Genomic DNA, 57,671 nt, shown 5'->3' with positions numbered 1-57,671 from the left:
GCGCTCGGGTTGTTGCTGGCCCTGTTCTGGCTCGCCGGTTGCGCCCACCAGCCGGCATTGCCTCCCGAGGCTACGCGGTTGCCCGAGAGGGTCGAATTGAGCGAAGTGCCCTTCTTCCCGCAAGCGGACTATCAATGTGGTCCCGCAGCCTTGGCGACGATGCTCAACCAGCGTGGCGTGGCGACTACCCCGGGACTGCTCAAGGACCGCGTATTCCTGCCCGGCCGAGAGGGCAGCCTGCAGGTCGAACTGGTGGCCACCGCGCGTGCCCACGACCTGCTGGTCTATCCGTTGCCGCCACGACTGGAGGCCTTGCTGACGGAGGTGGCGGCGGGCAATCCGGTGCTGGTATTGCAGAATCTTGCGTTCGCCTGGTATCCGCGCTGGCACTTCGCCGTTCTCGTCGGCTACGACCGTCAGCGGAACGAGTTGATCCTGCGCTCCGGGACCACGCGACGCTGGGTGACCGACTTCGCCAGTTTCGAGGCGACCTGGGCGCGTGGCGGGCGTTGGGCCGTGGTGACCTTGCCACCGGAGCGCTTGCCGGCACGAGCCGAGTTGCGGCCCTGGCTGCAAGCCGCGACAGACCTGGAGCAGACCGGTCGTGGCAAGGTGGCGCAGCGCGCCTATCAGACGGCGGTGCGGCAATGGCCTGATGAGGGGATGAGCTGGTTCGCCCTCGGCAATTCCCGCTATGCGGCAGGCGATGTCGAAGGGGCGCAGGCCGCCTTGCACCAGGCGGTCGCTGTCGCCCCTGGCTGGGCTCCGGGGTGGGGCAATCTTGCCCACGTGTTGGCCGAGCAGGGCTGTGCGTCACAGGCGCAGCAGGCCCGGCAATGCGCTCATCAACTGGCGCCGCAGGATCAGCGGTTTGCCGAGGCGCTGCCACCCGCCAAGGGGCAGGGCAGTTGCCCGAGTCTGGCAGTCTGTCCCCTTTAGCAGCGCCCCTGAAGCGCAGCGGCCTCTCGGGGCCGTTGTCGTTTTCCAGCTATACGCCGAACTGATCGCGCAACTGGTAGTACCAGGCGCCCAAGGCGGTGAATGGCACTCGGAACAGGCGGCCGCCGGGGAAGGGATAATGGCGCAGGCCGGCGAAAGCGTCGAAGCGCTCGGCCTGGCCGCGCAGGGCTTCGGCCAGCACCTTGCCGGCGAGATGGGTGTAGGTCACGCCATGGCCGCTGCAACCCTGCGAGTAATAGATGTTGTCGCCGAGCCGACCCACCTGCGGCAAACGCGACAGAGTGAGCAGGAAGTTGCCGGTCCAGGCGAAGTCGATCTTTACGTTCTTCAACTGCGGGAAGGTGTTGAGCATCTTCGGCCGGATGATGCCCTCGATGTCGGCCGGGTCGCGCGCGCCGTAGACCACGCCCCCCCCATAGATCAGCCGGCGGTCGGCGGACAGGCGGAAGTAGTCGAGTAGGTAGTTGCAGTCCTCGACGCAGTAGTCCTGGGGCAGCAGCGAGTTTGCCAGCTCCTCGCCCAGCGGCTCGGTGGCGATCACCTGACTGCCACAGGGCATCGACTTGGCCGCCAGCTCCGGCAGCAGGTTGCCGAGATAGGCGTTGCCGGCCACCACCACGAACTTGGCACGCACCCGTCCCTGGTCGGTATGCACCACCGGGTTGGCGCCGCGTTCGATGCGCAGTACCGGGGATTGCTCGTGGATGACACCGCCCAGCGATTCCACCGCGTCCGCCTCGCCCAAGGCCAGGTTCAGCGGGTGGATATGTCCGCCGCTGCGATCAAGCATGCCGCCGATATAGTTGTCGCTCGCCACCACCTGGCGGATCGACTGGCGATCGAGAAGCTCCAGCTGAGTGTGGCCGTAGCGCTCCCAGAGTCGCTTCTGCGCTTCCAGATGACTCATCTGCTTGGCGGTGAAGGCAGCGAAAACACCGCCATTCTTGAGGTCGCACTGGATGCCATAGCGCTGGATGCGCTCGCGGATGATCCGCCCGCCCTCGAAGGCCATCTCGCCGATCAGGCGAGCGGCGGGCGCGTTGGTGCTGTGCTCGATGACATCAATGTCGCGGCTGTAGCTGTTGACTATCTGGCCGCCGTTGCGGCCCGATGCACCGAAACCGACCCTGGCAGCCTCCAGGATGCTCACCTTGAAGCCGTGTTCGGCGAGGAACAGGGCAGTCGACAGACCGGTATAGCCGGCGCCGACGACGCACACGTCGGTTTCGCTTTCCCCCTGCAGCGGAGGGCGCTGCGGCGCACGGTTGGCGGAAAAGGCGTAATAGGATTGCGGATAGGAAGTGTGCGGCATCTTGCAACCTCTGTTGTATATCCTTTACGTGTGCTTCGATCCTACTCGGGATTTTCGTGGCCTGCCAGAGGGCGGCGGAACGGCTGGATCTGCGCCTCTGAGAAAAAGATGGTGTTTTTTCAGAGGGTTAGCGAAAAAGGAGTTGACGGGGCAGCGGCTGCTCCTTAATATTCGCGGCCACTGCAGGCGCATAGCTCAGTTGGTTAGAGCACCACCTTGACATGGTGGGGGTCGTTGGTTCGAGTCCAATTGCGCCTACCAAATTGCAGGCACATAGCTCAGTTGGTTAGAGCACCACCTTGACATGGTGGGGGTCGTTGGTTCGAGTCCAATTGTGCCTACCAAATACAGAAAAGCCGGTCATCTCGACCGGCTTTTCTGTTTTCTGCATTCCCAAGATTGCTTGCGAGGTCAGGCGGTGGAAACCGTGGCTTGGCATCTGCCCGATTACGAACTTAAAGGTGTGGAGGTAGGGGCGGGCGCGCCCTTGCTCCTGGTGCATGGTTCGTTGTGCGACTACCGCTTCTGGTCGGCGCAGGCGCCGATGCTGGCCGAGCGTTGGCGGGTGCTGGTGCCGAGCCTGCGACGCTGTTTTCCGGAGCGCTGGGATGGCCTGGGCGGCGGCTTCTCCACCGACCAGCATGTGGCCGACCTTATCGAGCTGATCGAGCGGCAGGGCGAGTCCATGCACGTGGTTGGTCATTCGCGTGGCGGCAATGTCGTCCTGCGCATGGCGGCGCAGCGGCCGGAGCTGGTGCGCTCCCTGTCGCTGGCCGACCCGGGGGGTGACTATGCTGTGGAGCTGTTTGCGTCGGCGGGCTTGCCGGCACCGGTTGCCGCCGGCGAGCGCAACCAGTTCCGCCTCGAGGCGCTGCGCCTGATTCGCGAGGGGCAGGCCGAAGCGGGTCTGCAGTTGTTCGTCGATACCGTCAGCGGTACCGGGATCTGGCAGCGCTCCTCGGCGCGCTTTCGACACATGGCGCTGGATAACGCCTTCACCCTGGTGGGGCAGGTCGAGGATCGGCCGGAGCCGATCGGTGCCGAGTTGCTGGCGCGGGTGCGCTGTCCTGTCCTGTTCCTCGGTGGTGAGCGCAGCCCACAGCCATTCCCGACGATTCTGCGAATGCTTGAACATCATTTGCCAGGTGCGCGTTGCGAGGTGCTGCCAGGGGTGTCGCATGGCATGAATGTCCAGCGCCCGGCCTTGTTCAATCGATTGATCGCTGAGTTCCTCGAGACGCTCTAAGCGAGCTTGTCGCCGCTAGGCCTATCGATGAGAGGGCGAGTTACCTTGCCGTTGTTTTTAGGGGTGGGGGGCCGATGCACGATCGCGACAATCGCACGATGGGATGGCGCGCATGGAGGATAACCTCCGCGGCGATGGCCGCATTGTCTTCTTGTCCACTCCACGTCGCCGGGGCGTTCATGCAATTGCCTTGGGCGACGTACGGATTTGAGGGCCGTCATTTTCTGGGCTATATAAAATTGAGGCCATGGTGGCGAGCGATGCCGTGTCGGTGAAGCGGCTGCACAGGCGCTGTTTCATGGAAATGCCGCTTCTGGTTTCAACAGAGGAGGGAGAGCCATGAGTCGGCAACAATGGGCGATTAGCGCTCGCACTTCCGTCCTTGTCTGTGCCGTGTTGAGTGCTGCTGTGCCGGCAATCGGTTTCGCGGCTGAAGGGGATGGATCGGATTCTGCCTTCAATCAAATGGTGCAGGAAATGTCTGCCCGGGACACCGGTTCCCGGTGGATCGACTCCTACGTCGAAATGGTCAACAACCAGATTGCTTCGGCGCCCGAGGAACCCTACGGTGCTGCGGGTCCGAATGGCCCGGTGTCGGGCTTCGATGGCTATGTGTCCGGCTTCTCTGCTCCGGATACGGGATCGATGTGGTTCAACAGCTACGTGGATAGCGTCAAGCAGACGCTGAAGGCCAAGGGCTATTGAACTCGGCGGCTTTTCCCTTCTGAGTGAATGACGCTGGCGCTGGATGGAGCGATGGATATGGGGTAGGGGCTTCCTCTGCTCCATATTCGTGCGATTTGAGGCGCATAGGCGGGGTGGTTAAATGAAATACGCCAGCCAAGCCATATTGGTGTCTGGTGAAGTTTCCCCCTTGATTCCGAAGAGTGCCATGGTCTGGCGGACGAGTTCCTGCTCTCGGGGAGGGCAAGCGGCCTGCCAGTCGGCCAGGTATTCCGGGAAAGTCTTGGCGGCGCTCGCCTGGTCCGCGTTCAGATACCCAATGGCTCGCCACAGGTCCGGTGTTGTCTCGAACAGCGGCAGCAGCGCCGTCGCGGCCAATTCGTTCTTCTCTCGCAGGTAGGGGGTCTCCTGCAGAGCGGTGCGATTATCCTGGTACCACTGATCGAGCTGCTGCGCCGCGGGCAGGCGACGATGGTTTTCGCCGAGCAGATAACTGGCGTAGGCGGCGAATGTGGAGCCATAGCCGATCCATTGGCGTGCCGGAGGGTTGCCTTCCCAGGTGGTTGCCAAGCGTTTCAGGGTAAAGAGCGAGGCGGTTTCGCATAGGGTTTCTTCGAACCACTGGTTGTGGTTGGCCACTTCGTCGCCTATTACGGCTTTGTGGTCGAAGTTCGAGAAGATGTGGCACAGCTCATGGGAAAATTGATACGCATACTGGAACCAGCGCTCGTCGCGGGCCGTGAGATGTACGACATACTCGCCTTCCGGTCCGCGTTCGTAGAGAACCCGTGGAGAGTTGAAGCGCGGTATGACGCGGATTTTTATCGGTTGATCCCCGCGCTTGGCGACGTAAGCCTGGAATTCGGCCGCTGTTCGTTGCAGGACCAGCTGAATGTCGGCTGCGTCCGCGTTTCCCCAGTTGCCGGGTGCGACAGTGATCGCCAGGCCGCTTTGGTCCGCCAGGCTTTCCCCAGGCTCGGGGGCGCGGATCGCCATGGCCGACAGTGGCATCGCTGCGGCTAAGACCAAGACGGCCCCTAGCACTCGCCGGAAGCTCGAGGTCAAAAAGCCTGAAGCCGAAGAGCCATTTTGGCCAACTGCCTTTTTCATGCATGCCTCGCCCGTAACGAGCCACAACCTGCCACGAAAGCCAAATTACTCTTGGTTGAGGGGTTGTCAATTTGCCCCGATCAGTGGGCAATCGCATGAGTATCTCGAATGCCTGCATCGTCCTGAAAAGCCCGATATTGATGGGGCTATGGGGCTTCCTCGCTCGTAGGGGAGCGAGTCCCAAAGGCGTGTCTCCCCTTTATCCGATTACCTGGCTCGATTCCCGCAGGGTTCGGCTATTGTCTGGGCGGGAGAGGTAATGGTCTTCTGTTTGGCGCTTTACCTTGCGCCTGTCCGGCTTTTCTGAAACGATGGCGGGCTTATTTTTCCAGTGATCTCCGCCCGAGTGCCGGGAAGGCCATCTTAGGTCCTGCCATCGTGAGGCAGTTTTCCCGCCGGGCGCCGCTTACTGGCTCATCCCACCCCATGTGGCCTTTGGTAGGGGTCACCACTGAGAGAGGAGGCGCCATGCCCATCGTTACTCTTCCCGACGGTAGTCAGCGTTCGTTCGAGCAGCCGGTCAGCGTGGCCGAGGTTGCCCAGTCCATCGGTGCCGGTCTGGCCAAGGCCGCTCTGGCCGGCAAGATTGACGGCCAGTTGGTGGATACCTCGCATGTCATCGAAGGCGACGTCGCGCTGTCGATCATCACCGCCCGGGATGCGGAGGGCGTCGACGTCCTGCGTCACTCCTGTGCCCACTTGATGGCCATGGCCGTGCAGGAGCTGTTCCCCGGTACCCAGGTCACTATCGGTCCGGTGGTCAACGACGGTTTCTACTACGACTTCGACTGCGAGCGTCCCTTCACCAGCGAGGATCTCGAGAAGATCGAGGCGAAGATGTACGAGTTGGCCAAGGCCGATTTTCAGGTCAGTCGCTCGCTGATGTCGCGCGACGAGGCGGTGGCCTTCTTCGACAAGCTCGGCGAGAAGTACAAGGTCGAGATCATCGAGGCGATCCCGGGCGATCAGCAGCTGTCCTTCTACCGGCAGGGCGATTTCATCGACCTGTGCCGCGGTCCGCACGTACCGTCCACCGGCAAGCTGCAAGCGTTCAAGCTGATGAAGGTGGCCGGCGCCTACTGGCGCGGCGACTCGAAGAACAAGATGCTGCAGCGTATCTACGGCACCTGCTGGGGCAACAAGCAGGACCTCAAGGATTACCTGCATCGCCTGGAGGAAGCCGAGAAGCGCGATCACCGCAAGATCGGCAAGCGTCTCGACCTGTTCCACACCCAGGAAGAAGCTCCCGGCATGGTGTTCTGGCACCCCAATGGCTGGACCCTGTACCAGGTGCTCGAGCAGTACATGCGTCGTGTGCAGCGCCAGAACGGCTATCTGGAGATCAAGACTCCGCAGGTGGTCGATCGCGTGCTGTGGGAGAAATCCGGTCACTGGGCCAACTACGGCGACCTGATGTTCACCACCGAGTCGGAAAGCCGCGACTATGCGGTCAAGCCGATGAACTGCCCGTGTCACGTGCAGGTGTTCAACCAGGGGCTGAAGAGCTACCGCGAGCTGCCGATGCGCCTGGCCGAGTTCGGTGCCTGCCACCGCAACGAGCCGTCCGGCTCCCTGCACGGCATCATGCGCGTGCGCGCCTTCGTTCAGGACGATGCGCACATCTTCTGCACCGAAGGTCAGATGCAGGACGAGGCGGCGGCCTTCATCAAGCTGACCCTCGATGTCTACTCCGACTTCGGCTTCAAGGATATCCAGCTCAAGCTGTCGACCCGTCCTGAGAAGCGCGTCGGCTCCGACGAGCTGTGGGATCGCGCCGAGGCCGCCCTGCAGTCGGCGTTGGACAACGCCGGGCTGCCGTGGGAGCTGCAACCGGGCGAGGGCGCCTTCTATGGTCCGAAGATCGAGTTTTCCCTGAAGGACTGCCTCGGTCGCGTCTGGCAGTGCGGCACCCTGCAGCTCGACTTCAACCTGCCGATCCGCCTGGGTGCCGAGTACGTCAGCGAAGACAACAGCCGCAAGCACCCGGTGATGTTGCACCGCGCGGTGCTGGGCTCCTTCGAGCGTTTCATCGGCATCCTCATCGAGCACTACGAGGGTTCGTTCCCGGCCTGGCTGGCACCGACTCAGGCGGTGGTGCTGAACATCACCGACAAGCAGGGCGAATTTGCCGCCCAGGTGGCCGGCGCGCTCGAGGAAAGCGGATATCGTGCCAAGGCTGACTTGAGAAACGAGAAAATCGGCTTTAAAATCCGCGAGCATACTTTGCTCAAGGTTCCCTACCTGCTGGTTATCGGGGATCGCGAAGTCGAATCGCAGACCGTCGCCGTCCGTACGCGCGATGGACAGGATCTGGGCTCCATGACCGTAGGCGAGTTCCAGAATCTGCTGGCCGAGGCCGTTTCCCGGCGTGGTCGGTAACCTTTCGGAGTAATCACTATTAAGCAGCGCGACATGAGACAAGACAGGCGAGTCCAGTCCCGGCCCCCGATCAACGAAAACATCACCGCTCGCGAAGTCCGCCTGATCGGGGTGGATGGTCAGCAGGTCGGCGTGGTTTCTCTCAACGAGGCCTTGCAGGCTGCCGAAGAAGCCAAACTCGACCTGGTTGAGATCGTTGCTGACGCGGTTCCGCCCGTATGCCGGATCATGGATTACGGCAAACACCTGTTCGAAAAGAAGAAGCAGGCTGCCGAGGCGAAGAAGAACCAGAAGCAGGCACAAGTCAAGGAAGTAAAGTTCCGTCCTGGCACGGAAGAAGGGGATTATCAGGTAAAACTACGCAACCTGATACGTTTCCTTAATGATGGGGACAAGGCCAAGGTATCCTTGCGATTCCGCGGCCGTGAGATGGCCCACCAGGATCTGGGCATGGAGCTGTTGAAGCGGGTCGAAGTCGACCTCGCCGAATACGGCACCGTCGAACAGCATCCGAAGCTGGAAGGACGCCAGCTGATGATGGTCATCGCTCCCAAGAAGCGTAAGTAACCTCCAGGGCACTGGCAGGCCTTGTGGTTATGTGTAATCAATGAATGCGGAGTACCAAACATGCCAAAGATGAAAACCAAGAGCGGTGCCAAGAAGCGTTTCAAGGCCACTGCTAACGGCTTCAAGCACAAGCACGCTTTCAAGAGCCACATCCTGACCAAGATGACTACCAAGCGTAAGCGTCAGCTGCGCGGCACCTCGCTGATGCATGCATCCGACGTCGCCAAAGTAGAGCGCATGCTGCGCGTTCGTTAATCCGGTCAAGATAATCAAGAGGTTCTAAAGCATGGCTCGTGTCAAGCGTGGCGTTATCGCTCGTCGTCGTCACAAGAAAATTCTGAAACTCGCCAAGGGCTACTACGGTGCGCGTTCGCGCGTATTCCGCGTTGCCAAGCAGGCGGTGATCAAGGCCGGCCAGTACGCCTACCGTGACCGCCGTCAGAAGAAGCGCCAGTTCCGCGCTCTGTGGATCGCCCGTATCAACGCGGGTGCGCGCATCAACGGTCTGTCCTACAGCCGTCTGATCGCTGGTCTGAAGAAGGCCGCCATCGAGATCGACCGTAAGGTTCTGGCCGATCTGGCAGTGAACGAAAAAGCGGCGTTTGCTGCGATTGTCGAGAAAGCCAAAGCCGTTCTGGCCTAAGCCCCACGACAATCATCGGACCCTCGGGTCCGGGCTACGTCACCGATAGGGGAAGGGCCTTGTGCCCTTCCCCTATTTTGTATCTGGAGTCCGTACATGGAAAACCTGGATGCGCTGGTCTCCCAAGCCCTGGAGGCCGTGCGACACACCGAAGATGTGAATGCCCTGGAGCAGCTCCGGGTCCACTATCTCGGCAAGAAGGGCGAGCTGACCCAGCTGATGCAGACCCTGGGCAAGCTCTCTCCCGAGGAGCGCCCCAAGGCCGGTGCGCTGATCAACGCCGCCAAGACCAGCGTTCAGGATGCCCTCAATGCGCGCAAGGACGAGCTGGAGAGCGCGGCCCTGGCCGCCAGGCTGGCTGCCGAGCGCATCGACGTGACCCTGCCGGGCCGCGGTCAGGCCAGCGGGGGCCTGCACCCGGTGACCCGCACCTTCGAGCGCATCGAGCAGTTCTTCACCCGCATCGGCTACAACGTCGCCGAAGGCCCGGAAGTCGAAGACGACTATCACAACTTCGAAGCGCTCAACATCCCCGGCCACCATCCGGCGCGGGCGATGCACGACACCTTCTATTTCAACGCCAACATGCTGCTACGCACCCACACCTCGCCGGTCCAGGTGCGCACCATGGAAAGCCAGCAGCCGCCGATCCGCATCGTCTGCCCCGGCCGTGTATACCGCTGCGACTCCGATATCACCCACTCGCCGATGTTCCACCAGGTCGAAGGCCTGCTGGTCGACGAGAACGTCAGCTTCGCCGACCTCAAGGGCACCATCGAGGAATTCCTTCGCGTGTTCTTCGAGAAGCCGCTGGGCGTGCGTTTCCGCCCGTCGTTCTTCCCCTTCACCGAGCCGTCGGCCGAGGTCGACATGGAGTGCGTGATGTGCTCCGGCAAGGGCTGCCGCGTGTGCAAGCAGACCGGCTGGCTGGAGGTGATGGGCTGCGGCATGGTCCACCCGAACGTGCTGCGCATGTCCGGCATCGACCCGGAGAAGTACCAGGGCTTCGCCTTCGGCATGGGCGTCGAACGCATGGCCATGCTGCGCTATGGCGTCAACGATTTGCGCCTGTTCTTCGACAACGACCTGCGCTTCCTCGCGCAATTCCGCTAGGTCGAACGGTCAACCCGCTTTCAGGAGAACAGGATGAAATTCAGCGAACAATGGCTGCGCACCTGGGTCAACCCGCAGGTGTCGCGCGATGAACTGGTGGCCCGCCTGTCGATGGCCGGCCTCGAGGTGGACAGCGTCACCCCCGCCGCCGGCATCTTCACCGGCGTGGTGGTTGGCGAAATCATTTCCGCCGAACAGCACCCGGACGCCGACAAGCTGCGCGTCTGCCAGGTGAGCAACGGCAGCGAGACCTTCCAGGTGGTTTGCGGCGCGCCCAACGCCCGTCCGGGGATCAAGATCCCCTTCGCCATGCTCGGCGCCGAACTGCCGGGCGACTTCAAGATCAAGAAGGCCAAGCTGCGGGGTGTCGAATCCTTCGGCATGCTGTGCTCGGCCACCGAGCTGCAGATCAGCGACGACAATTCCGGTCTGTTCGAACTGGCCGCCGATGCGCCGGTCGGTGAGGACATCCGCAGCTACCTCAATCTCGACGACGCCAGCATCGAGGTCGACCTGACCCCGAACCGCGGCGACTGCCTGTCGGTGGCTGGACTCGCCCGCGAAGTCGGCGCCCTGTACGACGCCCCGGTCAGCCGTCCGGCCATCGCTGCCGTGCCGGCGGTGCACGACGAGGTGCGCAGCGTCGAGGTGCTGGCATCCCAGGCTTGCCCGCGCTACCTCGGCCGGGTGATCCGCAACGTCGACCTGTCGCGCCCGACCCCGCTGTGGATGGTCGAGCGCCTGCGCCGTTCCGACGTGCGCGCCATCGATCCGGCGGTCGATGTCACCAACTACGTAATGCTTGAGCTGGGCCAGCCGATGCACGCCTTCGATCTCGCCGAGATCAAGGGCGGCGTTCGCGTGCGCATGGCCGAGGCCGGCGAGAAGCTGGTGTTGCTGGACGGCCAGGAAGTCGAACTGCGTCCCGACACCCTGGTGATCGCCGACCATGAGCGCGCCCTGGCCATCGCCGGCGTGATGGGCGGCGAGCACAGCGGCGTCGCCGCCGGCACCCGCGACCTGTTCCTCGAGAGCGCCTTCTTCGACACCATCGCCATCGCCGGCAAGGCCCGCTCCTACGGCTTGCACACCGATGCGTCGCATCGCTTCGAGCGCGGCGTCGACTCGCAGCTGGCCCGCGAGGCCATGGAGCGCGCCACCGCGCTGCTGCTGGAAATCGTCGGCGGCGAGCCGGGGCCGATCATCGAGGCGGTCAGCCAGACCGACCTGCCGCAGGTCGCACCGGTCACCCTGCGCGCCGAGCGTATCGAGCAGATGCTCGGTCTCGAACTGCCGGCTGCCGAAGTCGAACGTCTGCTCGTCGCCCTGGGCCTCAAGATCGCCGCCAGCGGGGCAGGGCAGTGGCAGGTGGAGATTCCCAGCCATCGTTTCGACCTGTCCATCGAGGTCGATCTGATCGAGGAACTGGCCCGCCTGTACGGCTACAACCGTCTGCCGGTGCGCTACCCGCAGGCCCGCCTGGCGCCGCAGCCACAGAGCGAGACGCGTGCCGAGCTCGGCCAGCTGCGCCGCCTGCTGGTCGCCCGCGGCTACCAGGAAGCGGTCACCTTCAGCTTCATCGATCCGAAGTGGTTCGAGCTGTTCCACCCGGGCGTGCAACCGCTGACGCTGGCCAACCCGATCTCCGCCGATCTGGCCGCCATGCGCGCTTCGCTGTGGCCGGGCCTGGTCAAGGCGCTGCAGCACAATCTCAACCGCCAGCAGAGCCGCGTACGCCTGTTCGAATCCGGCCTGCGTTTCGTTGGCCAGCTCGACGAGCTCAAGCAGGAAAGCATGCTCGCCGGCGTGATCTGCGGCAGCCGCCAGCCGGAAGCCTGGGCCAACGGCCGCGAGACGGTGGACTTCTACGACCTCAAGGCCGACGTCGAGGCTCTGCTCGGCTACGCCGGCGCCGGCTCCGCCTTTACCTTCGTCGCCGGCGAGCATCCGGCCCTGCATCCGGGACAGACCGCGCGCATCGAGCGCGACGGCCAGCTGGTCGGTTTCCTGGGGGCGCTGCACCCGGAACTGGCCAAGGCGCTGGACCTCGAGCAGCCGGTTTACCTGTTCGAGCTGGTGCTGGCCGAGGTGGCCGCCGGTCGTCTGCCGCAGTTCCGCGAGCTGTCGCGCTTCCCCGAAGTGCGTCGCGACCTGGCCCTGCTGGTCGGTCGCGAGGTACCGGCGCAAAGCATGCTGGACGACATCCGCGCGCAGGCCGGCGAGCACCTCACCGACCTCCGTCTGTTCGACGTCTATCAGGGCAAAGGTATTGATCCACATAGCAAAAGTGTGGCAGTCGGCTTGACCTGGCAGCATCCATCGCGCACTCTTAATGACGAAGAAGTCAATGAAAATCTGCAGAGGATCATTGCTTCACTGGGAGAGCGGTTCCAAGCCACGTTAAGGAAGTAGCGTATGAAGGCCCTGACGAAAGCCGAGATCGCCGAACGCCTCCATGAGGAGTTGGGCCTGAACAAGCGGGAAGCCAAGGAGTTGGTCGAGCTGTTCTTCGAGGAAATTCGTCAGGCGTTGGAACACAACGAGCAGGTCAAGTTGTCCGGCTTCGGCAACTTCGACCTGCGCGACAAGCGCCAGCGACCCGGCCGCAATCCCAAGACGGGCGAGGAGATTCCCATCACCGCCCGTCGCGTGGTTACCTTCCGTCCCGGGCAGAAGCTCAAAGCGCGAGTCGAAGCCCATGCGGGAACCAAGTCCTGACGGCGAACTGCCGCCCATCCCCGGCAAGCGCTACTTCACCATCGGTGAGGTGAGCGAGCTGTGTGCGGTCAAACCGCATGTCCTGCGTTACTGGGAGCAGGAATTCCCCCAGCTGAACCCGGCCAAGCGCCGCGGCAATCGTCGCTACTACCAGCATCAGGATGTCCTGCTGATCCGCCAGATCCGCGCCTTGCTCTACGACCAAGGCTTCACCATCGGCGGGGCGCGCCAGCGTCTGTCCGGCGAAGCAGTCCGCGATGACAGCAGCCAGTACCACCAGTTGATCCGCCAGATGATCGCCGAACTGGAGGAGGTCCTCCACATCCTTCGCAGACCACACTGAAACGCAAAAAAAACTTCCACAATTCAGATGCTTAGGGTATAGTCCATCTCGTTTTCGGGTAACCGTAAACATGTCGGGGCGTAGCGCAGCCCGGTAGCGCACTTGCATGGGGTGCAAGGGGTCGAGTGTTCGAATCACTCCGTCCCGACCAAAAAACCCTAAAAAGCTCAAGTACTTACGGTGCTTGAGCTTTTTTTATGCCTGCTGTTTCTGGGGCTCCGAGTGCAATGAGCCTTTCTGGTCACCGTTGGGTCACCGTTAGCGAAAAGTTCTGTTAGTCCGCGAGTGAGCTCTGAACTCCTCTAGATGTGATCTCTCAGTAGGTTGTTCATCCGGGGCGTTCCCGGAATTCTGGAAGCGCGACCAACACAGCCTTCCAGGAGCCCCGGATGAACCTGCATAAACATGCCCGTCTTACCCCGCGAGGTCGAGCCCTTCTGGTTCAACGCATGCTCAACGGCCTGCGTGTCGAGGACGCGGCGCAGGCCGCAGGAGTGAGTGTCCGCACGGCCTACAAGTGGCTTCGGCGCTTTCGTGAGGAGGGCGAAGCCGGCCTGATGGATCGCTCGTCACGCCCGCACGCATGTCCGCATGCCACGGAGGGCAGCATGATCGAGCAGTTGATCGAGCTGCGCCGGTCCCGCAAGACCTACCGGCAGATCGCCCAGATGCTGGGTCTGGCCGTCAGCACGGTCGCCCGTCACCTCAAGCAAGCGGGCCTCCATCGACTGGCTGAACTGGAGCCGGCACCTGCGGTGGAGCGCTACGAGTACGCCAACCCCGGCGACCTCCTGCATCTGGACATCAAGAAGCTCGGCCGTTTCTGGAAGCCCGGACATCGGGTCACCGGCAACCGTCAGCAAAACTCCGGCGGTGCAGGCTGGGAGTTTGTCCACGTAGCCATCGACGATGCCTCCCGGCTGGCCTTCACCAGCCTGCATCCGGATGAGCGTGGCACCAGCGCTTGCCGGGCCCTGCTTCAGGCCTTGCGCTACTACCGGCTGGGCATCCGCTTCCGGCGGGTCATGACCGACAATGGCTCCTGCTATCGGTCCAGAGCGTTCCGGCGCTTGTGCCGACGCCTGGGGCTGCGGCATGTCCGCACGAAGCCCTATACGCCACGCACCAACGGCAAGGCCGAGCGCTTTATCCAGACGAGCTTGCGCGAGTGGGCCTACGCCCGCAGCTATGAATGCTCCGAGCAGCGAGCGGCCCACTTGCCTGCCTGGCTGCATCACTACAACTGGCACAGACCGCATGCCAGTCTCGGCTACAAACCGCCGATCAGCCGCGTTGCGCTTTCACTGAACAACGTACTGGGTTTACACATCTAGATCAGGAACAATGGTGTCCTTGGTCTACGGGGATGGTCAGCACGGTTTTGGGGCGAGTCTGATCTGACGCGGCGGCTCTTCTCGTGCCCTGTTTGGCGGCAGGGCTCAAGGAGCGTGCAGAGAGTGGGCTGCATGCCTATCCAGGCTGGGGAGTCCCCGATGCACAGCCAGCCCTGCCTCCAGCTGTCTGATCAATTCCTCCCGTAACGCCACCGGTTCATGCACGGCGATGGATCCCGCCTGTGACAGCATCCACCAGCGCAGCTGCCAGGAGTCCTGCACGGTTGCGGTCAGCCGGTGCCCATCCTCCTCTGGCTCCAACTCCATGTCGCTGGACAGCGGGGTTTCGCGTAGTTGTCGTGCCAGGTCTTCATTGATCCAGGCCTGCAAGGCGATGGGGCCTGCGCCTGGGCTGGTGAATTGCAGAGCGCCTCTGGCGATGTAGTCGTCGAGGCTGAAGCTGTCAGGACGACGACTTGGAGTCTCGAGAATCTCAGCCTGCTGGAAGCGATGGGCTGCATACAGCCGGACATCTTCGTAGGGCTCGGTGATCGCTGCCAGGTAGGTGATGTTGCCGCGCTGGATCAGGGCGAGAGGATTCAGCACCAGCTCGCGCACTTTGTTGCTGTGGGCTGCGAAGTAGTTGCAGCGCAGCTGGCGGTCATCGAGCAGGGCCTGTTGGATCTGCTCCAACAGCGCTTCGTCGAGCTCTGGTGCCAGCAGAGTCAGCTCCGGTGGCACGCTGGCGATCTTGTCGATCCACCGAGCTGTTGGTACCTGGGGTCCCAGAGCCTGCAGCTTCAGATGGGCCTGGGCAAAGCGTGGTTCCAGGCTCTTGAGCATGAAGCTGGGCAGGAGGGGACGCAGGCTGTCCTCGACCATCCGCAGGGTCAGTGCTTCGCTCACTGTCAGGCCTGGCAGCTCGGCAGTGGCGCCTGGCGTCCAGTACCAGCCATAGGGTGTGCCCTTGTCATTGCATTGCAGCGGGAACAGGTTCGATAGCTCGACCAGATCACGCTCGACGGTGCGCTTGCTGACCTTGAAGCCGGCTTCGGCCAGTCGCTGTGACAGTTCCAGGGCCGAAATGCCCGGCTGGCGGGCTGGTAGTGCTTTGAGCAGTTCCCATTGACGGCTCAGCGTGCTGCGCATGGAAGCGTTGGGCATGGTGGTGTCGTCCTTGGCTGAGTGGTTGGTACGCGGATCAAGATACATCAGCGGCAAGGTTAATACCCGAGCGCGACACCTGGTGTCGCGCTGTGGTGCCATGTTGGTGAACATCCGGATACCACTCCACTCGGGGAGGGGCGTCATGCGCGATTTGTTGGTCAGCTTTGGCTCGCTGTGTTTCTGGTACGGAGTAAAGCTGTGGTTTCTCTGGCTGTGTCTGGCCATCGTCCTCGACAGCTTGGGCAACGTCTCTCAGCGCATCGAAGACAGCCGCGGTCTCATCCTCACCCTTGCGCGTGTCATCTGGCAGTTGCCGCTGAGCCTCGGGCTGCTGTTGTTTATCGCCACTCTTTATATGGACTGATGGCAGTGCTCTTGGGGATTTGCTGCGTGCGATGCAAGCTGTCGCGTGCATCCGCCAGACTGCAGTGGTCAACCTGATGGTCACCATGGAGGCCTTGCCATGTATGTGCGTGAACGGACTCAAAGTCGAACACCGCCACGAGATCCCTCTGCCGTGCTGGGCTGCCTGCTCGGCGGTGCCGTGGGCGATGCGCTCGGTGCTCCTGTCGAGTTCCTGCGCTGGGCTAACATTCGCCGGGAGTTCGGGGAATCCGGCATCCGCGACTTCGTACCTGCCTACGGCCAGTTGGGAGCGATCACCGACGACACGCAGATGATGCTGTTCACCGCAGAGGGTCTGTTGCGTGCCCATGTGCGCGGCGTTGCTCGTGGCCTCTGCCACCCGCCAGGGGTTATCCATCACGCCCTGATGCGCTGGCTGCTGACCCAGGGTGAGCGCACTCCGCTCGAGGTTGGTCGGGACGGCTGGCTGTTCGAGGAGCGCCGCCTTTGGTCACGGCGCGCGCCTGGCAATACCTGCCTCTCGGCCCTGCGCGCCAGTCGCAGCTTCGGCGAGCTGGCTGACAACGACAGCAAGGGCTGCGGCGGCGTAATGCGCGTGGCGCCTTGTGCCTTCTTCCCGGATGCCTTCGACAATGCCGCCGAATCTGCACGCACCACCCACGGTCACCCAAGTGGATATCTGGCGGCTGGCCTGTTCGCCGACATCCTGGCGCGGATCTGGAGCGAGGGCATAACGCTCGCCGCAGCCACCAGAGCGAGTCTGGCAGCACACGGCGATAAACCTGGCATTGAGGAGACACGCAGCATCATCGAGCGAGTACTCGCCCTGCATGCGGCTGGCGAGCAGCCCAGCCCTGGGTCCATCGAACGGCTTGGCGGCGGTTGGGTAGCAGAAGAAGCCTTGGCCATCGGCCTGTGGTGCGCCTTGGCCGCACACACCCTGGAGGAGGGCGTTATCGCCGCCGTCAACCACAGTGGCGACAGCGACAGCACCGGACTGATCGCCGGCCACTTCCTTGGGCTGATCCACGGCCCCGATGCCATCCCGCGGCGCTGGCTGGAACACCTGGAGCTGCGCGACGTGATCGAGCAGGTGGCGAGGGACATCATCCAGGTTCCCGAGCAGTACCAGGTGGAAGATTGCGAGGTTGCCGAGGCTATCTGGCAGCGCTATCCGGGGTGGTAGGAGGAGAGACAGAGATGAGATGTCATCGGCACCTGCTGACCGCTGCCAGCCTTGGCCTGCTCATAGGCATGGCCTGCCTGGCTCAGGCCGCCGACCGCGATCTGGACAACGACGGCCGCTGGGACTTCAACCGGGGTGGTACGGACCGGGACAGCGACAACGATGGCCGCTGGGACTACGACAAGGGCGGCACCGATCGCGACCTCGACAATGACGGTCGTTGGGACTTTGGGGCAGGCGGTACGGATCGTGACGTCGACAATGATGGTCGTTGGGATCACGACAAGGGAGGTACCGACCGGGATCTCGACAACGACAAGCGCTGGGATTACGACCAAGGCGGCTCGGATCGGGATCTGGACAATGATGGGCAGTGGGATGACTGAGCATTCAGTGTGTAGTCTCCAGCCCTGGATGTAGAGCTGCTACTAACCTGATCTATTCATCCAAGATTTCTGCCCCAAATCGATGCATCACCCCTTATGATTCAGTCATTTGCCAGTCGAACGACGAGATGCCACCCATGATCAAGGACGCCCAGACCATTGCCGAGCTGCGAGTGCTCGTCGGCTACCTCGGTGAGCAGCAGCCAGCTTGGTGGCCCAGCCAGTTCTACAGTCCCACCGCCGCGGCCTTCTTGGGCCCCGTGTTTACCCGTTCCACCGCTCTGGCGCAGTACCAGGGCGTGACCGCCGCCGCCGCTCGCAAGCACGAGGAGCACATCGGAGAGGGCCGTACCTTCCACCTGTTCAGGCTCCCCGAGATCCTTGAGCAGTCAGCCGCTGCTGTGTTCTCTGACAAGGCCTTCGAGGCGAGCATCCGCGGCTCGGTCGCCAGTCGTGATCAGGCGCTGGCACGCCTGGCTGAGCAGGCAGGAAGCACAGCCAGTGCCAGTGAAGGGCCGGTGGTTGTGGGCGATCTGACGGATGAGCTGGGGAATGCCCTGAAGTCCTGTGCCGCGCTATACCTGGATGCGTTCAGCAAGGGTATCCAGTGTTTCCCCTACCTGCGGGAGGCGCAGTGAGCGCAGCACGTTTCTACACCACCCAGCTCCAGGCGGGGCTGGGGCTCATCGAGGAGACGCGGCTGTTGCTCGGGCTGTACGAGCCTGGCATGAGCACCAGCGAGCTGTCTGACAAGGCCCTGGCCTCGGGATTGTTCCCTCTGGTCTCGGCTCGCCGCCTGCACAATATCGTCAGCGAGTGCTTTGCCCCGCGCTACCTGCGTACGCCGGGAACGGCTGCTGCGCTCAAGCGCCTGGCCGGTAGCCTGACGCGCCAGGAGTTCAGTCAGCTGCTGTTCCTGCAAACAGCGCGGGCCAACCTGATCCTGGATGAGTTCGTCCGCGAGGAGTACTGGCCGCACTACAGCGCCGGACGCGACAGCCTGTCCCTGGATGAGGCGCGCGAGTTCGTGCTGACCGGCGTGCGTGAGGGCAAGACACAGAAGTCTTGGTCGGACACCACCATCAAGCGGGTTTCTTCCTACCTGATCGGCTGCTGCGCCGATTACGAGCTGCTGTCCGCCAATGCGCGTGGCCCGCGGCGTATTCTGCCTTTCCGCATCCTGCCCAAGGTGGCCGCCTACCTGGCCTACGACCTCAAGTTTCAGGGGCTGGGTGACAACCAGATTGTCGGCCACAGCGATTGGCAGCTGTTCGGCCTTGAGCGCGAAGACGTGCGCGAAGAGTTCAAGCGCCTGTCGCTGCAAGGCTTCCTGATCATGCAGTCCGCTGCCGAGGTCACTCACATCAGCTGGACGCACAAGCACATGGACGAGGTGATCGATGTCCTCACTCAAGGCTGACTTCAACGAGCTGATCGAACGCATCCGCCAGGGGCGCGAGTTCGGTCACGCCAGTTTCGAGCCGATTTTCTACCTGGTGTTCCATCCGGAGCAGATCCTGGAGGTGAAGCGCCTCCAGCCCGCCTGGGAGGCTCGCCTGCGCAACGATGGTTGGGATGTGCATACCTTCTCCATCGCTGAGGAGATCGCCGACATCCTCGGCAAGGCCCCGCTGCGCAAGATCTGGCTGGCAGCAGACCAACGTGCCCCGCAGTCCTGGGAGAAGACCAATGCCTCCCTGGCCAATGCAATTGCCAATGGCGCGCTCCAGGATCGCCTGGAGGCCAAGCTCAGTACCCTCGAAGGCAAGCCCAAGGCCATCCTGCTGGTCTCCGATCTGGAGGCCCTGCACCCCTTCATGCGGATCGGCGTCATCGAAGGGAAGCTGCAAGGCAAATTCCACGTGCCCACCGTGTTCTTCTACCCCGGCGTGCGCACTGGCAAGACCCGTCTGAAATTCCTCGGTTTCTACCCCGAGGACGGCAACTACCGCTCGGTGCATGTCGGCGGCTAAGGAATAGAGATTCGTATGGAAATCAAACAGCTTTTCGACCCCAGCAAAGACATCTACCGCAGCATCGAGAAAGTTATCACCTACGGCGTCTCCCAGGAGGCGCGCCTCAAGGCAGAGATTGCCGAGTACGTGGTGACCGACAGCATCGACGAACAATTCAACAAGCTGCTGCTGAAGATGCAGGCGGCCATGGATGCCGGCGGTGAGAACGAAGTGGGCGTCTGGGTGTCCGGCTTCTACGGCTCGGGCAAGAGCTCGCTGACCAAGTACCTCGGCCTGGCCTTCGATGACAGCATCAAGATCGATGGCGTCCCGTTCATTCAGCACCTGCAAGACCGGCTGAAGAAGACCACCACCCGTCAGCTGCTGAGTACCGTCGCCAAGCGCTTCCCGGCCGCGGTGCTGATGCTCGACCTGGCCAGCGAGCAGGTGGCCGGTGCCACCATGGAAGAGGTCTCCACCGTCCTCTACTACAAGGTGCTGCAATGGGCCGGCTACTCGCGCAACCTCAAGGTCGCGGCTCTGGAGCGCAAGCTGAAGAAAGAGGGGCGCTACCAGGAGTTCCTCGACTTGTTCAAGGACATGGCTGGCGGCGAGGAGTGGCACAACTACCGTAACGACGAACTGGTCGTGGACAGCCTGGTTCCGGCCCTGGCTCACCAGCTCTACCCGAATCTGTTCAAGACCGAGAGCTCCTTCAGCACCGAGGCCAGCGAGGTCATCCGCTTCGAGAACGACCGCGTCCAGGAGATGCTGGAAATCGCCCGTGAGGCCTCCGGCAAGGACTACATCATCTTCATCATCGATGAAGTGGGTCAGTACGTCGGCTCGCGCCCGAACCTGATCCTCAACCTCGATGGCCTGGCCAAGAACCTCAAGGCGCTCGGTGATGGCAAGGTCTGGATCATCGGTACCGCGCAGCAGACCCTGACCGAGGATGATCCGCGCGCCTCGCTCAACTCGCCGCAGCTGTTCAAGCTCAAAGACCGTTTCCCGATCCAGATCGATCTGGAAGCCAACGACATCAAGGAAATCTGCTACACCCGCCTGCTGGGCAAGTCCCCGCAAGGGGCTGCCGAGCTGGGCGCACTGTTCGATCAGCATGGCCAAGCGCTGCGTCACCACACCAAGCTCGAGGATGCCCGCGCCTACGGCACGGATTTCGACAAGACCACCTTCATCAACCTGTATCCCTTCCTGCCGGCGCACTTCGACATCCTGCTGCACCTGCTGGGCGCCCTGGCGCGCTCCACCGGTGGCATCGGCCTGCGCTCGGCGATCAAGGTGATCCAGGATGTGCTGGTTGAGCCAGGTGAGGGCAAGACCCCGATTGCCGATCAGCCGGTAGGCTGGCTGGCCACCACTGTGACCCTGTATGACGCCTTGGAGAAGGACATCCAGCGCGCCTTCGCCAGCATCCACAAGGCCGTCGACAGCGTCTGCAAGATCCGCTTCAGCCACTCGCCGATCCACCAGAACATCGCCAAGACCGTGGGCGTGTTGCAAATCCTCGGCAACCTGCCGATCACCCGGCAGAACGTCAGCGGCCTGATGCATGGCAGCATCGCCTCGCCCAGCCAGGCAGAAGCGATCAAGCAGGCGGTCGAGGAGCTGATCACCGACCCCATCGTGCCTTTTGGCGAGCAGGATGGTTTCCTGCGCTTCTTTAGCGAAAAGCTCAATGACATCGAACAGGAGCGCAGCCAGATTCCGCTGCGCTCCGTCGAAGTCAAGCGCATTGCCAACAACGCCCTGACCGCGGCCTACAACCCGCTGCCGAGCACCCAGCTGCACGGTTCTCTGGCGGTGCAAACCGGCCTCAAGGCGCAGAGCCAGGGCGGCCTGCCGGTTGCTCTGGCTGGAGAACGCAACACCATCCAGACCATCGTCGAGCTGGTCGACCCGAAGGACTACGACGCCACCCGCACCCGCATGGTGGATGAGTCGCGCCACAAGCAGGCGCAGTACCAGATCTTCCTGGTCGGGCGTACCACGCCGGAAATCGACGACCTGACGGCCGAGATCTATCGCTGCAAGGAAATCGCCAACAAATACCGCACCGATCCCGACCAGGAGGTCAAGGAGTACTGCAATGGCCAGTCGGATCGTGCCAATCGCCTGACCGCCGAGCTGGAGCGCCTGATCAAGCGCAGCCTGCTGCAAGGCTCCTTCATCTTCCGTGGCCAACCCAACGCCGTGGAGAACCTGGGCAGCGAGCTGGCTGACGCCGCGCGCAAGCACCTGACGGAGGTCGCCGAGCAGGTCTTCGACCGTTACAGCGAAGCCCCCGTACGAGCGGCCACTGAGCTGGCTGAGAAGTTCCTTCGCGCAGGTAGCCTCACCGGCATCTCGACGCCGCTCGATCCGCTTGGTCTGGTACAGGTAAACGCCGGCAAGGCCAGCATCCGTACCGATCACAAGGCACTGGTCAGCATTCGTGACCATATCGACCGCCTCGGGGTCGTCGAGGGCAAGAGTCTCAGCGACAGGTTTGCCGATGCACCGTTCGGCTGGTCGCCGGACACCCTGCGCTATCTGCTGGCCGCCTTGCTGATGGCGGGTGAAATCAAGCTGAAGGTGGGCGGGCGTGAAGTGACCGTCAATGGCCAACAGGCCATCGATGCCCTGAAGACCAACAACAGCTTCAAGAGCGTTGGCGTCTCCCTGCGCGAGGATAAGCCCTCGATGGAGATGCTCGCCCTGGCCTCGGCTCGCCTGACCGAGCTGAGCGGCGATCTGGTCGTGCCGCTGGAAGATGCCATCAGCAAGGCCACCACCAAGCTGTTTCCCAACCTGCAACAGCGCTATGCGCCGCTGGCGGAAAAGCTCAAGAGCCTGGGGCTGCCGGGCGTGGATCGCCTGGATAGCCTCAGTCGGGACATCGCCGATGTGCTGCTGACCGATGCCTCCGATGCGCCGCAACGACTGGGCAAGCAGGACTCGACTCTCTACGAGAACTTGAAGTGGGCCGCCGAGGTACGCAACAGCCTGGAGCAGGGCCTTGAGCAGACCCTGCGTGAACTCCAGCAGCATCGTCGGGCCATCGAGGGGCTGCCGCACACCGACATTCCTGCCCGACTCAAGGAGGAACTGGCTGAGCCCTTCGCCCAGCTGGAGCAACGCTTGCAGCAGCTGGACTTCCATTGCCACTCAGCCGACTTCAACACCCGCCTGACCCATTTGCGTGCCCAGGTGAGCAGTGCTGCCGAGTCCATGCAGGCAGCTCAGGCCGAGCGCCTGAAAGAGGCCGAAGTCGACTTGCAGCGTGTGCCCGAGTGGGTCGAGCTGACCCTGCAAGAGCAGCAGGAGCTGCTTGGCAAACTGGAGGGGCTGATCCTCCAGGTGCAACCGGACATCGCCGGCCTGCAAGCCCTGGTCAACCGCGACTACGAGATCCACAGCCAGGTGCAGCAGCTCAAGCTGCGCATCGAGCGCCTGGGCCGCGAGCGCCTGCAAGAGCGGATCAAGTCCGAGCAGCAGGAAAAGGAGCAGGAGGGCGTGCAGGAGGCCAAGACCATCACCCGCAGCTTCAAGGCCCGCGGCCGCATCACCTCGCTGTCCGACCTGGACGCCATGATCCAGGCGTTGCAAAAGCTCAAGAGCGAACTGAAGTACGCCCACGCCTTCGAGCTGGATGTGCAGGTGGAGGAGTAAACCGTGGCTTTCGATCAAAGCACCCGCAACCGCCTGCAAAAGCTGGTCAGTGATTGTCGCAGGCTGCTCAGTGACGAGTTCAGCATCCAGTTGCAGCAGACCTACGGCATCGACCCCAACAGTGGCGAGGTGGCCAGCCTGGAGCGGGTGACCCACCTGAGCGACCGAGATCGGCAGACCGCCCAGCTGCTGCGCGACACTCTCGCGCACTACCTGGCCGTGGATGAGGACGACAAGGCCCATCGCATCGCCGCCATCGACCGCATCATCCGCGAGCAGGCCTTCACCGTGCTCAACCGCCTGGCCGCCCTGCTGATGATGGAAGCACGCGGCCTGCTGGTGGCGGCGGTGGTCAGCCAGGGGCAGCAGTCCCAGGCCTTCGAGCTGTACAAGATGGTCGCCGGCAGTGCCCTGGGCGAAACCGGCGAGGCTTACCGCACCTTCCTGTTCAGCCTGTTCGATGAGTTCGCCATCGACCTGCCGGCGCTGTTCGACCGCCATGCTGCCCAGGGTCGTCTGTTCCCCCGCGAGCCGGCCTTGCTGGCCGTGCTGGAGGCGCTGAACCACCACGAAATCCAGCCGCTGTGGGCCGAGGACGAAACCATCGGCTGGATCTACCAGTACTTCAACTCCAAGGAAGAGCGCAAAGCCATGCGCGATGCCAGCCAGGCGCCGCGCAACAGCCGCGAACTGGCGGTGCGCAACCAGTTCTTCACCCCGCGCTATGTGGTGGAGTTCCTGGTCGACAACACCCTGGGGCGCCTGTGGTTCAACGCCACGGGCGGGCAAACCGAGTTGCGCGAGCGTTGTCAGTACCTGCTGGCCAAGCCGGACGAGCAGCCGCAGGCCAGCGCCCGCCTGCGCGACCCGCGCACCCTTAAGCTGCTCGATCCGGCCTGCGGGTCGATGCACTTTGGCCTGTACGCCTTCGACCTGTTCTTGCAGCTCTATCAGGAAGCCTGGGACTGGGAGCAGGCCCATGGCCCTGGTTCGCTGGATGTGTCCACCCAGCCGAATGCCGGCCTGCTGCCGCTCAGCCACACCTATGCCGACTGCGAGGCCTACCTGCGCGATGCGCCACGGCTGATTGTCGAGCACAACATCTACGGCGTGGACATCGACCCGCGCGCCGCGCAGATCGCCTCCTTGGCGCTGTGGCTGCGGGCGCAGCGCGCCTGGCACGATGCGGGGGTCAAGGCCCAGGAGCGCCCGGATGTGGGGCGTGGCCATGTGGTGGCTGCGGTGGCTCCGCCAGCCGAGCGTGAGCTGCGTCAGCAGTTCGCCGCCAGCCTCGACAAGCGCGATGCCGAGCTGTTCGAGAAGACCCTGCAACTGCTCAGGGGGTTGCCGGAGCTGGGTGTGCTGTTGCAAGTCGAGCGTGAACTGCCCAGCCTGATTCGCCAGGTCTATGTCGGCACCGGCACTGGCCTGTTTGCTGCGGAGGAGCAGGAAAGTTGGGAGCAGGCTGAAGCTCGCCTGAGTACGGCGCTGGTCGAGTTTGCCCAGGCGGCGAAATCGACCTACCAGGGGCAATTGTTTGCTCAGGATGCCTTGGAGGGGCTACGGCTGATCGACCTTTGCCGTGAAGTCTTCGATGTGGTGGTGATGAACCCGCCGTTCGGTGCGTTGGCGGCCAACACCAAGGATCGGCTGGTCAAGGCCTACCCGCGCAGCAAGAACGATTTGCTGGCCATCATGGTGGAGCGTGGGTTGGAACTGCTGCGCATCGGCGGGCGGCTGGGAGCGATTACTTCGCGCACCTGTTTCTTCCTGTCCAGCTTCCAGAAATGGCGCGAGGACGTGGTGCTGGGCATCGGCCGCCCCGAGGTGATGGCTGACCTGGGTTATGGCGTGATGGACGACGCGATGGTGGAAGCCGCCGCCTATGTGTTGGAGAAGCAAGCATGACCACTTTCTTGCGCCTACTGGCGGATAAAGAAAAAGCCACCAATCTGCTGGCTAGTTGCACGGCCTTGCGTTCGGGGGAAAGTGATGCACGGGTGTTTCAGGTGGCGCCTGAATCGTTTCGGGGAGTGCCCGGAGCTCCGTTTGCGTATTGGGTTTCGGAAGCCGTTAGGCAGACCTTTGCGTATCAACCACCTCTACAAACACAGAGCAGAATCGCTGCGATTGGGGCCTCAACGAAAGACGACGGGCGATTTCTTCGCCTGAACTGGGAGATATCACCTAGTGAAGGCCGATATCCATCTTTTGCAAAGGGAGGGTATTACTCACCCTTCTACGCAGATATCCCACTCACGATTCGTTGGGAAGACGATGGGCGCGAGGCTAAGACATTTGTAAGCGACTATCGAGAAAGCAGGGGCTGGAGCCCCCATTGGAAGGCCGAGCTACACAATCCGCATTGCTATTTCCGCTCCGGCCTCACCTGGCCGCGGCGAACGCAAGGCGGCCTCAGTCTGCGTGCCATGCCCCAGGGCTGCATATTTGCCGACAAAGGTCCGGCCGCGTTCGTCGCCGACGACGCGCCCGATGCCTTGCTGGCGCTTCTTGCCCTGGTGAACAGTCAAGCCTTTGGCTTGTTGGTATCGTTGCAGATGGCGTTCGGCTCATACGAAGTCGGTGTTATCCAGAAGACTCCTGTTCCCGACTTTAACGCCGACCAACAAGAGACGCTTGCCGCCCTGGCCCGTCGCGCTTGGTCGCTCAAGCGCGCACTCGACACCATCGAAGAAGTCTCGCATGCCTTCGCGCTGCCTGCTGTGCTGCGCGCCCGTCTGGGCGATTACGACCCACCTGCCATCGAAGCGGAGCTTTCGCGAATCCAGGCGGAGATTGATGATATCGCCTTTGACCTCTACGGCTTTTCCGAGTCCGATCGTGCCGCAGCGTTAGGTGGAGCTGGCGCCGAAGCTGCTGCCGATGAGCCCAACGATGAGGATGAGGGTGACGAAGACGAGGTGGTGGATGATGCACCGAGCAGCGACGCGCTGCTGTCCTGGGCAGTCGGTGTCGCCTTTGGTCGCTTCGACTGGCGCCTGGCCACCGGTGAGCGTGTTGCACCGCCCGAGCCGGAGCCCTTCGATCCGCTGCCGGCCAAAAGCCCCGGTATGTTGCCGGATGGCGCCACGCCTTTCCATCAGCATGCCGGCATCCTGGTGGACGACCAGGGCCATACCCACGACCTGGCCCGCCTGGTCGAACAGGTGCTGGAAACCGTTGATGCGCCGGTGGTTGAGGACGTGCGCCGTTGGCTGCAAAAAGACTTCTTCGCCTTCCACCTCAAGCGCTACTCCAAGAGTCGCCGCAAGGCACCGATCTACTGGCCGCTGGCGACTGCTTCCGGTAGCTACACGCTGTGGCTCTACTACCCCAGCCTGAGCGACCAGACTCTGTTCACCGCCGTCAACGACTTCGTTGATCCAAAGCTGGAGGATGTGCGCAAGGAGCTGCAAACCCTGCGCGACAAGGGCGCCGGCCGCAGCAAGCAGGACGAAAAGCGTCTAGAGGCCCTGGCCAGCCTGGAGCACGAGCTGGCCGACCTGCGCGACAGCCTGCTGGAAATCGCCCCCAACTACCGCCCCAACCACGACGACGGTGTGCAGATCACTGCGGCCCCGCTCTGGAAGCTGTTCCGCCTCAAGCCCTGGCAGAAGGTGCTGAAAGACACCTGGGCCAAGCTGGAAAAGGGCGACTACGACTGGGCACACCTGGCGATGAACTACTGGCCGCAGCGGGTTCGCGACAAGTGCGTCACCGACAAGTCGCTGGCCATCGCTCACGGGTTGGAGCATCTGTACGTCGAGCCTGAACCCACCCCGAAGAAAACCCGTGGTCGCAAGAAAGCAGGGAGCACCGAATGAGCATCATGCAGCAATCCAGCAAAGCCCAGGACAGAACACTGGGCGTCTGGTTCCAGAGCATCCAGCAGGGGCAGGTAAAGCTGCCGCGTTTCCAGCGTTTCGAGGCTTGGGATCGCAATAGGGTGACCGGGTTTCTCAATACCATCATCAACAACCTGCCCGTGGGCGTGACCCTGGCGCTCGAGGTGGGTGATCTCGAGAAGTTCGAGTCACGCTACATCTCTACCGCGGAGCCTCCGGCAGCAGGGCGTGTTAACCAGCACCTGCTTGATGGTCAGCAGCGTCTGACAGCTTTCTGGCGCTCGATGCACAACAACTACAAGTGGGAAACCTACTTCGTCTATCTGCCGCAGTTCGACCGTTACTACGATGAGCCGGGCGATGAGGTGGAGGTCTGCTGCATTCCCCGCTGGATCAACAAGAATGGCCTGCGCATGCCCCGTTGGGCGGATGAGCCCCGGAGTAGTTTCGAGCGCGGGTTCGTACCCATTTCCCTGCTGCGTCCTGGCGACTTGGTGGGCGAAATCGATGCCTGGCTGGCCAGCGCGACCAACCACTTGCGGCCGAGCAAGGGCGATCCCGATGCCTGGGACAAGATGGAGAGCTACAACGCATTGCGCGAGCAGTTCAAGAACGAGCTCAACACCCTGCGCGAGCGGGTAACGCACTTCAACCTGCCTTATCTCTCGTTACCAGCCGACACGTCCAAGGAAGTGGCTCTACAGGTGTTCATCAACATGAATACCAACAGCAAGCCGCTTTCGCTGTACGACATCATCGTTGCGGAGGTCGAGAACGTCGCGGGCCGCTCGCTGCATGAGCTTCAGGTTGCACTGAATGATAAGTGCCCGCACGTCAGCCGTTACAGTGAGCTGGGCGACCTGATCCTGTCCACGTCGGCGCTGCTTCAGGAGAAAATCCCCAGTACGCGCGGCATGGTGGAAATGTCCAAGCCGCTCATGCTGGACAACTGGTCGACGCTTGAGCGTGGCTTGGAGCGCATGGCGGCGTTGTTGGCGAGCCAGGGCATCTACGACTCTGCACGGTTGCCTACCAACGCCGTGCTGGCCGTATTGGCAGCCAGCTATGCACTGATCCCGGAGCATGGAGACTTCCTGGGCAATGCGGAGAAACTGCTGCGCCGTTATCTGTGGTCGTCCTTCTTCAGTGACCGTTACGAGAATTCAGCTGCATCGCGGGCCTTTGCCGACTTCAAGGCGTTGAAGCTGCTCCTGCAAAAGAAGGACTTTACGGATGAAGATCTTGCAGCGGTGCCTGTTCTGGATCGCTCCCAGCATCCGCTGGCGACCATAGATGAGCTGATGAGTGCAGGTTGGCCGAAGGGGACTGGTATCGAGGCGCGAGCCATCATGGCGGTGACGACCTACCTCGGGGCAGTCGACTTCGCCGACCACAAGCCGGCCTCGTACGAGAGCTTGCAGGGGCGGGAGTACCACCACGTCTTCCCTGATGCGTTGCTGGCTGAGGCCAATATCCCAAGCTATCTGGCGCTCAACTGTGCGCTGATCACCTGGAAAACCAATCGAAGCATTGGGCGCAAGGATCCTCTCGACTATCTGAAGGATCGTGTGGATTGGGCTGGCGAAGACACCGTGCGCCAGCGTCTCAAAACTCACCTGATCGACTATGACGATCTGGCCAGGGCGCATTATGGCGCTGTCAGCGGTGACGAGTTCGTAAAGCGGTTGAACGGAGACTTCACCGCATTCTTGCATAACCGAGCCCTGCTGGTTGAGGCTGCAATGAAGCAGATGGCTGAGGGGGAATCTCCCGATGTATCCGGCCTCTGGTCGGTGCTCAATGCTGTTGAAGAGGCTGTTGTTTGATGAGTATTCAGACCTTCATCCAACAGGAAATCCTCGCGCCGCGGCTGTCGAAGCGCGGCGTGTTGGTCGTTTACGACCCGGAGCGGCGCTATAGGGAAACCTGCCTGGCGTTGGCTGATGAGCGCTGCGAGGTGGTAGACGCCTCCGAGAGCAGCATCCTCAGCCGCGAGCAGGCGAGCAAGGCGCTAGTCGCACTGGGCAAAGGGCTGCTGGACAAGCTGCTGGTCTATGTTCCGGTCGCTCAGCCACTGACCGAGGAGGCCAAGCAGTCTGATCCTTTCGCAGCCTATGGCGCCTGCGGTGAGGTTTTCCCCGCTGGCGACAGCGACAGTTTCCTCAGCCTGTGTCTGAAGGCCAAACCCGATCAGACCATAGCCATCCGGCAGATCTTCGAGGATGACTCCAACCCGAGTTTTGCGGTGATCGATGCTGTCGGTGGCGGCCTGGGTTGGCCGAACCTACGTTCATTGCTCAAGGCGGAGTCCAGCCGAGACATTCTGTTCTCCCTGCTGGCGCCGAGTGCCCAGCAAGAGACTGCACTCAAGGACAGTGATACCTGGGTAGGCGAAGCTCGCGATCTGCTGAAGAGCAGCATTGGTCTGTCGCTGAAGACCAAAGGCAAGACCTGGTCGTCGATTGCCAACGAGCTGTGGCGTTTCGTGCTGTTCAGCGAGTTCGTCTTCGATCTGCCCGAGCAGTTGCCCGCGGCATTGGTCGACATTCCGCGGGCGGACAGCATCGCCAAGCCGGTGATCGAAGGGCTCTGCGATGATCTGCGCAATGATCGCCGCACCCAGGGCCTGTATATCGACAGAGCCGAGGAAATCGAAACCGAGCTGGGACTGGTCGAGCACTGCGCTCAACTGGTCGATCTAGGCCAGCGGGATACCTTCCCTTTCGAGGAGCGTACCTTCCTCAATCGCGCCATCGCTGCGATCCTGAGCGACGACACTGACCAGGTGCGGCGGATTCTGGAGCAGCACCAGCGTTCGGTGTGGACGGGTAAGGGTGAGAGCCATGGCCAGTGGGATCTGTTGCGCTCGGCTCTGGAGCTGATGCAGAGCTGTGAAGACCTGGATCGTCAGTTGGGTGATCACACCCGCAACCTGGAAACCTTGCTGGAGTTCTACGTGGGCTCGCTGCGCGAGGTGGATCGTCTGCATCGCGAGTTCGAGCAGGCTGTCAGTGACTTCGAGTGGCAGGATGCCGATGGCGTGATGACGCCCGTCAAGCAGCAGGCCCGCAAGCAGTACGGCAAGTTGGCCGAGAAGGTACAGCTGGTCTTTACCCGTCACTTGCAGAGCAGTGGTTGGCCGCTGCCGGGCTATCTCGCCAACGCGGATGTATTCGACCGAATGGTCGCGCCCAAGCTGCAACAGAACGGCCGCAAGATCGCCTACCTGATGATCGATGCCTTGCGCTATGAGCTGGGCGTAGCCTTGGAAAGGCAGCTGGCAGGGGATGGGGTTGTCGAGCTGAAGACCGCTTTGGTGCAGCTGCCCAGTGTGACTCCAGTCGGCATGGCCAGCCTGTTGCCGGGAGCTGGCCAGCAGCTGTTCCTGCGCAATGCTGAGCAGAGCATTCAGCCCATGCTGGGCGATCAGGTGGTCAACACCGTGGCGCAGCGCATGGAAGTGTTCAGGAAGCGGTATGGCCAGCGGTTTGCCGAAAGCAGGCTGGAAGATTTCGTGCGGGATCGGGTTGATTTTGGTGCCGACATCGATCTGCTGGTGCTGCGTGCAGTGGAGATCGATAGCCACTTCGAGAACCATCCGGACACCGCGCCTGCGGAAATCACCAACGCGCTCAAGCGCATCCGCGTGGCCGTGCATAAGCTGACCCAGCGTGGCTTCCATGAAGTCGTGATTGCCACTGACCATGGGTTCTTCATGAACAACCATGCGGGGGCAGGGGACGTGTGCAGCAAGCCGACCGGCAACTGGCTGGTCGTGCATGACCGCTGCGCTCTGGGTGATGGCAGCGCAGACGCCAATCACTTGGTGATGAGTAGCGACAAGCTGGGTATCCGTGGTGACTTCGCCAAGTTTGCTGGGCCGCAAACGCTCGCCGCCTATCGCAGTGGCCTGCTGTACTACCACGGTGGTGCTTCACTGCAAGAATGCGTGGTACCGGTCATCACCATGCAGCTGAAAGCCCAGGAGCAGCCGAGCCTCAACAAGGCGGCGATCAGTATCTCTTACAAGAACGGCGCCAAGCGCATCACCACGCGGGTGCCGGTGATCGATGTGGCTGTCGAGGCAGCAGACATGTTCTCGACCGAGAGCGATTTCGAGATCCTGCTGGAGGCTCACAACAGCAAGGGCGAGGTGGTGGGTGAGGCCAAGGCCGGTGGCGTGGTCAACCCGGCAACCGGTACGCTGACGCTCAAGGCCGGGGACAAGGTGCAAGTCACTCTGAAAATGCAGATGGAGTTCGAAGGCAAATTCAAGGTGAAGGCACTGAACCCGAAGACCAACGCCATTTACAGCCAGATCGAGCTGGAAACGGACTACGCGGTGTAAGCCATGGATACCCTGGATCAGAAGCTCACGTCGACGTTCGACGGCAAGGTAGTGCGCAAGGATCTGTTGCATCGGATCAAGAAGGGCACCAACGTGCCGACCTTCGTACTGGAGTTCCTCCTGGCGCGCTTCTGTGCCAGTGATGACGACGCTGAGATCCAGGCTGGTCTGGAGGCAGTGCTCGACACGCTTAACGAGAACTATGTGCGGCCCAACGAGGCAAACGCAGCCCAGTCGAAGGTGGCTACCAAGGGCAAGCATCGCTTCATCGACAAGGTGCACGTCAATTACGTCGAGAAGGATCGCCGCCACTGGGCTGCGCTGGAGAACTTCGACTCGCGCAAGGTGGCGATCAGCGAGAAGTACTACCGCGATCACGACCGTCTGTTGCAAGGCGGTCTGTGGGCCGAGGTGACCCTGGCCTTCAACGAGATCGAAGACGACGACTACGCCTTCTACGTTGAGGATCTGCGCCCGATCCAGATGAGCCGCTTCGACTTCACGCGTTACTGTGAAGGGCGGGAGCAGTTCACTCGGGACGAGTGGCTGGATGTGGTGCTGCGCTCGGTAGGCCTGGAGCCGAGCAAGCTGTCGCCGCGGGTGAAGTTGCACTTCATCGCTCGTCTGGCTCCGCTGATCGAGCCCAACTACAACTTTATCGAGCTGGGGCCGCGTGGCACCGGCAAGTCCTACTTCTTCAGCGAGTTCTCGCCCTACTCGACGCTGATTAGCGGTGGCCAGGCCACCAAGGCGACCCTGTTCTACAACAACCAGCGCCACAAGATCGGCCTGGTAGGTTACTGGGACACGGTGGCGTTCGATGAGGTGGGCGGGATCAAGGTCAAGGATCAGGACACCATCCAGATCATGAAGGACTTCATGGCCAACGGGCGTTTCTCCCGAGGGGTGGAAGTCATTGCCGATGCATCCATGGCCTTCGTGGGTAACCTGGATCTTTCGGTCGAGCAGGTCGTCAACTCGGAAGTCCATGACCTGTTCCAGCCGCTGCCCAAGGAGTTCGACCTGGCGGTCCAGGATCGTTTCGCCTGCTACCTGCCGGGCTGGGAAATGCCGAAGAACAGCAGCGAGTTCCTGACCAGTCACTACGGTTTCATCACCGACTACCTGGCTGAAGCCTTCCACTACCAGTTGAAGCAGACCAACCGTTACGAGGAGGTCAGCAAGCGCATCAAGCTGGGGAGGGCGGTTGAGGGTCGTGACGAGAAGGGGATCAAGAAGACCGTTTGTGCCTTCCTGAAGATCCTGCACCCCAATGGCCCGCCGACCGATCAGGAGTTTGCTGAGTACGTGGCCTACGCGGTCGAAGGCCGCCGCCGCGTCAAGGAGCAGATGAACAAGCGCAAGACCGATGACGAGTATGCGCGGATCAATTTGTCCTACCTCGATGCTTCAGGCAACGAGGTGGTGGTCTACTGCCCTGAGTCGCGCAATGCGTCGGCCACTCAGGAGCCGACCCGCAAGAGCATTCACGCCGGCGCAGGGGAGGAGGGGCGTGCTGCGCCTGTGTCCTCCGATCAGCCGGTTGGGGCAGCTCTCGCCACGGTTGAGCAGCCACTTGCAGTCGTGGCCTCTGGCGGCGAAGCAGAGCTTCAAGAGCAGCATTACACCATCCACTACGGTGATACCGGCTACAGCTACGAATCGATAGTGCTTCCCTACTTGAAGGGAGCGAAGACCGTGGAAATCGAAGATCCATATATTCGAGCCAATCACCAGATCCACAACTTCGTGCGCTTCTGCGAGGCGGTGATCAAGTCACCCACGGTCAAGGCCATCAAGCTGACGACCAGCTATGACCAGGACACCGACCTCAAGGACGTTGCGGAACGCCTGGAAGAGCTCAAGCAGAGCCTGCTGGAGATGGATATCGCACTGGAGGTCAGGATCAACGAGAACCTGCATGACCGCGAGATCCGCATCGACAACGGCTGGGTGATCAAGATCGGCCGTGGTCTCGACTTCTTCCAGAAGCCGGACAGCTGGTTCGGCATCGGCGCGAATGACCTGACTCTGCGCCGCTGCCTGGAGACCAAGGTCGATATCTTCAAGGCGAAGGGGTGATCCGGGGCTGTCCGAGCGGAGCTCTCGTTAAGGGCTTTGCTCGGGCAGTCACAGCCAGTGCTCCGGCACCTCGATGCCATAGTTCTTCGCCCCGGTCTTCAGCGTGGCGATGATCTCTGCATGCCGAACCTGGTCGGCAGATTGCCAGGTGGCTCGGCGATCCAACAGGGTTTTCAGCTCGCCCAGGTTGTACATACCCAGACGGTGGAAATTACCCCAGCTCGGGATCCCAAACAGGTTGTAGATCACCACGGTGGCGTCGCGCTCGCTGGCCAGGCGCTTGTCGCCTGTCAGCTTCTCGGCAGCCTCTTCGGCTTCGTCGCGGTCGTCGTAGGTATTGAGCAGTTTCATGCGGTACTTGATGCTGTGGGAGGGAGCGGGGCGGGGATTGTGCCCGAGCTGCCGATGATCTGAATAGGAAAGATGACTGGCCATGATTCCAGTCTTCGGCTCCGTGGCTGCGGCCGTCACGCGGGAAGTCATTTCTGAAGGGAATCACCACCATGCACAACCTCTCCGAGATTCACCTCAAGCCCGAGATCTTGGCCCGCTATGGGCTGCCGGACATTCCGTATCCTGTGCCGCTTGGCGATTTGCAGGCCGCGCGGCTCTTCGCCTTAAAAATGGGAGCAGCGGAGCCATCCGGTAATGCATGGCTATTTCAGAGCGTCATTGGTTGTAATGAATGCGGTTGGGTGACTTGCTTTTACTGTCTGGTTATTTTTATTTGTAACTTGATGGCGCAAGAGTTAGAGTTTTAAGGGTATTGCGCTTGCTCACGAAACTTTTTAGGGGTGGTTCCCGTGCACCGCTTGAAAACTGTCGTCATGTGGGCCTGATCGCCGAATCCCAAAAGTGCACTGATTTCTTTGATTGACATCTGGCTGCGGGTGAGCAGTTCCTTTGCGCGCGCGATACGACGCTCTGTTACGTAACCATGTGGCGTTAGTCCGGTGCGAAGTTTGAACATCCTGCTGAAATGGTATTCGCTGAACTCCGCTACCGCAGCCAAGTTTTCAAGTCCTAACTCGGCGCCGATATTTTCCTCAATGTAATCGGTCACTCGACGCAGTCGCCATGTGGGTAGCCCATGGTTGCTGGTAGGCAGATTAAGCTGAGAAGTTGAATAGTGGTTGATCAATCTAGCCGTCAGCGCCATCGCCAATGATTCGCCAAAAAGCCGTCCGGTCGGGAAGCCGCTTTTGCATTCGGCAAGAATGGCGAGCCCTATTTGTTGAATCTGCCGGTCCTGCACAAAGCTGCTGCGTGTTAATTCGATTTTGGATGGAGGGTTGCGCATCTCTCTGAGGACGCGCTCGAACATCGATTCCGAAGGCATCAGAAACAGGACGTCTAGTGCTTCGCTCCAGCGGGCACCTGTTAACGAGCCGGATGGATCAATGTGGATCACATCCTTGGTCAAGTCTTTATCGGAATGGCCGATATCACCGAGTCGTGTAACATTGGTATGGCAAGAGGAAAGAGGCTGAACAATGGTCGTGCGACTGATATAGCAGTGTTCCATTTCAGCAGGGTTGAGCGAAACTTGCTCAACAGCTAGCGCGTCATCCCACGGTGCGCCGTGACTGGATGCTTGGATGTCAATGCTATCAACAAAGGGTCGCAATTTCCCAGAGGGAGAATTGCTGACAAGAACTCGTGTTTGAATTTCATTGGATCTAAGCATAACTGTCACGCATAACGGAAGATTATTATAGTTGTTACGATGTCGCCTCACCTGCACTGGTGCTCGGGCTGTGCGTTTCCTTAAACCAAGCCTGCAGGCTACTCCGGCCTTCGTCAATGCAGATGAAAGAGATTCTGCTACCTTTGGTCGCAAGCGTCCAGCCAACACACCTCCTCCCGTCAGGCAATGGCATCGTGTCCACCTGTTTTTGGGGGACGGCATGTTAGTCCATTTCCGGGGATCTCCCGTTTCCGGCCAGCGCCGTTCCTGCCTTCAAATCCTTCAGCATCCAGGTCGTCGACAAGCGCACGCACCCCGGAGCCGCTGTCGTCGGCGTGGCCTTGAGCCACGGGCTAAGCACCAGTCTCGTCCATACGTGGATTCGCGACCAGCGGGCACAGCTGCCTGTCGTGCAGCCAGCCTTTAATTCCAGATGCTCCAGGACTGTCGGTTATCCCGGACGCGAAGGGTCCAGTCATGCAGACCGGCATCTCCCATGGTGCACGCAACCTGTCGGTGCACCGTTCAGGCTACGGGGGGTACGCCAGGTTCCTGCACGAGCTGCTGAGACGATTGGAATACTGGCTGGTTCCGAGCCGTTGGGCATGCGCGCTGGTACCGAAGTGCTACTGGCCCGAGTTGTCCAGGTATTCGGTGCTACGCAGCCGTACCGTCTGTTCCCGCTAGGTGATCGACAAGGGTATTTGCCCCGTCGGGCTGCAGGCCCAGGTCATGGAGCGTTGCACTGCTCCTGCATACGACCGGTACCCGACTTCCTAGCATCAAACTTTACTGCTCAAGGGCGAAGATGGTTGGGTTCGAGGTTGGGCGCAGAGCGACCGAGACGATGGGGGCATCTGCGGCACAGGCATCCGCGTCGGATCAGCCTTGAGACAAAAAAAACAGGGCCGGAGCCCTGTTAAAAGTCCCCGGCCGGGACAGACGGCCGCCGGGTTGCGCTGCAAGGCATTCAGTTTTCCGACGAGGCGAGCACGAAGTTTCTGCGCAGCGTCGGAACTGACTGTTCGACTTTCGCACCGTACGACGTGGTCCCAGGATGGGTCTCCACCAGCGGCTCGATCAGTGAGTCCTTCACGCCGAATACCACGTCCGAATCTAGATAGTCGCTGTCCGCCAGGAAGAGGTGGGTCACCAGGGTCTCGTACCCTGGCGCGGCGATCATGAAATGCACATGGGCTGGCCTATAGGGATGACGTCCCTGGGCTTCGAGCATCTGTCCGACGGGGCCATCGTTGGGGATCGGGTAGGCAGCAGGAACCGCACCGAGCACCCAGAAGCGACCTTGCTCATCAGTGCGTACCCGCACCCGTGAACTCAGTTCGCCGGCATCACGCTGTACGTCGTAGTAGCCATCGGCATCGGCATGCCAGATGTCGACGCTGGCCCCAACCAGAGGCGTGCCGTCCAGTGCGCGGACGCTGCCTTCGATCAGGAGCGCCGGCCCGTCTTCCGGCCGGCTGATCACCGCCCCCAAAGGCAGCTCTGGTGCTGCCTTGACGAAAAACGGTCCAAGGACCGTGGTCTCGGTGGCATCGCCGGGGAAGCGGTGGTTGATGGCATCGACCAGCATCGATACGCCCAACGCATCCGAGAGCAGGATGAACTCCTGTCGGGTATCGCTGCACATCTGCCCGGTGCGAGTCAGGAAATCGATGGCGTGCTCCCACTCCTGCTGGGTTGGCTCGATCTCGCGTACGAAGTTGTGCAGGTGGCGAACCAGAGCGGAGCTGATCTGCCGCACGCGAGGAGCGTCGGCACCAGCGACCCGTTGTAGCACCGCTTCGGTGATGTTGTGTTCGTCGAAGTTGCGCATGGTCCCCTCCTAGAAAGCGCTCGGTGTGTCGCCCATGAGGGCGGCTTGGAACAGTCGGCGCAACGGCTCCGCCTCCAGTGGCCTGGGGTTCCAGTAACGCGCCTGGAGGGACAGTTCGACTGCACGCTCGATACCGTCCTCAGGCATGCCGATGGCGCTCAGGGAGGTAGGCAGACCCAAGCGGCGAAGCAGGGCGTGGAGGGCAATCCATGGCTTGTCGGTGACACCTAGGGCGCGGCTGAGAATATGCATGGCCTCGGGCGCCGCCTCGGCGTTGTAGGCCAGCGAGTACGGCAGGACGATGGAGTGGGTTTCTGCGTGAGGCAAATTGAACGTGCCACCGAGCACGTGGCAGAGCTTGTGGTGCAGGGCCATTCCCACAGTGCCGAGGCAAGTGCCGCACAGCCAGGCGCCGTACTGGGCCTGGGAGCGGGCATAGAGGTTCTGTGGATCGGCCAGGATGGTGTCCAGGTTGTTCACCAGCGCGGCGATACCTTCCTCAGCCATCAGCGTGACGATGGGGTTGGCGTCTTGCGAATAGAGCGCCTCGGCCGCGTGGGCAACGGCGTTCAGGGCACTGCTGGCGGAAACCAGCGGCGGCAGGGAGAGCGTTTGCAGAACGTCGTAAATGACTACCTTGGGCAGGATCACGTCTGCCTTGCGGGTAGTCTTTACACCGTTCTCGGTTTCCCCCAGCACCGGCGTCACTTCGGAGCCGGCATAGGTGGTAGGGATGGCGATTTGCGGAAGACCAGTCCGTACCGCCAGAGCCTTGGCCAAGCCAATGGTGGAGCCTCCGCCGAGGGCCACCAGGCAATCGCAGTCATTTGCCAGCAGCACGGACATGGCCTGCTCGGTGACCTCCACCGGCGTGTGCATGACGGCGCCCGAGAATAGCGCAGCGCCCATCGGGCCAAGCACGCTTCGGATCTCTTCGCCATCAACTTTCTGGGCTTCAGTAGTGATCACCAAGGCGCGACTGGTCTTGAGTCGGGACATCTCCGCGGCGATCTCGGCAGTGCGGCCCTCACCAAAGACAATGCGTGCTGCATTTATGTTGTAGTCGAACGATTTCATGGCAGTTTCCTTTTGAGCGCAATCGGGGCACATGCAGCTTCGGTCACGGTTGACGCTCCCAGTTGAAACAGAGCTCTTCGTTGCCAGCCATACGTTGAAGGTGGATCGCTACTACCCCTTCAAGTCGGCTGAGGTTTTCGGCGTTCTCCGCCTGGAGATCCACGCGCAGTCCGACGTTGTTAACCCTCATCGAGCAGTGCCCGAGACCCAACGCTATTTCGCCGTTCTGATTGTCAAAACTGACAGGGAACATATTTCGCCAATGGCGACAGACTCGGTTGATCAGGCGAGTTGGAGCGGAGGTTTTGACGAGAGATGTTGATCTCGTCATTGCACTGGTCCGTTCCATCACTTGCTACAGCGCGGCGCCGGACAGCCATTGGCTACCGCGGGCGTAGAGCTCCTCAACTTCTTTGCCGGTGAGTTGCGGCATATCGCGTTTTACCTGGTAGCCGATCTGGGTCTGGATGTAGGCAAGGTGCTGATAACCTCGCGGGAAGGTCCCAAGGCTCTCTTGATCGATTTCCAGACGAGCAGAAGGGTCGACAGGGTCAATCCGATCCTTCTCGTAAATGGGTTGACGCAGCACCAGACCCCAGCGGCCGTCACGCTTCTCGAAGAAGTCGTAGAAGCGTCCGGTGCACACCACATCGCACAGCACCTCCTGAACCATGCCGCGCTGGGAGATGGTCATTTTGGTCTGGGCGATGGCTCGATTGCCTTTGACCTCCACGGAGGTTCCGCCCAGGAAGTGCAGGATGCTGACTCCTTTGGACCATCCTTCCTTGGTCACGCGAATGAATTCGGTAGCGGGGCCCTGGAACCAAGTTGCCATCATTACCCCGTCATCGTGCCAGACCGTCTGGAATCGCTCCCAGTCGCCAGCATCCCGCCAGACTGCCCAGTTCTCCACGAGGTCACGAATGGTCAGGCGATCGATCAGTTCAATATCCATGTCAGTCTCCGTTTTGGGAAAGCGCATCGTTTCGTGATGAGCCACATTGCGTTGCGGTTAAGAGTGGATTTCGGTGGCGGTTGTGCAGGCCGATCGCTTGATCGATCTGGCTATACAGCGTGGGGCGGTTTCTCTTAGAAGCAGAGCAACAGCTGCGGCGATGACTGCTGTTGCAAATCCAATGGCAAATGGGGCGGTGGGACCGAGCACGTCAGCAGAAAGCCCGGTGAGTAGAGGGGAAAGACAGCCACCCACCACCTCACCAATACCCACAACGAGGGCGATGGCGCGGTTTGCATAAGCACCTGGCGCTGACTCCGCAGGGATGGTGGCCAGGAAAATTGGCATGCAACCAATGCCTAGATAGGACACGAACAAGGCCAAGCACAGGACCGGCAGACTTGTATTGGCGAAGGCGATGATCAGCGGGGCTGCAGAGGTGAGAAGAATTGCCGAGGCAAGAGTTAGGCGCCGTCCCACATAGTCGGATATTGCAGGTACGACTGCGCCGCCGACCACGGCTGAGATCCCGAGGACGGTCATGATCAGTGCCATCGTGGAGCTATCGAATTGACGCTGCTGGTAAAGGTAGAGCGGAGCGAAGATGGTGATTGAGAAAAAGGTCGTCAGAAACAGGCAGGCAATGATGATGCTCAGAATCAGGTTTTGATTCCGCAGCGGCTTATCCGAATTGCGCTCAGAGATGTTTTTAGGGAAGAGCTTGGCCAGCGTGTCAAGGGACGGTTCCCGTACGTATCGCCATAGCACCACGGCCAGGACCAGACCAGGAATCCCAGCGAGTAGAAAGGCCGTTCTCCAACCGAGGGCGCTGGCCAGAGGGATCAGAATGGCGGGGCCGAGCACCGAACCAAATACGCCGGTGGACACTGCCTGAATGAATCCCATGTTGAAGCCGCGGCGCGATGGTGTGGAGGCGGCGATCATCAACGCTTGGCTGACTGGCAGCACCGGACCTTCGGCTACCCCCATCAGAACTCGGGCGAGCAGCAAGGTTATGAAGCTGGTGGCTTGTCCGGAAAGCATTGAGACCGCCGAGAAAAGGACTACGGCTGACACCAGGATGGTTCGCTTTTGCTCACGGCGGTCAACATAGCCCCCTAGCAGCCAGCCGGAGGCAGCCCAGCTCAGCCCCAGTGCAGCATTCAATGCTCCGATCTGGAGTTTGCTCAGGGAGAACTCGGCCTGGATGAAAGGCATGAGGAAATTGATGGCAAGGCGGTCGAAGAACATCAGGCCGTTTGCGGTGAACAGCATGACAAGCAGGCCGTTCTCGTAGCGACAGAATCGTTCGAGTTTCATGAGGAGCTCACTTTTGTTGTTGTAGTGACTGCCGCATCCGGCGCTGGGAGGGGCAGGGGACACCGCTTGACCCAGATTCTATGACTGCCATCGTCATTGAATAAGGTGTTTACATCTATTAATGTCATTCGCCTGAATGATTACATAGGAGGTCGGAATGCCTGACCAGCAGCCCCTGTCCCGAGTGGATTTCAACCTGTTCAATGTCTTTGATGTCGTGATGACCGAGCGCCATGTCACGCGTGCGGCAGAGCGACTCGATATGACTCAAGCCGCCGTGAGCAACGCTCTGAATCGTCTTCGTCGACAGTTTCAGGACCAGCTGTTCGTGAAGGCCGCGCGTGGAGTCGACCCTACGCCTCGCGCAATGGAGCTATGGCCGAGGATTCACAAGGCCTTGGTGGAGCTTCGGGGGACCGTGAACCCTCCGGATGTGGACGTCGCCAACCTGGAGCAGCGATTTCGAATCGCCATGGTGGACATCTCGGTATTGCTGTTCACTTCGCACCTTTATCGGCGTGTGCACGAGCTTTCGCCTCACGCGTCGCTGTTTTTCGTGCCCCATGATCCGGCCCTGACTGGGGCACGCCTGATGCGTGGTGAGGTCGATTTTGCAATCAGTATCGATCTGCCGCGGGCTGCAGTTCTTCAGTCGATGCCTTTGTTCAGCGATCGTCTGGTGGTTGCCGCCAGGCACGGGCATCCGCTCCTCGAGCGCAAGCTGTCGCTAGCGGATTTCTGTGAGGCTCCACAACTGGCAATCAATGCGGCAGGGCATGAGGACGCCCCTAGCTTGATAGACGATGCACTGGCCAGCCTGGAGCTCAAGCGAAATGTCTGTCTCTCCCTCAACCACTACTCGGTAGTGACCAAGATACTGAGGGATTCCGATCTGATTGCGGTGCTACCGGAGCGCTTTGCCACCACCCCTGATGCCAGAAAGGAGGTCCAGGTGCGGCCTCTACCGCTGGACGTTCCGAATGCGGTTCTGCACCTGAGCTGGCACCAGAGGAGCAACAATCTACCTGCGCATCAGTGGATGAAACAGCGGCTGCTCGAGGCAGCGCGTGCGTTTGTTTGATCAGATGTCGCGGTGATTGAGGGTCGCTTTTGAGCCGATGCTCCGCAAGCGGCTGATGCCATGGGAGGGGGCTAGAGAGTAATCACCGTGGGTGATGACGGTAATTTTTTGAATCGCTTCAATCAATGACTTGCTTGGCCTAGTCTGAGGACGTCCTCAGACCAAAGCCATACAAGGATAAAAAAGTGAGCGACTCCCAAAATGCTGTTCGCGCCGAGAGTGATTGTGCGCACCAAGATTCGATCTATGACGCCATTGTGGTTGGCTATGGCCCTGCCGGAGAGGTCCTTGCGTCCACCATCGGAGCGGCGGGATTCCGTGTTCTGATCGTTGAGCGCTGGCCTGAACCTTATCCGCTGCCACGTCTCACTACCTTGGATGGCGAGGTATGTCGCGCCCTTCAGGCTACGTCCCACGACATCGATGGTGCTCTGGCCGAGACGCTGGTGCAGGAGTCTTGCGACTTCGTCGATGCAGCTGGTGATCCCCTCATGATCGTTCGTTATGACGGTCAGCTGGGCGGGTGGCCATCTCGAATTTCGGTGTTCCAGCCTGACTTCGAAAAGGCGATCGCCGATAAGGTTGAATCGATGCCCAATGTCGATTTGCTGAGGGGATGGGAGGCCACCGAGTTGTGGCAGGACGCCAATGGCGTTCATCTGATCATTTCTCCTACGGAGAAAGGTAGCGGCAAACCCCGCACGATCAGAGCCAAGTACGTGGTTGGAACCGATGGCGCCCGCAGCTTCGTCCGTCAGAACCTGGGGCTGGGCGTGCGTGACTACGACATGCATCAGCGCTGGTTGAACTTCGACGCTGAACTGCTTCGTCCGGTCCCGGAGCGCTTCATGAAGCTGAAGATCTTCATGGATCCCGAGCGTCCGCACATGTACATGCCGATTGGGACCAAGCGTCTGCGCTTGGAATTCCGGGTCATGGAAGGCGAGACCGACGAAGCCATGACAGATCCGGCGGTGGCATGGGAGTTCATGGCTCGTAAGCATGGCATCGGCCCGGAAGACGTTCGAATTCTTCGCCAGGTCGTCTACCACTATCGGACTCGTATTGCCACCGAGTGGCGAGTGGGGCGTGTCTTCTTAGCCGGCGACGCAGCACACACCATGCCACCGTACATGGGGCAAGGTGCATGCGCCGCGATTCGCGATGGCCGAAATCTCGGATGGAAGCTGGTGGAGGTTCTTGCCGGGCGCAGCAATGAAGATCTTCTCGATACCTACCGTGAAGAGCGTGAGCAGCACGTAACAACCATCGTGCTTGCGTCTGACCGCCTATCTCGAGTCGTGAATATCGTCGATCCGCAAGAGGCAGCTCAGCGGGATCATGACATGCGTCTGAAAGGAGAGGGGCACCCCCCGGCTCTGCCCAGTCTCCAGTCGGGAGCGCTTTTCTTCGACCCTCAAGGCGCACTGCACGGTCCGGCAGGCGAGTTTGCCCCCCAAGGCCGCCTGCGCAAGGGGAGCGAAACCGTGCGTGGTGATGAGCTGCTGGGTTCGGGATTCCAGCTGTGGTGTCGCCAGGATCCGACTGCGCACCTGGGACAGGAGGAAGCTGAATACCTTGAAAGCCTCGGTTGCTCCATCGCGGTTTTCGAGGACTCGCAGTCGAAGTATGCCGTGGAGGATGTGGACGGTGTGTATGTCGACTACCTCAATCAGCACGATGTCGAGGTTCTGCTCCTGCGGCCTGACTTCTATGTCTTTGGTGCCGCAACTGCCACTCGTTTGAACACGCTCGTGAGGTCGCTCGCAGACCGTCTTTACAGCACTGCATCGCTGGCAACGGCTTCCTGAGCGCAACGCAATTAAGGAGAAAAACATGACCTTCACGACCGGCGGACTCCGCCTCGAACAGCCGTTTCGCATTCGCCGTATTGGTCACTTCGGTTACCACTCCCCCGATATCACGGCAACCGTAGAGTTTCTGACTCGCAAGCTGGGGCTCAACATCAGTGATATCGATGACTTCACGTCGCGACTCAAGCAGCCGCTTCCCAAAGTCGATGCTACTGGTTGGTTCCTTCGTTGCGGTTCAGATCACCACAATCTGGTAGTCGGCAGTCAGAACTTGATCGATACCCGTGAGCCGGCTCGCAAGGGCGCCGTGGTGAACCAGCTCTCCTGGCAGGTCGGGAGCCTGCAGGAAGTCGTTGAAGGGGTCTCGTTCCTTGACCGCAAGGCGAAGCTGCGCCGAATAGGTCGCGACACACCGGGCTCCAATTGGCATGCATATGTCTACGACCCGGATGGGTACGTAAACGAGATCTTCTATGGCATGGAGCAGATCGGTTGGGATGGTCGAAGCAAGCCTGAAACCATGTATGACCGTGGTTTCACGACGCTGCCTGAACTGCCGCAAATTCCGGAGTACATCGAAGTCGATAATGCTCTGCTGCGCAAAGATGCCGATGGTGGTTATCGCTGGAGCGAGCGTCGCGAGGCCAAGTATCAGGTCGAAGGCATCTTGATGCCGCAGCCGTTCAAACTGACACATTTGGGTCGAGTGGCGCTCTACGTTGCTGATCTGCAAGCGTCAATCGACTTTTACTGCAATGTCCTCGGGCTCAAGCTCAGCGAGCGCGTCTCCGTCTTGGGGCATGAGTGTGCTTTTCTTCGGGCAGGCGCTGAGCACCATACTTTGGCGCTTTACCCGAAAGCCTTGCGTGAGCAGCTGGGCTTCGCTGCAGGATGCGGCTTCGCCGTCGCTAGCTATCAGCAACTGATCGAAGCGCGTCAGTTCCTCGAGAAGCAGGGGGTTCGGATTCTGGATCTGCCTGCTGAGCTGTCTCCTGGCGTCCATTATGGCTTCTGGGTTCAAGGGCCCGATACGGTTGCCATCCAAATCTTCTATGGAATGGATCGCGTAGGGCTTGATGGAGTTGCACCCAAGCCCACTACGTTGCCGGTGCCTCACTCGCAGTGGCCAGAAAGCATTGTTCATGGTGGAGCGGCCTGGTTCGAGCCTCCTTTCCTCGGCCCTTGGGCATAAGGAGCGCCACCCATGGCATTTCTTGATGTTCCAGGTGCGCGGTTGCGCTATGACGTTTGTGGCGAAGGTCGCCCACTGGTGTTTGTGCATGGTGCCGGCGCCAACGCCACTGTTTTCTTCCAGCAGGTTGCGCATTTCAGCAAACGCTATCGAGTGATTTGCCTGGATATGCGTGGCTTCGGTGGGTCGATTTGTGACGCCGAAACCTTCCATCCGCGACAGTTCAGTCAGGACCTCGCGCGCCTGCTTGATGTCGAGGCCCCCGAGGGTAAGGTCGCCGTCGTATGCCAGTCGATGGGAGCTTGGTCCGGACTGCCTCTGGCGGTTCGGGAGCCTGATCGTTTTGCGGCGTTGGTGCTCTCCGGCTCGCCAACTCCAGCCTACGGTCCTCACCACAAAGTGCTGGAGGTCGTATCTGAGCGTTTCCGTCGCGTAGCTGCGGGAGAAAAGGTTCCTCCCCAGGATCTGGGCTTCTCGGAACGCTTCGTACGAGAGCGTCCGGAGCTGATTGCCCTGTATCAAATGCTCGCGAGGATGAATCAGAAGATCAACCTCTCCACCATCACGGATCCCGAGTTGCGAATCCTTCCGGAGGATTTCGTCGGCTACAACGTACCGACCATGGTGATGGGAGGCGTGCAGAACCGCCTGTTGGGCGGGGAAACGCACCTGATGGCCGCTCGCTGTATCCCTGGCGCCCAAAGTTACACGTTCACTGAATCTGGGCACTCCTCGTACTACGAGGAGCCGGATCACTACAACCGCGTCGTTGAAGAGTTTCTCGTCGCCCAGGGCTACGTGCCCGAAGAAAACAAGGTCTGACCATGTTGAGCAAATTGTCTCTGAGTCTTCAGGAAGCGAAGCAGCTGGCGGATAGCGCTGAAGCGATCGCTTCGAGAATGAAGATTCCGGTCTCGATCGCAGTCGTTGATGCGAGCACCTATCTGCAAGCACTGCTGCGTATGGATGGTGCCCCGCTCATGAGCGCCGAGGGCGCTTTCGACAAGGCCCGTAGTTCGGCGGAAGGTGGTCACCCAACCACCTTCTTCGAGAAGCCGCTGAACGAGGGGCGTTACTCGATGGTGCGGTTACCCCATGTCGCGATCGAGGGGGGGGTACCGGTACTGCTGGATGGTCACTGTGTGGGCGCTGTCGGCGTAGCGGGCGCGCCTCCACACCTGGATTCGAAGATCGCCGAAGAGGCAATCGCAACCTTCCTGGAAATGTTTGGAGCTGCCAAATGAAACTGCTTAGTTTCCGTGTAAATGGTCAGGAGTCCTGGGGCGCATTGACCGAGGCTGGCATTGTCGATCTCGGTAAAGTCAGTGGCTATGCCCTGTTGCGAGTGGCTCTGGAGCACAACGCACTGCCCGAGCTGCCGGCCATGATCGAGCAGGCCGGCGACGCTCTGCGCCTGGAGGATGTGGAACTACTCCCAGTGGTGCCGCATCCGCCGAAAATCTTCTGCATCGGCACGAACTATCATGACCATCGCATCGAAACCGGTCGCGAGGTTCCCGAGAAGCCGGTGGTCTTCGCCCGCTTTGCAAATTCGCAAGTGGCCCATGGGCAGCCGATCATTCGTCCGCGGGTGTCCGAACAGCTCGACTTCGAGGGTGAGATCGCGATCATCATCGCCAAGCGCGGTCGCAATATCGCGGAGGCGGACGCCTGGGAGTATGTCGCCGGCTATGCGCCGTACAACGATGGAACAATCCGTGATTGGCAGCGCCACACGCATCAGTGGATCCCGGGCAAGAATTTCGTGGCAACGGGTGGGTTCGGACCCTGGATGGTTACCCGCGATGAAATTGCCGATGGCGCTGATATCAGCCTGGTGACTCGCCTGAACGGTCAGGAGGTTCAGCGCACCAGCGCGCACCTGATGATCTTCTCGATCCCCCAGTTGATTGCCTACTGCTCCACCTTCACCGAGCTTGAGCCGGGCGATGTGATCGTGACCGGTACGCCCGGGGGTGTGGGCGGTAAACGAAATCCGCCGCTTTGGATGAAGTCGGGCGACACCGTCGAGGTAGAGGTGGGTGGGGTCGGTACTCTGAGCAACCCCATTATCGACGAGAAAGCATGAACTGAGGTAAGGCGCCATGGCAGCTGGCCATGGCGCTATGCCCTCTCAACAGGAGGCTGCCCGCAAAAAATCCAACCTCAAAGTCTGAGCAAGAAAGCACAAACGCCAGCAGTAATCTGAAAGACCGGGGGGCGGCAAAGCGATAACCTCGATGCAAGCTGTCCGAACGTCTTGATTAGAGGCAGAGATAGAAGGCAGCACAAAAATGCATCAGGAGGTATTTATGCCGAGCGCCCTGTCTATGTTGTTGCACGCGTTGGTGCCGAGTAAGCCTATATCGCTGATGGCTTCCGCTAGCTGGAAATATGCGAAGGTTCGAGATTTTTTGAGGGCATCTGGAAATTGAAGCACCAGGCCCCGGATTTATAGGGGGTCTGCCTGATTCGGATGGCTTGTGTCTCGTGATCGTTGCATTGGCAAGTAACTAAGGAAGATGCAATGGCGGGCACGGCATTGACTCCTCGGCTCGAGGTCGTCAATGACACACGGCGGTTCTTACAATAATGACAATAAAGAGACGACACCATGCAATGTCTTCATCTCAGGGCAGGCCTGCCGGCCGCCCACTGTACTGCGTGCTCAGAAACTAAGGGTGGTCCGCTTGACGCGCTGTCTGTGGCTCGTTCGCCATTGGCGGTATCGGTTGCGCTTGCGGGACTTATGGCGAGTGGCAGCGTCTTCGCTGCCAACTTTGAGGTGGGGATTCCCGATCTCAAAGTGACTTGGGATAACACCGTCAAGTACAGCAACGCGTTTAGGGTCAAGTCACAAGACTCGGAGCTGCTGACTAATCCTAACGCCGACGATGGCGATCAAAACTTTGATCGGGGCCTGATCAGCAATCGCCTTGATCTACTGAGCGAGTTGGAGGTGAAATACCAGAATGTCGGGGCCCGGGTGAGCGGCGCCGGTTGGTATGACACGGTCTACAACGAAGAAAACGATAACCCGGGATTCGCGGGTGGTGCATTCCCGAACCAGCGGTCGACCAGCTTCGACGAATTTACCTCTCGGACGCGTGACTTGCACGGCCGCAAAGCCGAGTTTCTGGATGCTTTCGTCTATTCCCGCTTCGATGTTGCCGAAATGCCTGGTCTAGTGCGCCTGGGCCAGCATGGCATGGTCTGGGGCGAGAGTCTCTTCTTTGGTGGCAACGCCATTGCTGGAGCCATGGCTCCTGTCGATGCCACCAAGCTGATCTCGGTGCCCAACACTCAGTTCAAGGAAGCTATCCGACCGGTTCCGCAGTTCTCCGGTCAGATTCAACTGACTCCGGAAGTCACGTTGGGTGCTTACTACCAGTTCCACTACGAACCCAACCGCATCCCCGCGGTGGGTAGCTACTTCTCCGGAATCGATACCAACGTCGATGGGGCTGAGCAGATGCTGCTCGGGCCGGCAGGTGTTGCGCCTCGCCTGTCGGACAAGGAGGGTCGTGACTCGGGGCAGTGGGGGCTTCAGCTTCGAATCCGTGGTGAGAATACGGACTATGGCATCTACGTGGTTCGCTTCCATAACAAGTCCCATCAGCTCGTCACCAACCTGCGGAATGTAACTCCCGGCGGAGCGCCGACACTCCTTCCGGCCAGTTACTACGTTGCCTACCACGAAGGGATCACTGCCTACGGCGTGAGTGCCAGTCGTACCTTCGACACGGTCAACCTCGCAATCGAGGCTTCGGTGCGGGATGATCAGGACCTTGCCAGCAGCGGCCATGCCAGTGATTTCAGCCAGGCCTTTGGCACCCAGGTCACGAACAACAGCAGCCGTCCAGGGTACGCAGTGGGTCGGACTGCCCACGTCAACTTGTCGATGCTGTGGAGCGTGGATCCGAACTTCCTCTTCAACGAGGCAACTGTTCTGGGCGAGATAGCCTGGAACCGTGTGCTGAGCTGCCAGAAGAACTGCGAAATTTTCAACCCGGTTACGCACCAGGGCGTCATCGACAACAACTCTAGCCGTGATGCAGTCGCGATGCGGTTTCTGTTAGAGCCGAAGTATCGCCAGGTGCTTCCGGGGCTGGATCTGAGCATTCCGATTGGCGCCGGTTTCTCTCCCAAGGGCTCCAGCTCGCGGGCGCTTGGTGCTGGGATGTTCCCGCCGGAGAACGGTGGGGATCTGACCATTGGGATCAATGGCGCTTACATGGACGTCTGGCGTTTCACCGCGGCCTACACCCATTACATGGGTGACGCCGAGACCTTCCTCGATAGCGACAACTCTTTCTCCTATGGCCAGAGCTTGAAGGATCGCGATTTCGTTGCCTTCTCCCTGAGCCGCACCTTCTGAGTCTGGAGGCGTTATGAAAACAATGACAATTTTCCAGCGTGTTGCGCTGAGTGCCATTTCGATGATGCTCGTGAATGGAGCACAAGCTGCTGTTTCTGCGACTGAGGCTGAGCAACTCAAGAGCACGCTGACGCCGCTAGGGGCTGAGCGTGCTGGTAACGCTGACGGCAGCATTCCAGCCTGGAAGGGTGGGTATACGACGCCCATTCCCGGCTTCCAGAATGGCGGGCGCCGTGGTGATCCGTTTAATAGCGACAAGCCCCTGTACACCATCACGTCCAAGAACCTGGATCAATACGCGGATAAGCTGACTGATGGTGCCAAGGCGATGCTGGCCAAGTATCCGGACACCTACCGTATCGATGTTTATCCGACACGGCGGACGGCGGCGGCTCCTCAGTGGGTTTATGACAACACGCTCAAGAATGCCACTCGGGCCAGCATTGCCGAGACTGCCAATGGCGCCGTTCCACAAGGCGCTTATGGCGGTATTCCTTTCCCGATTCCCAAGAATGGCGTCGAGGTACTGTGGAACCATCTCCTGCGTTGGCAAGGTGTCGCCTACAAGTACGAGCAGCAGGGGGTGCTGGGGACCGCCAATGGTAAGAACGTCCTGACTGTAGCAGCACAAGGAAACATCGAATTTCCTTACTACAACCCCAACGGGTCGCTTGAAAAATTCGATGGCGACTACTGGATGATTCGCATGCTCAATGATGGTCCGCCGGTGCGTGCAGGAGAGGGGATCGTCGCGAGATTCAACGTGTCGGGTGACGGTCAGACCTGGGTTTATCTGACTGGCCAACGTCGTGTGCGCAAGCTGCCCAACGATTGCTGTGATATGCCCACCCAAGCAACTGCTGGTGTGATGAGCACCGACGATCTGAAAATTTTCACCGGCAAGAACGCGCGCTTCGATTGGAAGCTCGTGGGCAAGAAAGAAATGATCATCCCTTACAACAGCAACAAGATCCTTCAGCCGAAGAAAGTTGCCGATGTATTGGGCGAGCATCACGTCAACCCTGATGTCATGCGCTGGGAGCTGCACCGGGTCTGGGTGGTCGAGGCAACCCTGAAACAGGGGCAGCGCCACCAGGCACCGCGAAGCTTGTATTACTTCGATGAGGATACCTGGAATGGTGTTCTGGCGGACCGTTGGGACGCCAAGGGCCAGCTTTGGAAAACCATGTGGATGTCCCAGATTGTTATGCCAGATGTGCCCGCCACCATGGGGATCACATTTGGGTTTAATGATCTTATTTCGGGAACTTCCTACACCAACGACCTCCTCAACGAGACTGACCGCCAGTTTGAAGTGGTGCCTTCATTCTCGAGCAACGTGTTCACGCCTGACGGCCTGGTAGGCGAAGCGGTTCGCTGAGCCTGAGGTAACGCAGCGGCATCCGGCCGGGTGTCGCTGCTGGGTATCGTCGTGTTGTAGGAGGTTGAGAGTGAAAAGATTACTGCTTGTTAGCGCGGCATTGCTCTATGGCTTGGGCGTCGCCGCGGACGATGCCAGTGTTGTGAGTCCTAAGGCCAATCCATTAAGCACGCCGTCGCTGCAGGCGCCACTCGCGGCTCAGGCGGTCATGCTGTCTATCGCGCAAGCCGGTGCCCGTAACATCGCGGTTGGCGAGAGAGGCATCGCCGTCTATTCGGACGATGGGGGGAAGAACTGGCAGCAGGCCAGTGTGCCTGTATCTGTGACCCTGACTGGAGTGAGCTTTCCCTCATCGGAATCGGGCTGGGCTATCGGCCATGCTGGTGTGGTCCTCCATTCCATAGATGGTGGCCGTTCCTGGTTGAAGCAGATCGACGGCGTCGAGTTGGCGAAGCTGGAGCTGTCCGCTGCGCAAAGTTCTGGCGACGAGCGCCGCGTTCGCCTTGCGAAACAACTGGTTTCGGATGGTCCTGACAAACCTCTGCTGGCAGTCCACTTCTGGGACGAGCATCGAGGTGTTGTGCTTGGTGCTTACGGCCTCATTTTCGGAACTGAGGATGGCGGGAAAAGCTGGACGTCCTGGATGGGGCGTCTTGAGAACCCCATGGGAATGCATTTGAACGCTATCAGCGTCAATGGCAATCGGATCTTCATCGCGGGGGAGCAGGGACTGCTCCTGCGTTCGACCGACTCCGGCGCGTCGTTCGAGCTTCTCGAGCCGGGCTACAACGGAAGTTGGTTTGCTGTGACCCAAAGCGCCGAGCATGTGGTTCTAGCGGGACTGCGTGGCACTGTGTACGCCTCGACTGATGGTGGCGATTCATGGTCGGAGTCGGTGGTTCCGGCGCCCGTCACTATCCTCTCTGCGGTTCGTGTTCCCGACGGTCGAATCATCTATGCGAACCAAGCAGGTCAGCTTCTCTCGAGCCAGAACGATGGCAAACATCTGCAACTAGAGACCCGCAGCATAGGAATGCCTTTGAGTTCCCTTGGCCTGGGCCAGGGTGGCGATCTTCTCGCTACCAGCTTCTCAGGTGTTGTTCGCTTGCCTTTGAGCCGGCAATCCAGCGTTAACCAGTGAGTGTAAGACGATGCATATAACAACACAGCAGCCACCGGTTGCCAGCCTTGCAGATTTCGATCGTCGTTCTGGTTCGATTGTAGAGCGTGCGTTGTTCAATCACCGACGAGCAGTACTACTGTTCTGCCTGGTCGTCACGCTGTTGTTGGGGGCGCAACTTGGACGGCTCCAGTTGAACGCCAGCTTCGAGCGCATGATTCCCGTCGAGCACCCCTACATCGGCAACTACCTGAGTAATCGCAGTGAGCTTGCTGGGCTCGGCAATGCCGTCCGGATCGTGGTCGCCACCAATGGCGCATCGATCTACGAGAGCGATTACCTGCAGGTACTCCAGCACATCAGCGATGAGGTTTTTCTAATCCCGGGCGTCGACCGTGCTGCAATGAAGTCGCTGTGGACACCGACGACAAGATGGTCCGGAGTCACCGAGGAGGGCCTGGAAGGCGGGCCAGTGATTCCGGAGGGATACGACGGTTCGGCCGAAGCGCTGAAGACGCTGCAGCGAAATGTTGAGCGTTCGAATGAAATTGGCCAGATCGTCGCAAGGGACCAGCGATCCAGCATTGTGTACGTTCCACTGCTGGCGAGTACCCCTGATGGCAAAGCGCTCAATTATTCGGCGCTGGCCCAAGAGCTTGAGCAACTACGCAGCAAGTACTCGAGCGACAAGATCAGTATCCATATCACTGGTTTCGCCAAGGTAATGGGGGATCTGATTGAAGGATTGCAGCAGATTCTCATTTTCTTCGCCATTGCTATTGTCATCACGTCGGTGATGTTATTCAGCTTCACGCGTTGCATCCGAAGCACGTTACTCGTCGTGGTTTGCTCCCTTATTGCCGTTGTCTGGCAGCTCGGGTTACTTCCACTGCTGGGGTATGAGCTGGATCCGTACTCTGTTTTGGTGCCATTCCTCGTTTTCGCCATCGGCATGAGCCACGGCGCTCAGAAGATGAATGGAATCATGCAGGACATCGGTCGCGGCATGCACCGTGTGGTGGCGGCACGATTCACCTTCCGACGCCTTTTCATGGCTGGGCTTATGGCTCTGTTGTGCGACGCCGTTGGATTTGCTGTACTCATGATCATCAAGATCGATGTCATCCAGAGCCTGGCGGTAATTTCCAGTATTGGTGTCGCGGTACTGATCTTTACCAACCTGATTCTGCTACCGGTTCTTCTTAGTTTCATCGGGGTGAGCGAGCGAGCTGCCCGACGTAGCCTGAAGGAGGAGTTGGCAGAGGAGGCTGGTGAGTCCCAACCAAAATTGTGGATTTTCCTTGACTTATTCACGCGGAGATCTTGGGCGGCGGGTGCTGTTGCTGTCAGTGTTGCTCTGCTGATCGGTGGTTTTCTGGTCAGCCAGCATTTGAAAATCGGCGATCTGGATCCCGGTGCTCCGGAGTTGAGGCAGGATAGCCGCTACAACCGTGATGCGGCTTATCTGACCGAGCACTACGGAGCAAGTAGCGATGTGCTTGCTGTTATGGTCAAGACGCCGGAGAATTCGTGTGCCCGCGTTGATACGCTGATGAAACTGGATAAGTTGGAGTGGCGTTTGAGCCAGCTGCCAGGAGTAGAGGCAACCAACTCCCTGGCTCGCTTGAATCGTGCCGTTGGTGTTGCGCTAAATGAGGGTAATCCCAAATGGTATGACGTGCTAAATAGCCAGAATATGGTCAATACCATCACGGCAGGCGCCCCTCGCGGCCTATACAATGATACTTGCAATCTGTTAACCCTGTATGTGTACCTCAGTGACCATAAGGCCGATACGCTCACTCAGGTTGTCGACGAGGTTGAAAGATTTGCAGTCGAGAACAATACCCAGAGCGTCCAGTTCATGCTGGCGGCCGGCAACGCAGGCATCGAGGCCGCGACCAATATCGTGGTCAAGCAGGCCAACCGAGAGATGCTCATCTGGGTCTACGCCGCAGTGATGCTGCTGTGCCTGATTACCTTCCGGTCCTGGCGTGCCACGCTGTGTGCCATTGTGCCGTTGATTGTGACATCGGTGCTTTGCGAGGCACTTATGGTTGCACTTGGCATTGGGGTGAAGGTTTCGACGTTGCCCGTCATCGCTCTTGGGGTAGGGATCGGTGTCGATTATGCGCTCTACGTGATGAGTATCCTTCTCGCGCAACTTCGTCAGGGGGAAAGCCTGTCCAGGGCCTACCTGCAAGCCCTTCGCTTCACGGGTAAGATTGTATTGCTGACTGGCTTCACCCTGGCCTTTGGGGTTGCGACGTGGGTGTTCTCGCCGATCAAGTACCAAGCAGACATGGGGATCCTTCTTGCCTTTATGTTCCTGTGGAACATGGTGGGAGCATTGGTCCTGCTGCCCGCTCTGGCCCATTTTCTCCTCTTCAGTTCCAAACCGAGAGCTCAAGCAGAACAGGTCTATGTAGGAAGTTTTGGTGAGGCTGCTCTTGGTGCAGATGGAAAGCAATCAAAGGCTGTCTCAGATTGCAGTTCAAGTATTAACTACGGAACCTGAATAGAGTCTGCTTTCCTGACAGGGTTCGGGGGCTTGGACCCTGTCAGGCGAGCTAATACCGATGGCTGCAGAATTTTAGCGTTCTCGGCTCTGCCTGCTCTACGATACGTGGATATTCGTTCCCGGTCAGCGTTTAACCACTTCTGGCTTCTGCTGGAGAGCCCGCTGCATTGTTTGCTGTGGGGTTTATCCCCAATACCTGATGTGTTTCCAAGCGTTCGAGTTGGCTGCAAGACTAATGCTGAGGCGTTCGGCAGCTTTGTATTTAAAGCTCTTTCTTGAAGAGATCAGAAGTTTGAGCAAGAAAATGCAAGCTGTAGCAGCAATGTGAAAGACTGGTGGGTTGGTGAGGACTTAATCTCATAACACGCTGATCGGAAGTCTTGGTTGAAGACGATAGATGTAAATAAGCATAAGAAGATCTGCATCAGGAGGTTTACATGTCGAGCACCCTAACTGCGTCGCGCCGGTCCTATTACGGCGAGATCGAGAAGCATCACCTATCGCCCCTGTGGGAGTCGCTACATACGCTCGTACCCAATACTCCTCAACCGCAGGCAGTTCCAGCCATCTGGAAGTACGCACAGATTCGCGAGTTGTTGATGGAGGCTGGTGGGTTGATCAGCGCAGCGGAAGCAGTTCGCCGTGTACTGGTTCTGGAAAACCCCGGTCTGCCGGGCAAGGCGAGCATCGCGACCAGCCTGTACGCAGGTCTGCAGCTGATCCTGCCCGGGGAAATCGCCCCCAGCCACCGGCATACCCAGTCGGCCCTGCGCTTCGTCGTCGAAGGTAGCGGCGCCTGGACTGCCGTGGATGGCGAACGCACCCGCATGGAGCCGGGGGATTTCATCATCACTCCATCCTGGACTTGGCATGACCATGGCAACCCGACGGTCGAGGCCGGCGGGGAGCCGGTGATCTGGCTCGATGGTCTGGACATTCCCCTGGTACATCTGCTCGATGCCTGCTTTGCCGAAGACTACCCCGAGCAGGTGCAGCCGATCAGTCGGCCGCAGGGCGACAGCTTCGCTCGCTACGGTTACAACATGCTGCCGGTGGATCATCAGGTGCAGCGGGGCAATTCGCCGATTTTCAATTACCCCTACAGCAGAACCCGCGAGGCGCTGCATCAGCTCAGCCGCAACAGCGAAGCCGACACCTGCGACGGTTTCAAGCTGCGCTACGTCAACCCCGCCACCGGCGGCTATCCGATGCCGACCATGGCCACCTTCATGCAACTGCTGCCGGCCGGCTTCAGCGGCCAGCAATACCGCAGCAACGAGTCCACGGTGTTCAGCGTCGTCGAAGGCCGCGGCACCGTGCGTATCGGCGAGCAGACCCTGCAGTTCGCCCCGCGTGACATTTTCGTCGCCCCTTCCTGGCAGTCGATCAGCCTCAGCGCGGATGAGGACGCGGTGCTGTTCAGCTACTCCAACCGCCCCGTACTGGCCGCTCTCGACCTGCTCCGTGTGCAACGCGGCTGAGAGCCACCTGGCGTGCCTGTCACGCCACCGACAACCCCTAGTCAATTAGAGAACACGAGATGGGATACGTTTTTCCACCTGAGGCACCTGTCACCGCCGCAGTGGTCGGCACTGATGACTGCGTGGCCCTGCGCCGGGTCTATTGCGTGGGCCGCAACTACGCCGCCCACGCTCGCGAGATGGGCTTCGACCCGGACCGCGAACCGCCGTTCTTTTTCCTCAAGCCCAACAACACTGTGGTGCCGGTCGCCTATCACGAAACCCTCAAGCTCGCCTATCCGGCGCAAACGAGCAACTACCACTACGAGGCGGAGCTGGTCGCGGTGATCGGCAAAGGGGGCTCGGACATCGCCCAAGAAAAGGCCCTCGAGCACGTCTGGGGCTATGCGGTCGGCCTCGATATGACCCGCCGCGACCTGCAGATCCAGATGCGCGAAATGGGCCGCCCCTGGGAAATCGGCAAGGCATTCGACCAGTCGGCCCCAATGGGGCCGATTCACCCGGCCGCCAGCGTCGGCGACATCGACCACGCCAAGCTCTGGCTGAGCGTCAACGGCGAGATCAAGCAGAGCAGCAGCATCGACTACCTGATCTGGTCGGTGGCCGAAACCATCGCATACCTGTCGCGCTTTTTCCGCCTGGAGCCGGGCGACCTGATCTTCACCGGCACTCCGGAAGGGGTCGGTGCCGTGCTGCCGGGCGACATCATCAAGGTCGGGGTCGAGCGCCTCGGCGAACTGACCGTCGAGATCGTTTGATCGCGCTGAACCGAGACGAGGTATCCGCCGTGGAACTCTATAGCTTTTTCAACAGTTCGACGTCCTATCGCGTGCGTATCGCCCTTGCCCTCAAGGGCCTGGATACGGACTACCGGGGCGTCAACATCCGGGTCGGTGAACAGCGCGACGCGGGCTATATCCGCGAGGTCAACGCATCGCCCAGCGTGCCGGCAATCATTGAGGGCAATTTTCGTCTCGGCCAATCACTGGCGATTATCGACTGGCTGGACAACCTCCAGCCCGAGCCGCGTCTGATTCCACTTCAACCGGAGTTGCGCGCCCGGGTACTCGAACTGTCTTGCGCCATCGCCTGCGACATCCATCCGCTGAACAACCTGCGGGTGCTCAACTACCTGCAGGGAACCCTGCAAATCAGTCCCGAGCAGAAGAGCGCCTGGTACTCCCACTGGATCGCCGAAGGTATGGAGGCGGTCGAGCGCCTGCTCGAACGCAGCGCCGAGCAGTACGACGGCCCTTGGGCCTTCGGTGCGGCGCCGGGCCTGGCCGATTGCTGCCTGGTGCCACAGGTCGCCAACGCTCTGCGTATGGGCTGCGACTTTTCCTCCTTCGCCAGAACCCTGGCGATCTACCGGCACGCCGCGGCGCATCCGGCCTTCATCCAGGCCGAGCCGCAACGCCAGCCTGACTATATCGCCTGATCCTCACTCAGCGACCAATAAAAACAATAGGAAAAACAGACATGACAGATCTGATCAATGTGGATGTTCTAGTGGTAGGAGCCGGCCCGGCCGGCGCCACCACTGCGGTTTTCCTCGGCAAGCAGGGGATCAATACCCTGATGATTTCCCGCAACCGGGGACCGGCCGACACGCCGCGCGCGCACATCGTCAACCAGCGGGCCATGGAAGTGCTGCGTGATGCCGGCCTGGAGGCGGACTGCCTGGAAGTGGCGGCACCGGCGGAGAATCTGGCCAATACCTTCTTCCTGCGTGGTCTGGCCGGCGAGGAGATGGCGCGCCAGTGGGCCTGGGGCAACAACCCGGCGCGCATGGGCGATGTGCTGACCGCGAGTCCTTGCAGCTTCGTCGATCTGCCGCAGACCAAGATGGAGCCGGTCCTGCTGGCTGAGGCTACCCGTCTGGGCGTCAACGTGCGCTTCGATACCAAGCTGGTGTCGCTGGAGCAGGATGAGCAAGGGGTAACCGCTCTGCTGGTCGATTGCGTCACCGATCGGGAATATTCGGTCCGGGCGAAATATCTGGTGGGTGCCGACGGCGCCAACAGCCGCGTGGCCAGGGACGTCGGGTTGCCCATGGTCGGTAAGGGCGGCCTCGGCTCGGCCTACAACATCCTCTGCGAGATGGACCTGTCTGCCTATACCGCCCACCGCCAGGGTTCGTTGTACCTGATCCTGCAAGGCGGCGTGGCCGAGTGGTCAGGCGTGGTGGTGTTCCGCATGGTGCGGCCGTGGGACAAATGGCTGGTGTCGATCTACATCCCGCCGAACTACGACGGCCCGGATGCCACCACTGAGCAACTGCTGGCGCGTATCCGTACCGCCATCGCCGACCCGGCGGCAGCGGATCTGCCGATCAAGATCCTCAGCACCTCCAAATGGTCGATCAACGACATCCATGCCGAGCATGTCTCGGTCGGCCGGGTGCACTGCGCGGG

General features: G+C 60.4%; 50 protein-coding genes and 3 tRNA genes (2 of these 53 running past the window's edge). 42 read left to right on the top strand and 11 right to left on the bottom strand.

Annotated elements, in window-relative coordinates; translation table 11 throughout:
- On the top strand, positions 1–939 hold the 3' portion of the coding sequence (locus LMJ29_RS13230; RefSeq protein ID WP_229605984.1) for a PA2778 family cysteine peptidase. The gene continues 12 nt to the left of window position 1, outside the view; 939 of the gene's 951 nt are visible here — the last part of the coding sequence; the start codon falls outside the window, past its left edge; the stop codon is at positions 937–939.
- A gap of 49 nt (positions 940–988) precedes the next feature.
- Here LMJ29_RS13230 and LMJ29_RS13225 read toward each other — a convergent pair whose 3' ends face one another.
- Positions 989–2,272, bottom strand: a complete 1,284-nt coding sequence (locus tag LMJ29_RS13225; RefSeq protein WP_229605983.1) for an NAD(P)/FAD-dependent oxidoreductase — start codon at positions 2,270–2,272, stop codon at positions 989–991.
- 184 nt (positions 2,273–2,456) lie between these two features.
- Here LMJ29_RS13225 and LMJ29_RS13220 point away from each other — a divergent pair.
- From LMJ29_RS13220 to LMJ29_RS13210, 3 genes are all read left to right on the top strand, one after another.
- A tRNA-Val gene (locus LMJ29_RS13220) sits at positions 2,457–2,533 on the top strand.
- A gap of 6 nt (positions 2,534–2,539) precedes the next feature.
- Positions 2,540–2,616 (top strand) — tRNA-Val (locus LMJ29_RS13215).
- 74 nt (positions 2,617–2,690) lie between these two features.
- The gene (locus LMJ29_RS13210) at positions 2,691–3,518 is read left to right on the top strand and encodes an alpha/beta fold hydrolase (RefSeq protein ID WP_229605994.1); all 828 of its coding nucleotides are present in this window, start codon (positions 2,691–2,693) and stop codon (positions 3,516–3,518) included.
- A gap of 177 nt (positions 3,519–3,695) precedes the next feature.
- Here LMJ29_RS13210 and LMJ29_RS20970 read toward each other — a convergent pair whose 3' ends face one another.
- Entirely contained in the window at positions 3,696–3,818 is a 123-nt protein-coding gene (locus tag LMJ29_RS20970) for a hypothetical protein (protein WP_264758890.1), read from the bottom strand.
- A 39-nt stretch (positions 3,819–3,857) separates the two neighbouring features.
- On the opposite strand from LMJ29_RS20970, the gene LMJ29_RS13205 reads away from it, so the two are divergent.
- Positions 3,858–4,223 (top strand): hypothetical protein, encoded by a 366-nt coding sequence (locus LMJ29_RS13205; protein WP_229605982.1) that lies wholly within the window; start codon positions 3,858–3,860, stop codon positions 4,221–4,223.
- 117 nt (positions 4,224–4,340) lie between these two features.
- Here LMJ29_RS13205 and LMJ29_RS13200 read toward each other — a convergent pair whose 3' ends face one another.
- Positions 4,341–5,312 (bottom strand): hypothetical protein, encoded by a 972-nt coding sequence (locus LMJ29_RS13200; RefSeq protein ID WP_229605981.1) that lies wholly within the window; start codon positions 5,310–5,312, stop codon positions 4,341–4,343.
- Between the two features lie 468 nt (positions 5,313–5,780).
- Here LMJ29_RS13200 and thrS point away from each other — a divergent pair, with 468 nt between their 5' ends.
- From thrS to LMJ29_RS13150, 10 genes are all read left to right on the top strand, one after another.
- The gene (gene thrS, locus LMJ29_RS13195; protein WP_229605980.1) at positions 5,781–7,691 is read left to right on the top strand and encodes a threonine--tRNA ligase; all 1,911 of its coding nucleotides are present in this window, start codon (positions 5,781–5,783) and stop codon (positions 7,689–7,691) included.
- Between the two features lie 33 nt (positions 7,692–7,724).
- Complete coding sequence (gene infC, locus LMJ29_RS13190; RefSeq protein ID WP_229605979.1) at positions 7,725–8,258, top strand: translation initiation factor IF-3; 534 nt, start codon at positions 7,725–7,727, stop codon at positions 8,256–8,258.
- Between the two features lie 60 nt (positions 8,259–8,318).
- A complete protein-coding gene (gene rpmI, locus LMJ29_RS13185) occupies positions 8,319–8,513 on the top strand; it encodes a 50S ribosomal protein L35 (RefSeq protein ID WP_229605978.1) in 195 nt (64 codons plus the stop codon).
- A 31-nt stretch (positions 8,514–8,544) separates the two neighbouring features.
- A complete protein-coding gene (rplT, locus tag LMJ29_RS13180) occupies positions 8,545–8,901 on the top strand; it encodes a 50S ribosomal protein L20 (protein ID WP_229605977.1) in 357 nt (118 codons plus the stop codon).
- Positions 8,902–8,997: 96 nt separating this feature from the next.
- Positions 8,998–10,014, top strand: a complete 1,017-nt coding sequence (pheS, locus tag LMJ29_RS13175; protein WP_229605976.1) for a phenylalanine--tRNA ligase subunit alpha — start codon at positions 8,998–9,000, stop codon at positions 10,012–10,014.
- Between the two features lie 33 nt (positions 10,015–10,047).
- Positions 10,048–12,426, top strand: coding sequence for a phenylalanine--tRNA ligase subunit beta (gene pheT / locus LMJ29_RS13170; protein ID WP_229605975.1), 2,379 nt, complete (start codon positions 10,048–10,050; stop codon positions 12,424–12,426).
- 3 nt (positions 12,427–12,429) lie between these two features.
- Positions 12,430–12,732 carry an integration host factor subunit alpha gene (gene ihfA / locus LMJ29_RS13165; protein ID WP_229605974.1) on the top strand — a complete coding sequence of 101 codons (303 nt, stop codon included), beginning with the start codon at positions 12,430–12,432 and terminating at the stop codon, positions 12,730–12,732.
- On the top strand, positions 12,713–13,075 hold the full coding sequence (locus LMJ29_RS13160; RefSeq protein ID WP_229605973.1) for a MerR family transcriptional regulator: 363 nt from the start codon (positions 12,713–12,715) through the stop codon (positions 13,073–13,075). Before ihfA ends, LMJ29_RS13160 begins: the two co-directional genes overlap by 20 nt.
- A gap of 74 nt (positions 13,076–13,149) precedes the next feature.
- Positions 13,150–13,226: transfer RNA gene (locus LMJ29_RS13155), tRNA-Pro, on the top strand.
- A gap of 238 nt (positions 13,227–13,464) precedes the next feature.
- A complete protein-coding gene (locus LMJ29_RS13150; RefSeq protein ID WP_229605972.1) occupies positions 13,465–14,409 on the top strand; it encodes an IS481 family transposase in 945 nt (314 codons plus the stop codon).
- A 105-nt stretch (positions 14,410–14,514) separates the two neighbouring features.
- Here LMJ29_RS13150 and LMJ29_RS13145 read toward each other — a convergent pair whose 3' ends face one another.
- Positions 14,515–15,687, bottom strand: coding sequence for a helix-turn-helix transcriptional regulator (locus LMJ29_RS13145; protein ID WP_319942223.1), 1,173 nt, complete (start codon positions 15,685–15,687; stop codon positions 14,515–14,517).
- Between the two features lie 31 nt (positions 15,688–15,718).
- Between LMJ29_RS13145 and LMJ29_RS13140 the strand changes: the two genes are divergently transcribed.
- The 12 genes from LMJ29_RS13140 to brxL all read left to right on the top strand — a co-directional run bounded on the left by LMJ29_RS13140 (position 15,719) and on the right by brxL (position 33,416).
- Positions 15,719–15,940, top strand: a complete 222-nt coding sequence (locus tag LMJ29_RS13140) for a hypothetical protein (RefSeq protein WP_229605971.1) — start codon at positions 15,719–15,721, stop codon at positions 15,938–15,940.
- A 99-nt stretch (positions 15,941–16,039) separates the two neighbouring features.
- A complete protein-coding gene (locus LMJ29_RS13135; RefSeq protein WP_229605970.1) occupies positions 16,040–17,128 on the top strand; it encodes an ADP-ribosylglycohydrolase family protein in 1,089 nt (362 codons plus the stop codon).
- A 14-nt stretch (positions 17,129–17,142) separates the two neighbouring features.
- Entirely contained in the window at positions 17,143–17,514 is a 372-nt protein-coding gene (locus LMJ29_RS13130; RefSeq protein WP_229605969.1) for a hypothetical protein, read from the top strand.
- A 137-nt stretch (positions 17,515–17,651) separates the two neighbouring features.
- A complete protein-coding gene (locus LMJ29_RS13125; RefSeq protein WP_229605968.1) occupies positions 17,652–18,152 on the top strand; it encodes a BrxE family protein in 501 nt (166 codons plus the stop codon).
- Positions 18,149–18,934, top strand: coding sequence for a BrxA family protein (locus LMJ29_RS13120; protein WP_229605967.1), 786 nt, complete (start codon positions 18,149–18,151; stop codon positions 18,932–18,934). The genes LMJ29_RS13125 and LMJ29_RS13120 overlap by 4 nt, the downstream gene beginning before the upstream one ends.
- Positions 18,915–19,487 carry a BREX protein BrxB domain-containing protein gene (locus LMJ29_RS13115; RefSeq protein ID WP_229605966.1) on the top strand — a complete coding sequence of 191 codons (573 nt, stop codon included), beginning with the start codon at positions 18,915–18,917 and terminating at the stop codon, positions 19,485–19,487. Before LMJ29_RS13120 ends, LMJ29_RS13115 begins: the two co-directional genes overlap by 20 nt.
- A gap of 15 nt (positions 19,488–19,502) precedes the next feature.
- On the top strand, positions 19,503–23,141 hold the full coding sequence (brxC, locus tag LMJ29_RS13110; protein ID WP_229605965.1) for a BREX system P-loop protein BrxC: 3,639 nt from the start codon (positions 19,503–19,505) through the stop codon (positions 23,139–23,141).
- 3 nt (positions 23,142–23,144) lie between these two features.
- Positions 23,145–25,049: a BREX-1 system adenine-specific DNA-methyltransferase PglX gene (locus LMJ29_RS13105; RefSeq protein ID WP_229605964.1), complete on the top strand. Its 1,905-nt coding sequence runs from the start codon at positions 23,145–23,147 to the stop codon at positions 25,047–25,049.
- Positions 25,046–26,965 carry a BREX-1 system adenine-specific DNA-methyltransferase PglX gene (locus LMJ29_RS13100; protein WP_229605963.1) on the top strand — a complete coding sequence of 640 codons (1,920 nt, stop codon included), beginning with the start codon at positions 25,046–25,048 and terminating at the stop codon, positions 26,963–26,965. Before LMJ29_RS13105 ends, LMJ29_RS13100 begins: the two co-directional genes overlap by 4 nt.
- A complete protein-coding gene (locus tag LMJ29_RS13095) occupies positions 26,962–28,812 on the top strand; it encodes a DUF262 domain-containing protein (protein ID WP_229605962.1) in 1,851 nt (616 codons plus the stop codon). Before LMJ29_RS13100 ends, LMJ29_RS13095 begins: the two co-directional genes overlap by 4 nt.
- Positions 28,812–31,334, top strand: coding sequence for a PglZ domain-containing protein (locus LMJ29_RS13090; RefSeq protein WP_229605961.1), 2,523 nt, complete (start codon positions 28,812–28,814; stop codon positions 31,332–31,334). The genes LMJ29_RS13095 and LMJ29_RS13090 overlap by 1 nt, the downstream gene beginning before the upstream one ends.
- A gap of 3 nt (positions 31,335–31,337) precedes the next feature.
- Positions 31,338–33,416, top strand: coding sequence for a BREX system Lon protease-like protein BrxL (gene brxL / locus LMJ29_RS13085; RefSeq protein ID WP_229605960.1), 2,079 nt, complete (start codon positions 31,338–31,340; stop codon positions 33,414–33,416).
- 48 nt (positions 33,417–33,464) lie between these two features.
- Here the strand turns inward: brxL and LMJ29_RS13080 are convergent, their stop codons facing one another.
- A complete protein-coding gene (locus LMJ29_RS13080) occupies positions 33,465–33,767 on the bottom strand; it encodes a hypothetical protein (protein WP_229605959.1) in 303 nt (100 codons plus the stop codon).
- A 152-nt stretch (positions 33,768–33,919) separates the two neighbouring features.
- Here LMJ29_RS13080 and LMJ29_RS13075 point away from each other — a divergent pair, with 152 nt between their 5' ends.
- Positions 33,920–34,177: a hypothetical protein gene (locus tag LMJ29_RS13075; RefSeq protein WP_229605958.1), complete on the top strand. Its 258-nt coding sequence runs from the start codon at positions 33,920–33,922 to the stop codon at positions 34,175–34,177.
- On the opposite strand, the gene LMJ29_RS13070 is transcribed toward LMJ29_RS13075, so the two are convergent.
- From LMJ29_RS13070 to LMJ29_RS13045, 6 genes are all read right to left on the bottom strand, one after another.
- Positions 34,174–35,103 carry a helix-turn-helix domain-containing protein gene (locus LMJ29_RS13070; RefSeq protein WP_229605957.1) on the bottom strand — a complete coding sequence of 310 codons (930 nt, stop codon included), beginning with the start codon at positions 35,101–35,103 and terminating at the stop codon, positions 34,174–34,176. The genes LMJ29_RS13075 and LMJ29_RS13070 overlap by 4 nt on opposite strands.
- Positions 35,104–36,073: 970 nt before the next feature.
- Complete coding sequence (locus LMJ29_RS13065) at positions 36,074–36,937, bottom strand: dioxygenase family protein (protein ID WP_229605956.1); 864 nt, start codon at positions 36,935–36,937, stop codon at positions 36,074–36,076.
- 9 nt (positions 36,938–36,946) lie between these two features.
- Positions 36,947–38,014 (bottom strand): maleylacetate reductase, encoded by a 1,068-nt coding sequence (locus LMJ29_RS13060; RefSeq protein ID WP_229605955.1) that lies wholly within the window; start codon positions 38,012–38,014, stop codon positions 36,947–36,949.
- Between the two features lie 43 nt (positions 38,015–38,057).
- On the bottom strand, positions 38,058–38,345 hold the full coding sequence (locus tag LMJ29_RS13055; RefSeq protein ID WP_229605954.1) for a DUF2218 domain-containing protein: 288 nt from the start codon (positions 38,343–38,345) through the stop codon (positions 38,058–38,060).
- A gap of 24 nt (positions 38,346–38,369) precedes the next feature.
- Positions 38,370–38,969 (bottom strand): nuclear transport factor 2 family protein, encoded by a 600-nt coding sequence (locus tag LMJ29_RS13050; protein WP_229605953.1) that lies wholly within the window; start codon positions 38,967–38,969, stop codon positions 38,370–38,372.
- Positions 38,970–39,026: 57 nt separating this feature from the next.
- Entirely contained in the window at positions 39,027–40,289 is a 1,263-nt protein-coding gene (locus tag LMJ29_RS13045) for an MFS transporter (RefSeq protein WP_229605952.1), read from the bottom strand.
- A 157-nt stretch (positions 40,290–40,446) separates the two neighbouring features.
- Between LMJ29_RS13045 and LMJ29_RS13040 the strand changes: the two genes are divergently transcribed.
- The 14 genes from LMJ29_RS13040 to LMJ29_RS12975 form a co-directional block, all read left to right on the top strand.
- Positions 40,447–41,370, top strand: coding sequence for a LysR family transcriptional regulator (locus tag LMJ29_RS13040; RefSeq protein WP_229605951.1), 924 nt, complete (start codon positions 40,447–40,449; stop codon positions 41,368–41,370).
- A 185-nt stretch (positions 41,371–41,555) separates the two neighbouring features.
- Positions 41,556–43,181, top strand: a complete 1,626-nt coding sequence (locus tag LMJ29_RS13035; protein ID WP_229605950.1) for a bifunctional 3-(3-hydroxy-phenyl)propionate/3-hydroxycinnamic acid hydroxylase — start codon at positions 41,556–41,558, stop codon at positions 43,179–43,181.
- 25 nt (positions 43,182–43,206) lie between these two features.
- Entirely contained in the window at positions 43,207–44,376 is a 1,170-nt protein-coding gene (locus LMJ29_RS13030) for a VOC family protein (protein WP_229605949.1), read from the top strand.
- A gap of 12 nt (positions 44,377–44,388) precedes the next feature.
- Entirely contained in the window at positions 44,389–45,198 is an 810-nt protein-coding gene (locus LMJ29_RS13025) for an alpha/beta fold hydrolase (RefSeq protein WP_229605948.1), read from the top strand.
- 2 nt (positions 45,199–45,200) lie between these two features.
- Positions 45,201–45,620 carry a GlcG/HbpS family heme-binding protein gene (locus tag LMJ29_RS13020; RefSeq protein ID WP_229605947.1) on the top strand — a complete coding sequence of 140 codons (420 nt, stop codon included), beginning with the start codon at positions 45,201–45,203 and terminating at the stop codon, positions 45,618–45,620.
- Positions 45,617–46,465: a fumarylacetoacetate hydrolase family protein gene (locus LMJ29_RS13015; protein WP_229605946.1), complete on the top strand. Its 849-nt coding sequence runs from the start codon at positions 45,617–45,619 to the stop codon at positions 46,463–46,465. The genes LMJ29_RS13020 and LMJ29_RS13015 overlap by 4 nt, the downstream gene beginning before the upstream one ends.
- 525 nt (positions 46,466–46,990) lie before the next feature.
- A complete protein-coding gene (locus tag LMJ29_RS13010) occupies positions 46,991–48,754 on the top strand; it encodes a DUF1302 domain-containing protein (RefSeq protein WP_229605945.1) in 1,764 nt (587 codons plus the stop codon).
- Positions 48,755–48,776: 22 nt separating this feature from the next.
- A complete protein-coding gene (locus tag LMJ29_RS13005; protein ID WP_229605992.1) occupies positions 48,777–50,135 on the top strand; it encodes a DUF1329 domain-containing protein in 1,359 nt (452 codons plus the stop codon).
- Between the two features lie 70 nt (positions 50,136–50,205).
- A complete protein-coding gene (locus tag LMJ29_RS13000; RefSeq protein WP_229605944.1) occupies positions 50,206–51,276 on the top strand; it encodes a WD40/YVTN/BNR-like repeat-containing protein in 1,071 nt (356 codons plus the stop codon).
- A 10-nt stretch (positions 51,277–51,286) separates the two neighbouring features.
- Positions 51,287–53,773 carry an efflux RND transporter permease subunit gene (locus LMJ29_RS12995; RefSeq protein ID WP_229605943.1) on the top strand — a complete coding sequence of 829 codons (2,487 nt, stop codon included), beginning with the start codon at positions 51,287–51,289 and terminating at the stop codon, positions 53,771–53,773.
- Between the two features lie 440 nt (positions 53,774–54,213).
- Positions 54,214–55,257 (top strand): gentisate 1,2-dioxygenase, encoded by a 1,044-nt coding sequence (gtdA, locus tag LMJ29_RS12990; RefSeq protein ID WP_229605942.1) that lies wholly within the window; start codon positions 54,214–54,216, stop codon positions 55,255–55,257.
- Between the two features lie 59 nt (positions 55,258–55,316).
- On the top strand, positions 55,317–56,015 hold the full coding sequence (locus tag LMJ29_RS12985) for a fumarylacetoacetate hydrolase family protein (RefSeq protein WP_229605941.1): 699 nt from the start codon (positions 55,317–55,319) through the stop codon (positions 56,013–56,015).
- Positions 56,016–56,044: 29 nt separating this feature from the next.
- Positions 56,045–56,695 (top strand): maleylacetoacetate isomerase, encoded by a 651-nt coding sequence (gene maiA / locus LMJ29_RS12980; protein ID WP_229605940.1) that lies wholly within the window; start codon positions 56,045–56,047, stop codon positions 56,693–56,695.
- A 41-nt stretch (positions 56,696–56,736) separates the two neighbouring features.
- Positions 56,737–57,671, top strand: the 5' portion of a protein-coding gene (locus LMJ29_RS12975) for an FAD-dependent monooxygenase (protein WP_229605939.1). Its footprint extends 811 nt past the window's final position; the window shows 935 of its 1,746 coding nt (coding positions 1–935); it begins with the start codon at positions 56,737–56,739; its stop codon lies beyond the right edge, outside the window.

It is taken from the genome of Pseudomonas oryzagri, assembly GCF_020831405.1.
Taxonomy (GTDB): Bacteria; Pseudomonadota; Gammaproteobacteria; order Pseudomonadales; family Pseudomonadaceae; genus Geopseudomonas; species Geopseudomonas oryzagri.
Note: the sequence above shows the minus strand (reverse complement) of the source record. Positions and strands in the feature narration are given on the sequence as shown.

Bases quoted from the DNA above. Each gene is read 5' to 3' on its own strand.
- LMJ29_RS13225 (WP_229605983.1), bottom strand. From the start codon at position 2,272: ATGCCGCACACTTCCTATCCGCAATCCTATTACGCCTTTTCCGCCAAC.
- LMJ29_RS20970 (WP_264758890.1), bottom strand. From the start codon at position 3,818: ATGAAACAGCGCCTGTGCAGCCGCTTCACCGACACGGCATCGCTCGCC.
- LMJ29_RS13205 (WP_229605982.1), top strand. From the start codon at position 3,858: ATGAGTCGGCAACAATGGGCGATTAGCGCTCGCACTTCCGTCCTTGTC.
- LMJ29_RS13200 (WP_229605981.1), bottom strand. From the start codon at position 5,312: ATGAAAAAGGCAGTTGGCCAAAATGGCTCTTCGGCTTCAGGCTTTTTG.
- thrS (WP_229605980.1), top strand. From the start codon at position 5,781: ATGCCCATCGTTACTCTTCCCGACGGTAGTCAGCGTTCGTTCGAGCAG.
- infC (WP_229605979.1), top strand. From the start codon at position 7,725: ATGAGACAAGACAGGCGAGTCCAGTCCCGGCCCCCGATCAACGAAAAC.
- rpmI (WP_229605978.1), top strand. From the start codon at position 8,319: ATGCCAAAGATGAAAACCAAGAGCGGTGCCAAGAAGCGTTTCAAGGCC.
- rplT (WP_229605977.1), top strand. From the start codon at position 8,545: ATGGCTCGTGTCAAGCGTGGCGTTATCGCTCGTCGTCGTCACAAGAAA.
- pheS (WP_229605976.1), top strand. From the start codon at position 8,998: ATGGAAAACCTGGATGCGCTGGTCTCCCAAGCCCTGGAGGCCGTGCGA.
- pheT (WP_229605975.1), top strand. From the start codon at position 10,048: ATGAAATTCAGCGAACAATGGCTGCGCACCTGGGTCAACCCGCAGGTG.
- ihfA (WP_229605974.1), top strand. From the start codon at position 12,430: ATGAAGGCCCTGACGAAAGCCGAGATCGCCGAACGCCTCCATGAGGAG.
- LMJ29_RS13160 (WP_229605973.1), top strand. From the start codon at position 12,713: ATGCGGGAACCAAGTCCTGACGGCGAACTGCCGCCCATCCCCGGCAAG.
- LMJ29_RS13150 (WP_229605972.1), top strand. From the start codon at position 13,465: ATGAACCTGCATAAACATGCCCGTCTTACCCCGCGAGGTCGAGCCCTT.
- LMJ29_RS13145 (WP_319942223.1), bottom strand. From the start codon at position 15,687: ATGTTCACCAACATGGCACCACAGCGCGACACCAGGTGTCGCGCTCGG.
- LMJ29_RS13140 (WP_229605971.1), top strand. From the start codon at position 15,719: ATGCGCGATTTGTTGGTCAGCTTTGGCTCGCTGTGTTTCTGGTACGGA.
- LMJ29_RS13135 (WP_229605970.1), top strand. From the start codon at position 16,040: ATGTATGTGCGTGAACGGACTCAAAGTCGAACACCGCCACGAGATCCC.
- LMJ29_RS13130 (WP_229605969.1), top strand. From the start codon at position 17,143: ATGAGATGTCATCGGCACCTGCTGACCGCTGCCAGCCTTGGCCTGCTC.
- LMJ29_RS13125 (WP_229605968.1), top strand. From the start codon at position 17,652: ATGATCAAGGACGCCCAGACCATTGCCGAGCTGCGAGTGCTCGTCGGC.
- LMJ29_RS13115 (WP_229605966.1), top strand. From the start codon at position 18,915: ATGTCCTCACTCAAGGCTGACTTCAACGAGCTGATCGAACGCATCCGC.
- brxC (WP_229605965.1), top strand. From the start codon at position 19,503: ATGGAAATCAAACAGCTTTTCGACCCCAGCAAAGACATCTACCGCAGC.
- LMJ29_RS13100 (WP_229605963.1), top strand. From the start codon at position 25,046: ATGACCACTTTCTTGCGCCTACTGGCGGATAAAGAAAAAGCCACCAAT.
- LMJ29_RS13095 (WP_229605962.1), top strand. From the start codon at position 26,962: ATGAGCATCATGCAGCAATCCAGCAAAGCCCAGGACAGAACACTGGGC.
- LMJ29_RS13090 (WP_229605961.1), top strand. From the start codon at position 28,812: ATGAGTATTCAGACCTTCATCCAACAGGAAATCCTCGCGCCGCGGCTG.
- brxL (WP_229605960.1), top strand. From the start codon at position 31,338: ATGGATACCCTGGATCAGAAGCTCACGTCGACGTTCGACGGCAAGGTA.
- LMJ29_RS13080 (WP_229605959.1), bottom strand. From the start codon at position 33,767: ATGAAACTGCTCAATACCTACGACGACCGCGACGAAGCCGAAGAGGCT.
- LMJ29_RS13075 (WP_229605958.1), top strand. From the start codon at position 33,920: ATGCACAACCTCTCCGAGATTCACCTCAAGCCCGAGATCTTGGCCCGC.
- LMJ29_RS13070 (WP_229605957.1), bottom strand. From the start codon at position 35,103: ATGCTTAGATCCAATGAAATTCAAACACGAGTTCTTGTCAGCAATTCT.
- LMJ29_RS13065 (WP_229605956.1), bottom strand. From the start codon at position 36,937: ATGCGCAACTTCGACGAACACAACATCACCGAAGCGGTGCTACAACGG.
- LMJ29_RS13060 (WP_229605955.1), bottom strand. From the start codon at position 38,014: ATGAAATCGTTCGACTACAACATAAATGCAGCACGCATTGTCTTTGGT.
- LMJ29_RS13055 (WP_229605954.1), bottom strand. From the start codon at position 38,345: ATGACGAGATCAACATCTCTCGTCAAAACCTCCGCTCCAACTCGCCTG.
- LMJ29_RS13050 (WP_229605953.1), bottom strand. From the start codon at position 38,969: ATGGATATTGAACTGATCGATCGCCTGACCATTCGTGACCTCGTGGAG.
- LMJ29_RS13045 (WP_229605952.1), bottom strand. From the start codon at position 40,289: ATGAAACTCGAACGATTCTGTCGCTACGAGAACGGCCTGCTTGTCATG.
- LMJ29_RS13040 (WP_229605951.1), top strand. From the start codon at position 40,447: ATGCCTGACCAGCAGCCCCTGTCCCGAGTGGATTTCAACCTGTTCAAT.
- LMJ29_RS13030 (WP_229605949.1), top strand. From the start codon at position 43,207: ATGACCTTCACGACCGGCGGACTCCGCCTCGAACAGCCGTTTCGCATT.
- LMJ29_RS13025 (WP_229605948.1), top strand. From the start codon at position 44,389: ATGGCATTTCTTGATGTTCCAGGTGCGCGGTTGCGCTATGACGTTTGT.
- LMJ29_RS13020 (WP_229605947.1), top strand. From the start codon at position 45,201: ATGTTGAGCAAATTGTCTCTGAGTCTTCAGGAAGCGAAGCAGCTGGCG.
- LMJ29_RS13015 (WP_229605946.1), top strand. From the start codon at position 45,617: ATGAAACTGCTTAGTTTCCGTGTAAATGGTCAGGAGTCCTGGGGCGCA.
- LMJ29_RS13010 (WP_229605945.1), top strand. From the start codon at position 46,991: ATGCAATGTCTTCATCTCAGGGCAGGCCTGCCGGCCGCCCACTGTACT.
- LMJ29_RS13005 (WP_229605992.1), top strand. From the start codon at position 48,777: ATGACAATTTTCCAGCGTGTTGCGCTGAGTGCCATTTCGATGATGCTC.
- LMJ29_RS12995 (WP_229605943.1), top strand. From the start codon at position 51,287: ATGCATATAACAACACAGCAGCCACCGGTTGCCAGCCTTGCAGATTTC.
- gtdA (WP_229605942.1), top strand. From the start codon at position 54,214: ATGTCGAGCACCCTAACTGCGTCGCGCCGGTCCTATTACGGCGAGATC.
- LMJ29_RS12985 (WP_229605941.1), top strand. From the start codon at position 55,317: ATGGGATACGTTTTTCCACCTGAGGCACCTGTCACCGCCGCAGTGGTC.